Source organism: Burkholderia sp. BCC0398, assembly GCF_902833245.1.
GTDB classification, from domain to species: domain Bacteria; phylum Pseudomonadota; class Gammaproteobacteria; order Burkholderiales; family Burkholderiaceae; genus Burkholderia; species Burkholderia sola.
On record NZ_CADFEM010000004.1, the window covers coordinates 1 to 57,671 of the forward strand.

The 57,671-nt window shown below is 67.3% G+C and carries 47 protein-coding genes and 1 riboswitch (1 of these 48 running past the window's edge); of the genes, 30 read left to right on the forward strand and 17 right to left on the reverse strand.

What is annotated here, in order from left to right; genetic code table 11:
* From HWX76_RS09345 to HWX76_RS09355, 3 genes are all read left to right on the forward strand, one after another.
* Positions 1 to 460 (forward strand): cytochrome c (locus tag HWX76_RS09345; RefSeq protein ID WP_176015725.1); only part of this gene is annotated, 460 nt, incomplete at its 5' end.
* Positions 461 to 613: 153 nt separating this feature from the next.
* On the forward strand, positions 614 to 2,059 hold the full coding sequence (locus HWX76_RS09350) for an NAD-dependent succinate-semialdehyde dehydrogenase (protein WP_176015726.1): 1,446 nt from the start codon (positions 614 to 616) through the stop codon (positions 2,057 to 2,059).
* A gap of 259 nt (positions 2,060 to 2,318) precedes the next feature.
* Positions 2,319 to 3,809 carry an ISNCY family transposase gene (locus tag HWX76_RS09355; protein ID WP_050017844.1) on the forward strand — a complete coding sequence of 497 codons (1,491 nt, stop codon included), beginning with the start codon at positions 2,319 to 2,321 and terminating at the stop codon, positions 3,807 to 3,809.
* A 241-nt stretch (positions 3,810 to 4,050) separates the two neighbouring features.
* On the opposite strand, the gene HWX76_RS09360 is transcribed toward HWX76_RS09355, so the two are convergent.
* Positions 4,051 to 4,860 (reverse strand): hypothetical protein, encoded by an 810-nt coding sequence (locus HWX76_RS09360; protein ID WP_244137954.1) that lies wholly within the window; start codon positions 4,858 to 4,860, stop codon positions 4,051 to 4,053.
* Positions 4,861 to 5,246: 386 nt separating this feature from the next.
* On the opposite strand from HWX76_RS09360, the gene HWX76_RS09365 reads away from it, so the two are divergent.
* From HWX76_RS09365 to HWX76_RS09375, 3 genes are all read left to right on the forward strand, one after another.
* A complete protein-coding gene (locus HWX76_RS09365) occupies positions 5,247 to 6,458 on the forward strand; it encodes a porin (RefSeq protein WP_176015727.1) in 1,212 nt (403 codons plus the stop codon).
* A gap of 420 nt (positions 6,459 to 6,878) precedes the next feature.
* Positions 6,879 to 7,370, forward strand: a complete 492-nt coding sequence (gene pal / locus HWX76_RS09370; RefSeq protein ID WP_050014064.1) for a peptidoglycan-associated lipoprotein Pal — start codon at positions 6,879 to 6,881, stop codon at positions 7,368 to 7,370.
* A gap of 128 nt (positions 7,371 to 7,498) precedes the next feature.
* Positions 7,499 to 7,672, forward strand: a complete 174-nt coding sequence (locus tag HWX76_RS09375; RefSeq protein WP_176015728.1) for a hypothetical protein — start codon at positions 7,499 to 7,501, stop codon at positions 7,670 to 7,672.
* Positions 7,673 to 7,759: 87 nt separating this feature from the next.
* Here the strand turns inward: HWX76_RS09375 and HWX76_RS09380 are convergent, their stop codons facing one another.
* From HWX76_RS09380 to HWX76_RS09390, 3 genes are read right to left on the reverse strand one after another with little or no spacing between them, the layout of a single operon-like run.
* Entirely contained in the window at positions 7,760 to 9,019 is a 1,260-nt protein-coding gene (locus HWX76_RS09380) for a cytochrome c (protein ID WP_050014065.1), read from the reverse strand.
* Positions 9,016 to 9,684 (reverse strand): (2Fe-2S)-binding protein, encoded by a 669-nt coding sequence (locus tag HWX76_RS09385; protein WP_176015729.1) that lies wholly within the window; start codon positions 9,682 to 9,684, stop codon positions 9,016 to 9,018. The genes HWX76_RS09380 and HWX76_RS09385 overlap by 4 nt, the downstream gene beginning before the upstream one ends.
* Entirely contained in the window at positions 9,681 to 12,557 is a 2,877-nt protein-coding gene (locus HWX76_RS09390) for a molybdopterin cofactor-binding domain-containing protein (RefSeq protein ID WP_089489382.1), read from the reverse strand. Before HWX76_RS09390 ends, HWX76_RS09385 begins: the two co-directional genes overlap by 4 nt.
* A gap of 453 nt (positions 12,558 to 13,010) precedes the next feature.
* On the opposite strand from HWX76_RS09390, the gene HWX76_RS09395 reads away from it, so the two are divergent.
* The 3 genes from HWX76_RS09395 to HWX76_RS09405 all read left to right on the forward strand — a co-directional run bounded on the left by HWX76_RS09395 (position 13,011) and on the right by HWX76_RS09405 (position 16,379).
* On the forward strand, positions 13,011 to 14,567 hold the full coding sequence (locus tag HWX76_RS09395) for a sensor domain-containing diguanylate cyclase (RefSeq protein ID WP_050014068.1): 1,557 nt from the start codon (positions 13,011 to 13,013) through the stop codon (positions 14,565 to 14,567).
* A gap of 253 nt (positions 14,568 to 14,820) precedes the next feature.
* Positions 14,821 to 15,096 (forward strand): hypothetical protein, encoded by a 276-nt coding sequence (locus HWX76_RS09400; protein ID WP_050014069.1) that lies wholly within the window; start codon positions 14,821 to 14,823, stop codon positions 15,094 to 15,096.
* Positions 15,097 to 15,344: 248 nt separating this feature from the next.
* Positions 15,345 to 16,379 (forward strand): succinylglutamate desuccinylase/aspartoacylase family protein, encoded by a 1,035-nt coding sequence (locus tag HWX76_RS09405; protein WP_050014070.1) that lies wholly within the window; start codon positions 15,345 to 15,347, stop codon positions 16,377 to 16,379.
* Positions 16,380 to 16,440: 61 nt separating this feature from the next.
* Here HWX76_RS09405 and HWX76_RS09410 read toward each other — a convergent pair whose 3' ends face one another.
* Positions 16,441 to 17,511 carry a hypothetical protein gene (locus tag HWX76_RS09410; RefSeq protein WP_176015730.1) on the reverse strand — a complete coding sequence of 357 codons (1,071 nt, stop codon included), beginning with the start codon at positions 17,509 to 17,511 and terminating at the stop codon, positions 16,441 to 16,443.
* A 213-nt stretch (positions 17,512 to 17,724) separates the two neighbouring features.
* Between HWX76_RS09410 and HWX76_RS09415 the strand changes: the two genes are divergently transcribed.
* The gene (locus HWX76_RS09415; RefSeq protein WP_176015838.1) at positions 17,725 to 18,648 is read left to right on the forward strand and encodes a recombination-associated protein RdgC; all 924 of its coding nucleotides are present in this window, start codon (positions 17,725 to 17,727) and stop codon (positions 18,646 to 18,648) included.
* A 209-nt stretch (positions 18,649 to 18,857) separates the two neighbouring features.
* Here the strand turns inward: HWX76_RS09415 and HWX76_RS09420 are convergent, their stop codons facing one another.
* Positions 18,858 to 19,109, reverse strand: coding sequence for a hypothetical protein (locus HWX76_RS09420; RefSeq protein ID WP_176015731.1), 252 nt, complete (start codon positions 19,107 to 19,109; stop codon positions 18,858 to 18,860).
* A gap of 11 nt (positions 19,110 to 19,120) precedes the next feature.
* On the opposite strand from HWX76_RS09420, the gene HWX76_RS09425 reads away from it, so the two are divergent.
* The 6 genes from HWX76_RS09425 (at position 19,121) to HWX76_RS09450 (ending at position 25,977) form a co-directional block, all read left to right on the forward strand.
* Positions 19,121 to 19,681: a GNAT family N-acetyltransferase gene (locus HWX76_RS09425; protein ID WP_050014076.1), complete on the forward strand. Its 561-nt coding sequence runs from the start codon at positions 19,121 to 19,123 to the stop codon at positions 19,679 to 19,681.
* Positions 19,682 to 19,738: 57 nt separating this feature from the next.
* Complete coding sequence (locus HWX76_RS09430) at positions 19,739 to 20,692, forward strand: ABC transporter substrate-binding protein (RefSeq protein ID WP_050014077.1); 954 nt, start codon at positions 19,739 to 19,741, stop codon at positions 20,690 to 20,692.
* A 46-nt stretch (positions 20,693 to 20,738) separates the two neighbouring features.
* On the forward strand, positions 20,739 to 21,788 hold the full coding sequence (locus HWX76_RS09435) for an LLM class flavin-dependent oxidoreductase (protein ID WP_050014078.1): 1,050 nt from the start codon (positions 20,739 to 20,741) through the stop codon (positions 21,786 to 21,788).
* Between the two features lie 10 nt (positions 21,789 to 21,798).
* Complete coding sequence (locus tag HWX76_RS09440; RefSeq protein ID WP_050014079.1) at positions 21,799 to 23,151, forward strand: LLM class flavin-dependent oxidoreductase; 1,353 nt, start codon at positions 21,799 to 21,801, stop codon at positions 23,149 to 23,151.
* A 68-nt stretch (positions 23,152 to 23,219) separates the two neighbouring features.
* Positions 23,220 to 25,010 carry an amino acid ABC transporter permease/ATP-binding protein gene (locus tag HWX76_RS09445; RefSeq protein WP_080334267.1) on the forward strand — a complete coding sequence of 597 codons (1,791 nt, stop codon included), beginning with the start codon at positions 23,220 to 23,222 and terminating at the stop codon, positions 25,008 to 25,010.
* Between the two features lie 34 nt (positions 25,011 to 25,044).
* Positions 25,045 to 25,977: an ABC transporter substrate-binding protein gene (locus tag HWX76_RS09450; protein ID WP_050014080.1), complete on the forward strand. Its 933-nt coding sequence runs from the start codon at positions 25,045 to 25,047 to the stop codon at positions 25,975 to 25,977.
* A 70-nt stretch (positions 25,978 to 26,047) separates the two neighbouring features.
* Here HWX76_RS09450 and HWX76_RS09455 read toward each other — a convergent pair whose 3' ends face one another.
* Positions 26,048 to 27,142, reverse strand: a complete 1,095-nt coding sequence (locus HWX76_RS09455) for an LLM class flavin-dependent oxidoreductase (RefSeq protein ID WP_050014081.1) — start codon at positions 27,140 to 27,142, stop codon at positions 26,048 to 26,050.
* Between the two features lie 70 nt (positions 27,143 to 27,212).
* Entirely contained in the window at positions 27,213 to 28,172 is a 960-nt protein-coding gene (locus HWX76_RS09460) for an ABC transporter substrate-binding protein (RefSeq protein WP_050014082.1), read from the reverse strand.
* Positions 28,173 to 28,478: 306 nt separating this feature from the next.
* On the opposite strand from HWX76_RS09460, the gene HWX76_RS09465 reads away from it, so the two are divergent.
* From HWX76_RS09465 to HWX76_RS09475, 3 genes are all read left to right on the forward strand, one after another.
* On the forward strand, positions 28,479 to 29,396 hold the full coding sequence (locus HWX76_RS09465; protein ID WP_050014083.1) for an alpha/beta hydrolase: 918 nt from the start codon (positions 28,479 to 28,481) through the stop codon (positions 29,394 to 29,396).
* A complete protein-coding gene (locus HWX76_RS09470; protein WP_050014084.1) occupies positions 29,393 to 29,824 on the forward strand; it encodes a MarR family transcriptional regulator in 432 nt (143 codons plus the stop codon). The genes HWX76_RS09465 and HWX76_RS09470 overlap by 4 nt, the downstream gene beginning before the upstream one ends.
* A gap of 453 nt (positions 29,825 to 30,277) precedes the next feature.
* On the forward strand, positions 30,278 to 31,723 hold the full coding sequence (locus tag HWX76_RS09475; protein ID WP_050014085.1) for an exo-alpha-sialidase: 1,446 nt from the start codon (positions 30,278 to 30,280) through the stop codon (positions 31,721 to 31,723).
* 70 nt (positions 31,724 to 31,793) lie between these two features.
* On the opposite strand, the gene adhP is transcribed toward HWX76_RS09475, so the two are convergent.
* A complete protein-coding gene (adhP, locus tag HWX76_RS09480) occupies positions 31,794 to 32,822 on the reverse strand; it encodes an alcohol dehydrogenase AdhP (RefSeq protein ID WP_050014086.1) in 1,029 nt (342 codons plus the stop codon).
* A 383-nt stretch (positions 32,823 to 33,205) separates the two neighbouring features.
* On the opposite strand from adhP, the gene HWX76_RS09485 reads away from it, so the two are divergent.
* Positions 33,206 to 35,290, forward strand: a complete 2,085-nt coding sequence (locus HWX76_RS09485; protein ID WP_176015732.1) for a TonB-dependent receptor — start codon at positions 33,206 to 33,208, stop codon at positions 35,288 to 35,290.
* 522 nt (positions 35,291 to 35,812) lie between these two features.
* A complete protein-coding gene (gene otsA, locus HWX76_RS09490; protein ID WP_089489390.1) occupies positions 35,813 to 37,219 on the forward strand; it encodes an alpha,alpha-trehalose-phosphate synthase (UDP-forming) in 1,407 nt (468 codons plus the stop codon).
* Between the two features lie 170 nt (positions 37,220 to 37,389).
* Here otsA and ftsH read toward each other — a convergent pair whose 3' ends face one another.
* Complete coding sequence (gene ftsH, locus HWX76_RS09495) at positions 37,390 to 39,366, reverse strand: ATP-dependent zinc metalloprotease FtsH (protein ID WP_176015733.1); 1,977 nt, start codon at positions 39,364 to 39,366, stop codon at positions 37,390 to 37,392.
* Positions 39,367 to 39,838: 472 nt separating this feature from the next.
* Between ftsH and HWX76_RS09500 the strand changes: the two genes are divergently transcribed.
* Positions 39,839 to 41,503 (forward strand): acid phosphatase, encoded by a 1,665-nt coding sequence (locus HWX76_RS09500; protein WP_050014089.1) that lies wholly within the window; start codon positions 39,839 to 39,841, stop codon positions 41,501 to 41,503.
* A gap of 98 nt (positions 41,504 to 41,601) precedes the next feature.
* Here HWX76_RS09500 and HWX76_RS09505 read toward each other — a convergent pair whose 3' ends face one another.
* Both HWX76_RS09505 and HWX76_RS09510 read right to left on the reverse strand, forming a co-directional pair.
* The gene (locus HWX76_RS09505; protein ID WP_050014090.1) at positions 41,602 to 43,467 is read right to left on the reverse strand and encodes a phosphoenolpyruvate carboxykinase (GTP); all 1,866 of its coding nucleotides are present in this window, start codon (positions 43,465 to 43,467) and stop codon (positions 41,602 to 41,604) included.
* Positions 43,468 to 44,255: 788 nt separating this feature from the next.
* Positions 44,256 to 45,839 (reverse strand): isocitrate lyase, encoded by a 1,584-nt coding sequence (locus HWX76_RS09510; RefSeq protein ID WP_050014091.1) that lies wholly within the window; start codon positions 45,837 to 45,839, stop codon positions 44,256 to 44,258.
* A gap of 401 nt (positions 45,840 to 46,240) precedes the next feature.
* Between HWX76_RS09510 and HWX76_RS09515 the strand changes: the two genes are divergently transcribed.
* From HWX76_RS09515 to HWX76_RS09545, 7 genes are all read left to right on the forward strand, one after another.
* Positions 46,241 to 46,762 carry a YbaK/prolyl-tRNA synthetase associated domain-containing protein gene (locus HWX76_RS09515; protein WP_050014092.1) on the forward strand — a complete coding sequence of 174 codons (522 nt, stop codon included), beginning with the start codon at positions 46,241 to 46,243 and terminating at the stop codon, positions 46,760 to 46,762.
* Positions 46,759 to 47,397, forward strand: a complete 639-nt coding sequence (locus tag HWX76_RS09520; RefSeq protein WP_050014093.1) for a helix-turn-helix transcriptional regulator — start codon at positions 46,759 to 46,761, stop codon at positions 47,395 to 47,397. The genes HWX76_RS09515 and HWX76_RS09520 overlap by 4 nt, the downstream gene beginning before the upstream one ends.
* Positions 47,398 to 47,449: 52 nt before the next feature.
* Positions 47,450 to 48,424, forward strand: a complete 975-nt coding sequence (locus HWX76_RS09525) for a threo-3-hydroxy-L-aspartate ammonia-lyase (protein WP_050014094.1) — start codon at positions 47,450 to 47,452, stop codon at positions 48,422 to 48,424.
* A 223-nt stretch (positions 48,425 to 48,647) separates the two neighbouring features.
* Positions 48,648 to 48,841: riboswitch (cobalamin riboswitch) on the forward strand.
* Between the two features lie 216 nt (positions 48,842 to 49,057).
* Complete coding sequence (locus HWX76_RS09530) at positions 49,058 to 50,986, forward strand: TonB-dependent receptor (RefSeq protein ID WP_089489393.1); 1,929 nt, start codon at positions 49,058 to 49,060, stop codon at positions 50,984 to 50,986.
* Positions 50,987 to 51,114: 128 nt separating this feature from the next.
* Complete coding sequence (locus HWX76_RS09535; protein ID WP_244137955.1) at positions 51,115 to 51,666, forward strand: TetR-like C-terminal domain-containing protein; 552 nt, start codon at positions 51,115 to 51,117, stop codon at positions 51,664 to 51,666.
* Positions 51,667 to 51,688: 22 nt separating this feature from the next.
* The gene (locus tag HWX76_RS09540; RefSeq protein WP_050014097.1) at positions 51,689 to 52,690 is read left to right on the forward strand and encodes an alpha/beta hydrolase; all 1,002 of its coding nucleotides are present in this window, start codon (positions 51,689 to 51,691) and stop codon (positions 52,688 to 52,690) included.
* A gap of 6 nt (positions 52,691 to 52,696) precedes the next feature.
* Positions 52,697 to 53,041: a DUF6331 family protein gene (locus HWX76_RS09545; RefSeq protein ID WP_244137956.1), complete on the forward strand. Its 345-nt coding sequence runs from the start codon at positions 52,697 to 52,699 to the stop codon at positions 53,039 to 53,041.
* Positions 53,042 to 53,111: 70 nt separating this feature from the next.
* Here HWX76_RS09545 and HWX76_RS09550 read toward each other — a convergent pair whose 3' ends face one another.
* Positions 53,112 to 53,744: a LysE family transporter gene (locus HWX76_RS09550; RefSeq protein ID WP_050014098.1), complete on the reverse strand. Its 633-nt coding sequence runs from the start codon at positions 53,742 to 53,744 to the stop codon at positions 53,112 to 53,114.
* 117 nt (positions 53,745 to 53,861) lie between these two features.
* Between HWX76_RS09550 and HWX76_RS09555 the strand changes: the two genes are divergently transcribed.
* A complete protein-coding gene (locus HWX76_RS09555; protein ID WP_050014099.1) occupies positions 53,862 to 54,323 on the forward strand; it encodes an Lrp/AsnC family transcriptional regulator in 462 nt (153 codons plus the stop codon).
* 111 nt (positions 54,324 to 54,434) lie between these two features.
* On the opposite strand, the gene HWX76_RS09560 is transcribed toward HWX76_RS09555, so the two are convergent.
* The 4 genes from HWX76_RS09560 to HWX76_RS09575 all read right to left on the reverse strand — a co-directional run.
* Positions 54,435 to 55,661, reverse strand: a complete 1,227-nt coding sequence (locus HWX76_RS09560; RefSeq protein WP_176015735.1) for a collagen-like triple helix repeat-containing protein — start codon at positions 55,659 to 55,661, stop codon at positions 54,435 to 54,437.
* Positions 55,662 to 55,924: 263 nt separating this feature from the next.
* Positions 55,925 to 56,272 carry a copper-binding protein gene (locus HWX76_RS09565; RefSeq protein WP_050014173.1) on the reverse strand — a complete coding sequence of 116 codons (348 nt, stop codon included), beginning with the start codon at positions 56,270 to 56,272 and terminating at the stop codon, positions 55,925 to 55,927.
* 53 nt (positions 56,273 to 56,325) lie between these two features.
* The gene (locus HWX76_RS09570; RefSeq protein WP_050014101.1) at positions 56,326 to 57,117 is read right to left on the reverse strand and encodes a DUF2182 domain-containing protein; all 792 of its coding nucleotides are present in this window, start codon (positions 57,115 to 57,117) and stop codon (positions 56,326 to 56,328) included.
* Positions 57,114 to 57,671: the 3' portion of a DUF1326 domain-containing protein gene (locus tag HWX76_RS09575; protein ID WP_050014102.1), read on the reverse strand. It continues 87 nt past the right edge of the window; only the last 558 of its 645 coding nucleotides appear in the window; the start codon falls outside the window, past its right edge; the stop codon is at positions 57,114 to 57,116. Before HWX76_RS09575 ends, HWX76_RS09570 begins: the two co-directional genes overlap by 4 nt.

Here is a 57,671-nt window from a genome sequence, read left to right on the forward strand (position 1 = left end):
CGACGACGATCTGGCATCGATCTCGCGCTACCTGAAATCGCTGCCGGCGGCAGGCGGCACGGGCGCGCCGCCGTACCGCTATGATCCGAAGGCGACGCAGGTCGCGCTGGGCCGACCGGCAACGGATCCGGGCGCGAAGGTGTATAACGCTTACTGCCTGCATTGCCACGGTGTGGACGGGCGCGGCTATGCGCCGCTGCTCGCGCCGCTCGCCGGCAATCCGAACGTGCTCGAGGCCGATGCATCGTCGCTGATCAACGTGACGCTGAACGGCAGCGACACGCTCGTGATCGGCGGCGTGCCGTCCGCGTATCCGATGCCGGCGTTCTCGAACCAGTTGAACGACCGGCAGATCGCCGACGTGCTGACGTTCATGCGCGCCGGCTGGAACAACGGCGCGCCGGCCGTGCAGGCGGCGGACGTCGCGAAACTCCGCAAGGCGACGGCGGCCGCGCACTGAGCGCGGTGCGCCGCGCAACGATGGCGGGCCGGCGTGCCTGCCGTCGACGCCGCCGGGTGCGTGCCTGCCCCGGCGGCTTGGCTTTTTCTGTCAACCGGCGTGCGGCCGTTCGCGGCCGCGCGCGTTTTATCGACGCAATGTAGGGGTGTCTGGATGGCTAACGTGACTTATACGGATACGCAATTGCTGATCGACGGCGAGTGGGTCGACGCCGCGAGCGGCAAGACGATCGACGTCGTGAACCCGGCGACCGGCAAGGCGATCGGCAAGGTGGCCCACGCGGGCATCGCCGATCTCGACCGTGCGCTCGCCGCCGCGCAGCGCGGCTTCGAAGCATGGCGCAAGGTGCCCGCGCACGAACGCGCGGCGACGATGCGCAAGGCGGCCGCGCTGGTGCGCGAACGCGCCGACGCGATCGCGCAGTTGATGACGCAGGAGCAGGGCAAGCCGCTCACCGAAGCGCGCGTCGAAGTGCTGTCGGCGGCCGACATCATCGAATGGTTCGCGGACGAAGGGCGCCGCGTGTACGGCCGGATCGTGCCGCCGCGCAATCTCGGTGCGCAGCAGACGGTCGTGAAGGAACCGGTCGGCCCGGTCGCGGCGTTCACGCCGTGGAATTTCCCGGTCAACCAGGTCGTGCGCAAGCTGAGCGCCGCGCTCGCCACTGGTTGTTCGTTCCTCGTGAAGGCGCCGGAAGAAACCCCGGCGTCGCCGGCCGCGCTGCTGCGCGCGTTCGTCGATGCGGGCGTGCCGGCGGGCGTGATCGGTCTCGTGTACGGCGATCCGGCTGAAATCTCGTCGTACCTGATTCCGCACCCGGTGATCCGCAAGGTCACGTTCACGGGTTCGACGCCGGTCGGCAAGCAGCTGGCCGCGCTCGCGGGCCAGCACATGAAGCGTGCGACGATGGAACTGGGCGGCCACGCGCCGGTGATCGTCGCCGAGGATGCGGACGTCGCGCTCGCAGTGAAGGCCGCCGGCGGGGCGAAGTTCCGCAACGCGGGACAGGTCTGCATTTCGCCGACGCGTTTCCTCGTGCACAACAGCATCCGCGACGAATTCACGCGCGCGCTGGTCAAGCATGCGGAAGGGCTGAAGATCGGCAACGGTATCGACGAAGGCACGACGCTCGGCGCGCTCGCGAACCCGCGACGCCTGACCGCGATGGCGTCGGTCGTCGACAACGCGCGCAAGGTCGGCGCGAGCATCGAGACCGGCGGCGAGCGGATCGGCGCGGAAGGCAACTTCTTCGCCCCGACCGTGATCGCGAACGTGCCGCTCGAAGCGGACGTGTTCAACAACGAGCCGTTCGGCCCGGTCGCGGCGATTCGCGGGTTCGACAAGCTCGAGGATGCGATCGCCGAGGCGAACCGTCTGCCGTTCGGTCTGGCCGGCTACGCGTTCACGCGTTCGTTCGCGAACGTGCATCTGCTGACGCAACGCCTCGAAGTCGGGATGCTGTGGATCAACCAGCCGGCGACGCCGTGGCCGGAAATGCCGTTCGGCGGCGTGAAGGATTCGGGCTACGGGTCGGAAGGCGGGCCGGAAGCGCTGGAGCCGTATCTCGTCACGAAGTCGGTGACGGTGATGGCGGTTTGATGGTCGGTTGAGGGTGGGCGCGCTGCAGTTGGGGCGCGCCCGATTGGCAGATTTTTCAGCGTATGGACGCATTCGAGATTGCCGAACCCGCGCCATAGAGGGTGATCATGGCTATTTAAAATTTGACATAAGGTGAATTATCGACATTGTGTGTTGTAGTAGCTAAGTTCAAATGTCCGCTTCTGGCTAAGTTCAGATGTCCGTTTTTCGACCCATCGTAAGCTGACCGGCTGCCGGTTGTCCGGCGCCGGAGGCTGCGATGGCTGCAACGGAACGGATCACGATGACGATGCGCGAACTGGACAGGTTCAAGGTCATTCAGGACGTGGCGGACGGCAAGCTCAAGCCATGGCGTGCGGCAGAACGGCTGGAGCTGACGACCCGGCAGGTTCGCCGGCTGGTCGCCAGGCTGCGGGAACACGGGCCTCAAGGTCTCGTGTCGGGACGGTATGCGAAGCCAAGCAACAACCGGCTGGACGCGGTAATTGTGGACCGGGCGCTGTCGATCATCCGCGATCGCTACGCCGATTTCGGGCCGACGCTGGCCTGCGAGAAGCTCTGGGAGTGTCACGGCATTCGGCTGGCCAAGGAGACGGTCAGGAAGCTGATGACGGAGGCTGGCCTCTGGATTCCGCGTCGGCAGCGTCCGCCGAAGGTTTATCAGCCGCGAGCGCGCCGGGCGTGCCTCGGTGAACTGATCCAGATCGACGGCAGCGATCATCGATGGTTCGAGGAACGGGCGCCGGCCTGCACGCTGCTGGTGTACGTCGACGACGCGACGAGCCGGTTGATGATGCTGCACTTCACGCAGACCGAATCGACCTTCAGCTACTTCGAGGCCACGCGGGCGTATATCGAACGCCATGGCAAGCCCGGAGCGTTCTACAGCGACAAGGCCAGCGTGTTCCGCAACGTGAAGCCAGGCAAGACCGGTAACCGTGTGACGCCGTTCGGCCGCGCGATGTACGAGCTGAACATCGACACGTTCTGCGCGAACAGCAGTTCAGCCAAGGGGCGCGTCGAGCGCGCACACCTGACGTTGCAGGACCGATTGGTCAAGGAGATGCGATTGCGCGGAATCAACACGGTGGCCGACGCCAACGCTTACGCGCCCTCCTTCATGGCCGCCTACAACACACGCTTCGCGAAGCCGCCGAAGAGTGACTTCAATGCGCACCGGCCGCTGCGGGCCGACGAGAGTCTGGACTTGGCGCTGACGTGGCGCGAGCCGCGGAAAGTAACGAAGTCGCTGACGGTGCAGTACGACCGGGTGCTGTACTTGCTGGAGGACACGCCGGAGAATCGGAAGTTGATTGACCGGCAGATCGAGGTGTGGGAGTACCCGGATGGACGGATTGAACTACGGGCTGACGACCGGGTGTTGGACTACAGACAGTACGACCGCCTAACCGAAATCGATCAAGGCGCCGTCGTTGAGCACAAGCGCTTGAGTCATGTGCTGCAGGTCGCGCAAGCGCTTCAGGCGCAACGCGATAACAGCCGAATCGGTAAAGCGCCGTCACGGACACATCGCGGCGACTCAACCCGGACCAATCGAAACGACCCGCAAGCGGGAAAGAAGAAGCAACGCGAGATCACGCAGGCCGACGTCGAGCATGTGATCGTGGAGCTGGCGCAACGTCGGCAAACCGCAAAGCCGCCAACCAAACCTGGCCGTCGGTCTGCAAAGGCTAGTGAAACAAACGTAAGCGCCCTGCCCGTTCAGGCGCCGACCTTCGACACTGCGTAATGCTCAAAACGAGGAAAAAGACGCAGCAAAACCAACCTAAAAACCGGACATTTTTAAATAGCTGGAAGGTGGACATCTGAATCCGGGTATGACATGTGTTGTGGTAGCTTTTTAGAAATGTCGTGTTTTGGCCTGTAGGTTGATCGTCTGCACCCTTGAGAGCGCCGGCGCCGAACGCGACTGGGACGATCACCATGACGTCCACGTCACATCGGATCAGCCCGCCGTCGTCCGCCCCGATTCAACACGGCACCCGACCACCCACACCGTTGCCCATCATCGTGCACCAGCGCTGCGTGTCCTGTTGCGGTGCCGGATACGGCAACCCGGTCCGCGGATCGATCGAGTCCAGCGGATTCGGGCCGGGCGGATGGTTTGCCGCGTGCATCGCGGCGTTCTCCGCCATCTGTTTCGCGGTCGCCGCGTTCTGTCGAGCGAGGTCCGCCTTCTGCGCGTCGTCCAGCTTCTTCGTCATGGTCACCAGCCGCGCGAACTGCGGATCGCGAACATCCTGCAGCGGCGGCAAAGGCGGTGCGAACGGCATGAAAAGCAACGGCCCGTCATATCGCGGCACCGCCAGTTTCGACGGCTTGCCGAAATCCGCGGCCATGCTGATCTCCCACATGCCGGCGTTCATGCCGAGCGCGTGTTCGTAGTGTCGGTTCACGTCCGCCAGGCTGAGCGGCCCGGACGGTGCAGGCAATGGTTGCAGGGATGGCGGCAACGTCTGCCGGGTGGCAGGATAGATTGCGCGAACCCAGCTCACCGCAGCGAGCGAGTATTGATAGAGAACCGCGTCGTACTTTTCCAGCACCTGCGCTCGACTATAGTTGCCGGGATTCTGGAAAACGGGCTTGTACGCCGCGAGACTGTCGATGTATCGCATGTTCGCATTTCGCTGCTCCGCAACGAACTGCTGCTGAGGGTCGACCGGCGCAGATGAAGACAGCGCAGCGCAGCCCGACAGCAGACTGACGACGAATGCAACACCGGCCGTCGTTCGGGACGCCAACCGGATGGGACGCAAGATAGGGGACATCGGAAACGCCATGGAGACTCGACAGGTTTTCGTGAATCGGCGCGCTGCCGACAGCGGTCGGCATGCGCCACGCGCGCCCTATTCTGCCCTGCTCCATGTCGTTCCAGGTGGAATCGCGTCCGATCGTGGTGGATTCCGGTCTCGGGATTTCTACGGCGAGCGTTCGGGCCGGGTCTAGACGTTCGGCACACCACCGTCGCGCGATGGCGCGCCGAACCCTACGCACCGTCTCAGCCGCTCCTTCCCGACCGCCTCCCCGCAAGTCGCCCCACCGCGATTCCGAGTGATTGGGCAGAGGACCTTTCCTGTGCAACGCCTTAATCGACCGCCGCACGATCTCCAATAATGGCCGCTCGATCCGTCGGCCGCCAGGCCGGCCCAACAACAACAAAACGCCTATGCATTCCTGCCAAACGAACCAGCATGCCGGCGCACGCGTCGCGGGGACCGTCATTGCCGCCTGCCTGACCGGCTTCGTGTCGGATGTCGCGCTTGCCCAGAGCAGCGTGACGCTGTACGGCCTGATCGACACGTCGATCACCTACTCCACCAACCAGCGCACGCGCGGTGCCGGCTCGCCCGGCAGCGGCGGCGTCGCGATGACGAGCGGCGCATTGAATGCGTCGCGCTGGGGGCTGCGCGGTCGCGAGGATCTCGGCGGCGGACTGGCCGCGGTCTTCTCGCTCGAAAACGGCTTCTCTGGCACCACCGGCAAGCTGTCGCAGAAAGGCGTCGATCTGTTCGGCCGCCAGGCGTGGCTCGGCGTGGAATCCAGGACGGCCGGCGCGCTGACCTTCGGCCGCCAGTACGACCTGATCCTCGATTTCGTGACGCCGCTCGGCGCGTCCGGCCCCGGCTGGGGCGGCAACCTTGCGGTCCACCCGTACGACAACGACGATTCGAACCGCAACCTGCGCATCAATAACGCGGTGAAGTACACGAGCCCGACGGTTCGCGGGTTGACCTTCGGCGCGATGATCGGGTTTTCGAACACGCCCGGCCAGTTCTCCAACAACGCGGTGTGGAGCACGGGCTTGTCGTACGCGAACGGGCCGCTGAAGCTCGGCGCCGGCTACCTGAAGATCAGCCGCGACCGCAACGCGCCGAATCCGGACGGCGCGCTGAGCACGGTCGACGGCTCGGCGACCATCACGGGCGGCAACCAGCAGATCTGGGCGATGGCCGGCCGTTACGCGTTCGGGCCGCACTCGGTCGGCGCCGCGTGGTCGCATTCGACCACCGACGGCGTGACGGGCGTGCTCCAGGGCGGCAACATCGCGCCGCTGAAGGGCGAATCGCTGGTGTTCGACAACTTCTCGATCGACGGACGCTACTTCGTCACGCGCGCGCTGAGCGTCGCCGCCGCGTACACGTACACGATTGGCCGCTTCGACACCCGCACGGGACAGACCCGCCCGAAATGGAACCAGGTCGTCGCGCAGGCCGACTATGCGCTGTCGAAGCGCACGGATGCGTATCTCGAAGGCACTTACCAGAGCGTGAGCGGCGGCAACGGCAATCCGGCGTTCAACGCGACGGTCTGGACCATGACGCCTTCCGCGAACAGCAATCAGGCCGTCGTCGCGCTGGGGCTGCGCCACAAGTTCTGACGATGCGGCGTGTGGGCGGCGCCGTCACGCGGCTGACCGACTGCATTCGGCGAGCGCTTCCTCCATCACCCGATCGCGGTGTCCGGCACCGGCAAGGCCGCGCGCTCTGCGCGGCCTTTTTCGCCGTGGCGGGCGTCGCGTACCGCACCCCAGGCGCGGAAGCAAGAATGCCTCCCGGCTGTCGCGTTTGCGCAAAAAATGCGGAGAAACTGGGCACGTTGTGACATTTTTCCTAATCTGTTTGCAGCGACGCCGCGCTCCGGCGTTCCGGCCCGCAACATTCTTTCATCTGGCGCACCACCGGCTTACGAACCTGCATCACGGCAACGGAGCCGGACCTTTCGCGCCATGGCGACCGGACGGCTGCGTGCGAATGGCACGCGCCCCGCTTTCAACGCAGTCAACCGCTGGAGAAGAACGATGAGCAAAATGAAGCGAATTGCGGTCCTGGCAACTTTCGTCCTGCTGGCCGGTTGCCACCACGCGGCGAAGACGCCCGAGAATGCCGGCGCGGCGCCGACGCCGTCGAGTGAAACCGTCGCGACGGTGACGGCCGACGATCTGAACAATCCGAACAGCCCGCTCGCGAAGCGCAGCATCTACTTCGATTTCGACCAGTACTCGGTGAAGCCCGAATTCCAGTCGCTGCTGCAGGCGCACGCCGACTACCTGCGCAGCCATCCCGCGCGGCGCGTGCTGATCCAGGGCAACACCGACGAGCGCGGCACGTCCGAATACAACCTCGCGCTCGGCCAGCGCCGCTCGCAGGCCGTGGCGAGCGCGCTCGAAACGCTCGGCGTGCCGGCGACGCAACTCGAGGCTGTCAGCCTCGGCAAGGAAAAGCCGGTCGCGCTCGGCCACGACGAGGAAGCGTGGGCGCAGAATCGCCGCGCCGATCTCGTCTATCGTTGATCCAGGCACCGCCGCGGCGATACGCAAAAAGCATGGAATAAGCGCCCCGCCGAAACGTCTTGTCATCGCGCAGACGCGGTTCACGCGAACCGCCTTTCCTGTTGCCTGCGCGCAGCAAGGAGATCGCAATGAAATCGGCAACGTTGGCTGCGGCGCTGATCGCGGCGCTGGTGCTTGTGCTGTCCACGGGCTGTACGTCGTCGGGCAGCGGTACGTCGCAAGGACCGGGCATGAGCCGGTACGGCGGCGCGGGAGGCAGCGGAGGCGGTGGCGGTGGCGGTGGCGGCGGCGGCGGCTACTGACGCGCCGCCGCAAGGAAGAGGCGCGAAATCGCGCGCGAACACCGGAAGCCGGCTGCTCGCGCGCGGTGCACTACCCCGGGACGCGACTCAACGCATCGCCTTCACGTCGGCCGGCGTGACGCTCGCGGGCTGGCCGCCCCACGTCGCGCGTAGATAGTTCGCGAGCTGCGCGAGTTCGTCGTCGCTCAGCGTTTTCGCGAAACCCGGCATCGGCTGAAGGTTTTCGAAGCCGGCAAACTTCTGCTCGTCGATGCCGTCGAGCATCGCGACCAGCAGATTGCGCGAGTCGGCCTGACGCACCGTCGAATTGCCGTTCATCGGCACCGCCACGTGCGGCTTGCCTTCGCCGTTGAAGCCGTGACAGCCCGCGCACACCGCGAGATACACCGAGCGGCCGGCCGCCAGTTGCGCGGCATCGGCCGACACCGGCTTCACCGGTTGCGGCGCGGGCGGCGTATCGCCGAGCAGGTACGTCGACAGGCCGCGCAGGTCGTCCTTCGTCAGGTATTGCGTGCTCAGATGCACGACCGGATACATCTCGCCGAACGCCGAGCCTTGCGGCGCAATGCCGACGCCGAAGAACGTCTGCAGGTCGGTGCCCGTCCAGCCGCGCGCGGCGAGGCCGGCCGGCGTGATGTCGGGCGCGGCCACGCGGCCGAGCGCGGCGCCCGCGAACGGCTTCGCGCCGTCGAGCTGGCCCGTGAACGCGCGCGGCGTGTGGCATTCCGCGCAGTGACCGAGTGCGCCCGCGAGATAGCGGCCGCGCTGCCAGTCGGCGGATTGTCCGGTCGATGCATCCGGCAGACTGTCCTTCAGGAACAGCATGTCCCAGAAGACCATGCCGAAGCGCAGGTTGTACGGGAACTTCAGGTCGTGCGCGCGGTTTTCCTGCGCGACAGGTTTGACCGTCATCAGGTACGCGTACATCGCGTCGGCGTCGGCGCGCGTGAGCTGCCGGTACGACGTGTACGGCATCGACGGATACAGGCGCTTACCCGGCGCCTTGCCGTCGTGCAGCGCGGCGTAGAAATCGTCCGCGCTCCAGCCGCCGATCCCGTGATCCTTGTCAGGCGTGATGTTCGAGCCGTAGAACGTGCCGAACGGCGATTCGAGCGCCGCGCCGCCGGCGAACGGCGCACCGTCCTTCGCGGTGTGGCACGCCGCGCAGTCGGCGGCCTTGACGAGATAGCGCCCGCGCGCGACCGCGTCGGCGCCGGGCGCGCCGGACGCCGCGCTCGACGCCGGCGCGTCGTGGCCGCCGCACGCGGCGAGCAGCAGCGCGAAGGACGCCGCGAGCGCGGGCAGGCCCGCGGCCCGCGCGGCACGATGAGCGAATGTGCGTTTCATTGCGCTTCCTTCACGAGTCCCGGCGTCGTCAGCACCACGTCCTTGACGGCTTCGTAGTAGCGGACATAGCCCGTGCAGCGACAGAGGTGTGCGTCGAGCGCGTCGGTGATCGTGCGTTCCACGTCGGCCTTCGCGATCGGCTCGCGCTTCAGGCGCTCGATCAGCACGGTCGCCGCGTTGACGAAGCCCGGCGTGCAATAGCCGCACTGGAAGCTGAAGTGTTCGAGGAACTTCTGCTGGATCGGCGACAGCTCGACCACCTCGCCGGCTTCATTGCGCTTCGCGTGGCCTTCGATCGTGCGGATCGAACGGCCGTGGAAGAAGTGCGCGCCGGTGATGCACGTGCGCATTTCGTCGCTCGTGCCGTCCGGCTTGTCGACGATCACGACGCACGCGTGGCAGATGCCCTGCCCGCAGCCGAGCCGCGAACCGGTGAGGCCCAGGTACTCGTGCAGGAACTCGATCATCATCAGCCCTTCCGGCACCTGCATCGGGCCGACCGACTTGCCGTTGATGTTGAGCGACAGCGGCTTCTGCTGGAACCGGACGAGCGGACGCTCGACGGGCGCCGCAGCGAGTGCAGCCGGTGCGACGGGCACGGATGCCGAAGCGGCCGAAGCCGCGCCGGCGCTCGCGGCCGAAGCCGCGGTTTGGGCGGTCGTCATGCGAGCACCTCCTGAATCTTTTGCGGGGTCACCGGCAGGTCGGTGAAACGATGGCCGATCGCGTGCGCGATGCCGTTCACGATCGCGCCGACGACGGGAATCATCACCACTTCGGCGACGCCCTTCGGCGGATCGGTCTCGGACAGCGGCGGCAGCACGTCGCCCGTCTGCGTCCATACGGCGACGTCGGACGCGCGCGGCAGCCGGTAACGGTTGAAGTTCCACGTGCCGTTGCCGGGGCCGTCCTCGTAGAGCGGCAGATACTCGTGCAGCGCATGGCCGATGCCCATCGCGAGACCGCCCTGCAACTGGCCCGATACGAGTTGCGGCGAAATCTGGTTCCCGCATTCCATGATCGAGTGATGCGTGAGCAGCTCGACCTTGCCGGTCGCTTCGTGCACGGCCAGCTCGACGAGCGTGCCCACCGCCGTGTAGTACGTGACGGCCGCGTTGTTGCGGCTCGTCGGCGGGATGAACACGCGCTTGCGATCGAGCACGCGATAGCCGTTCGCGGTCGGCGGCAGCGTGCCGCGCAGCGCGGTCGCGCCGGCTGGTGCGGCGGTGCCCGGCAGCGGGCCGTCGTCGCCGGTCTTCGGCGCGCCGACGCGCAGCGACAGCCCGTCGATCGGCAGACGCTCGACCGCGCCGCCCACTTCGAATTCGGCGTCGGTCCACTGCCAGCGGTTGAACACGTGCACGACGGCGCCGGTCGGCAGGCCGAGCGCATGCGCCTGCTTCGCGAGCTGCTCGAACGTCAGCGGCTCGAGGCCGTCGGCGGTCAGCTTGCCGTCGACCCAGCGCGCGTCCTCGATGCGGATCGTGTACGGCGCGGCCTGGCCGCCGCCGAGGCCGCGTGTCCAGATCGACATCGCGGCCGGCCACAGCCCGTAGCGGAACACGGCGCGCGCGGCTTCGCGCGTGCTGTGCGTGAAGTAGTACGCGGAGTTCGTCGCGCTCGACGGCGACGCATAGCCGGGCGACCAGCGCGGGTTCGCGCTCAGGCGGTCCTGATCGGCCTGCGACATCAGGTACGGGTCGCCGCTCGTCTCGACCGGCAGGTCCGGCCATTCGGTCAGCGCGACGCGCACGTCGGTCGCCGGACGGCCGAGCCATTTCGCGACCGCGACGGCCTGAGACGTCGACATCCCGGTGCCGATCTCGGCCGCCGTGTGTTGCAGCGATACCTTGCCGTGCGCGTCGAATTCGACCTTCGCGAACGACGCTTCCGCACCCGTGCCGAAATCCTTCTGCACGCACGCGAAGCCGACGCCGTAGCGCTTGCCCGGATGCGCCGCCTCGAATTCGGCCTTGCGCGCGGCACGGCGCGTCCACAGCGGATGCTGCTTCGCGCGCTCGAGCACTTCGTCGACGCGCAGCGCGCCGGCGGGAATCGCCCCCTGTGTGTTCTTCATTCCCGAACGCAGCGCGTTGCGCAGCCGGAAGTCGATCGGGTCGATGTTCAATTGCGCGGCGATCTCGTCGACCGCCATCTCGGTCGCGGCCATGCTCTGCAGCGTGCCGTAGCCGCGCGCGGAACCGGCGTCGATCGCGCGCGACGCGATCGCGACGGCCGCGAGGTCGCTCTTCGGGAAGTAGTAGATCGATTGCGCGGCCGTGGCGCCGACCATCGCGACCGACGGCGAGAAGTTCGAGCGCCCCCCGCCGTTCGCCTCGAAGTCGCCCTTGAACGACTGCAGCAGGCCCGTGTTGCGGTCGACCGCGATCCGGTAATGCATCTTGAATGCGTGTCGCTTCAGCGACGTCTGGAACTGCTCGTAGCGATCGTTCGCGAAACGCACCGGGCGGCCGTCCGCGTACAGCGCGCAGACGAGGCCGTAGAACGGCACGTTGAAGTGATCCTTCGAGCCGTAGCCGACCGTGTAGCACGGATGCACGAACAGCTTCTTCACCGGGAAGCGGCATTTCGCGACCATCGCGGCCGCGTTCTCCGACACTTCCAGCGGCGACTGGGTCGGCACGACGAGATGCAGCGATTGCGTCGCGGCGTCGTACCAGCAGTTCGCGTTGTCGGGCTCGAGCGCGGCCGTGTCGACCGACTGCGTGTTGTATTCGCGGTCGAACACGAGCCAGTCGGCCGACGGCTGGTCGAGTTCGGCGGCGATCTGCCCGGCGAGGAACATGCCCTGCTCGTCTAGCTTGCCGTGCTCCTTGCCGTCCGGCCAGACCGGCAGATGCTTGCGCATCATGCTCGGGAAGATCGGCGCGTCCTTCAGGCTCGAATAGACGTCGTCGTCATAAGCCGTCTTGCCGCCCACGCGCACGTAGCGGAAGGTGCCCCACGGATCGCGCTCGAGCGGGCCCGTGACCGCGCCGTAGCGGATCACGTCGTCGCGGAACTTCAGCGCGTTCTTCGCGAAGCGAAAGCGCGCGAAGTCGTGATAGATCAGGATCGCGACCGCATGGCCGAGATACGCGGGCGTCTTGCCGGCCGGCAACAGCATGTCGTCGCCGTAGAACGCCGGGAACGCGACGCCGTCGCGCGCGAGATCGTCGGCCGTGACCACGCGGTCCGGTTTCAGCTCGTCGCCGAGCAGCGACAGGTCGAAGCCCTCGTACGTGCGGTCGGCCTGCGTGACGCGCAGGATCAGCGCGTGCGACTGCTGCTGCGGCCAGTGCGGCATGTCGGCCGCGCGCACGTCGCGGGCGAACACTTTCGAGCCCGTGACCTTCGCGATGCCGTCGATGCGGAATTGGGGGATGCCGGTGACGCTATCCCATTTGACGGGTGTGAGGAGTTTTTCTTCGAAGAGCGCCGCGAACGCGCGGCTGCCGATGGGCGCGACATACACCGCGACGCCCGCCAGCACGCTGGCTTTCAGAAAACCCCGCCGTGACAGGCCGTGGTTTTTCATTTGGGGGGAACCTCCTGAGGCGGCTCGGACGGCGATCGGGTGTCGCGGCGTCCGGAGCGGCGCGCATTCTGGCATTGTTTTGGATATATCGCCTATAGTATTTCCCGCATGAAATACTTATTGGAATTCTTATAACGGGTTTCAGCCGGGCTGCGGCGGGTGGTTGCAGCGGCGATTCGTTTGCGGTTTGCTTGCGGCGGAGGCAGTCGCGCCGGCTTCGGCGGCCGCCGCACATCGTTCCGTTCGCAACGAACGCTGCGTTCGCGCCGCCGCATCCGCAAGCCCCCGCCGCCGGGGCTGACAACCCGCGCACGAGACGATGCGCGGCGCCGCCAACCGGCCCGCGACGCCGGTTTTTCGTGGTAATGTCGTGCGCATCCGGCTCGGCCGGGCTTCCGCCACGTGCCGTGCGGAGCCGCCAGCCATCGCAACATCGTGTCGAGGTCGACAATCATGGCAGTCAGGGCGTCTCTCCTGAACTCCGTTCTCGCCACTCCCCCCTCCGGCAACCACCGCGTGACGGCCGCGCTGCGTCCGTCGATGCTCGTGACGCTGTTCGAGGACATCCGCCCGATGGCACTGTCCGGGCTCGGGAGCGGTTTCGTCGCGGCCGTCGCACTGATGCGGCTGCAGCAGCTGTGGTGCCTCGCGTGGCTCGTCCTGGACGTCGGCCTGCTCATTGCGCGCCTGTCGATCGTACGAGCCTACACGGTGCGGCGCGACGCAGGCGACGATCGCATCGAGTACTGGGCGATGCGCTATGCGCCGGTGTCGCTCGTCGCGTGCTTCGTGCTCGGCCTGGGCGTGATGGGCTGCGTGCAGGCCGCCGACGTCGAGCTCGGCACGCTGTCCGTGATGGTCGCGGGCGGCGTGTTCGGCGGAATCGCGTCGCGCAATTCGGCGCTGCCGCGGCTCGCGATGACGCAGGTCGTGCTCGGCGTGCTGCCGATCGGCGTCGGTGCGCTGCTGGCGCCGCGAACCGGCGCGTGGCTGCTCGTGCCGCCGCTCGCGATCTATCTGGCGGCGATGCGTACGGTCGTGCAGCGTCACTACCGCGTGCTCGTCGCGCTGATCGCCGCGCGCCAGCGCAACGCCGAACTCGTCGCGCGCTTCGACGCCGCCCTCACCTACATGCCGCACGGCCTGTGCATGATCGACGGCGACAGCCGCGTGATCGTCGCGAACCGGCGCACCGCACAACTGTTCGGCTCGCCGCGCGAGATCATGCTCGATACGCCGCTGCCGGCCGTGGTCGCCGCGCTCGGCACGCATGCCGTGACCGATCCCGGCGGCGCCGGCCTCGCCGCGCAGTGCGATGCATGGCTGAACCGCGCCGAGTCCGGGCCGCTCGACATCGTGCTCGCCGACGGCCGCCAGCTCGAACTGACGCGCCACCGCGTGCCGGACGGCAACGCGGTGATCATCGTCGAGGACGTCACCGCGCGCCGCCAGACCGAACAACAGATCCGGCACCTCGCGCGGCACGACGCGCTGACGGGGTTGCCGAACCGCCACGAACTGCATGCGGCGCTCAAGCGGATGCTCGCGCGCCGGCCGCGGCTGCCGAGCCCCGCGCTCGCCGTCATGTATCTCGACCTCGACGGCTTCAAGTCGATCAACGATCGCTTCGGCCACCAGGCCGGCGACGAAGTGCTCACCCAGGTCGCCGAGCGGCTCGGCAAGACGCTGCCGCCGGGCGAGCTCGCCGCACGCATCGGCGGCGACGAATTCGTCGTCGCGATCGACGACACGACGATGCAGGCGTGCTCGATCCTCGCCGCGCGGATCATCCGGCAGATTTCCGCGCCGTACGCGCTGTCGATCGGCGAGACCGTCTGCATCGGCATCAGCATCGGCATCGCGCTCGACGACGGGCACGGCTCGCCCGACGAGCTGATCCAGCACGCCGACAGCGCGCTGTACGACGCGAAGTCGGCCGGCAAGGGCATCTACTGCTTTTACTCGAGCGGCAGCGGCAGCCGCCGCATGGCGCCGGCCGCCACGACCTGAGCCGCCGACGCGCGCCGCGCCTCCGCCCTTTCCCGGCCTGCCGCCGCCTCCCGACGATTCAATTCCGAAACGCTTTGCGGGTTCGCACGTGACGCCGCGCGTTCGCATGTCACGTGACGTGTTCCGTAACATCGCCGTCCGGCGCCCCGCACGATGACGGCAGAAGCCCGCACGATCGAGGCCGAGCGCGGTATTTACCGGCTGGCATTCTTATTGCTCCTTGATGGGGAAAGAACGTTTCAGGGAGCTCGCCATGAATACCGTCGACGTCCTCGCGCGAACCGAAATCATCGACGAACAGGCGGTGATCGACGGCGCATCGCTGATCCGCCGGCTCGTGTCCGACCGCCGGATGCCGGCCGCGTACGATGCCGCATGCATCGACAATCCGCCGCTCACGCTGTACGGCGCGTTTCGCCAGGGCGTCGCCGATCACGCCGCGCGGCGTGCGAATCCGTATCGCGCCGGCAGCCGTTTCTGGGCACTGTGGGAAGAAGGACGTCTCGAAGCTGAAACATCCGGCCGGTAAGCCGGTCGTACGCGCCGGCCCTGTCGCGACAAGGGATCGGCGCGAAACGCGACGCGCGAATGCAGCCGGCTGGCGCACCGGCATGCGTTCATCGCTGCAACATCGCGCGGCCGCGCGTGGAGGGCCGCCAACGCACGGCAACGCGCCCGGCCGCGGCCGCGCGTCTCGCGGTCGATCCCGCCCCGCCCGCCGCGCGCGGCCGGTTTCCCCTATAAGATGGCAGATTCCGTTCATCGAACGATACCGCCATGACCGCCTCTTCCTCTCCGCGAAATCCCATCCACTGCGAAATCGATCTCGACGCGCAAGGCAAGCACGCGGGCTACCTGCGGCTACCGCACTCCGTGCACCGCTCCGCCTACGGCTGGCTGCCGATTCCGATCGCGTCGATCCGCAACGGCGACGGCCCGGTCGCGCTCGTGATGGCCGGCAACCACGGCGACGAGTACGAAGGCCAGATTATCGTGTCGCAGCTGATGCGCGAGATCGAACCCGACATGGTCAGCGGCCAGTTGATCCTGCTGCCGATGGCGAATTTCCCGGCGGCGGATGCGGGCCTGCGCGTGTCGCCGCTCGACGAAGGCAACCTGAACCGCAGTTTTCCCGGCGACCCGACCGGCACGCCGACGCAGATGATTGCTCACTACATCGAGCACGCGCTGCTGTCGCGCGCGCAGTATCTGGTCGATCTGCATTCGGGCGGCAGCTCGCTGCTGTACCAGGGCGGCAACATGCTCGCGATCGATCCGCTCGATGCCGACGAAGCCGAGAAGCTCAACGGGCTGCTGGTCGCGTTCGGGTTGCAGAACGCGCTGCTGCACGCGCCGAATCCCGTGCATTCGGCATCGGCTGCGCGTCGGCAAGGCGCGATCTCGATCGTCACCGAACTCGGCGGCGCCGGCATGGCCGATCCGTCGCTGATCCGGCTCGGCCGCCACGGGCTGCTGCATTACCTCGGCTATATCGGCCTGCTGCATGGCGCGCTCGTGCCCGACGCGCCGCCGACCGTCACGCGTTTCATGCGCGTCGACGGCGATCGTCATTTCGTCTATGCGTACGAGCGCGGGCTGTACGAGCCGCTCGTCGAACTCGGCGACCAGGTGAAAGCCGGCCAGCCGGCCGCGTGGGTGCATTTCCCCGATACGCCGTTACGCGAACCGGTGCTGCACCGGTTCAACGGCGATGGCGAAGTGGTGTGCAAGCGGGTGCCCGCGCAGGTCCAGCGCGGGGATTGTCTGTTTCAGTTGGCGGAATTGTCGACGCCGCCGCGCGTCATCGAGTGAGGAACGCGACTCGCGTGTTCGGGACCGTCGTACGCCAACGCCGGTGCGTACACGCGGACCGTCAGTCGGATGACACCGGCGACTCATTGCCCTGCGCAACGCCGCATTGATGGCAATGCGGGAAAAAGAAGAAATTCCGGCCACCGCATTCGCATACGTTGAAAAGCCTCAATCCGCAATGCACGCAGAACGTGGAATCGTCGCCGCCGAGATTCCATTGTTTGTCGCACGACGGGCAGCGCTTTTTCTCGAGCGACCGGACGGCTTTTTCGTATCCGATCGTCCGCGCGCGTTCGCCTCGATCCTGCTGCAATTCGAGCCGTTTGCGCTCGGCATAGCGCTGAAAGGCCTTCATCATGTAAAGGCCGGCGAATACCGTCAGCACGATACCGACCACGACCCGCACATAGCCGCCGAAATTCGGCAGGTACGGCACCAGTTCAATGAAAAACGCGCTCAATGCAAATAGGCCGAAACCGTACACGAACGGCCAGTAGCGCGCCTTCCGACAGCGGATGAACAGCCCGGTCGCAACCAGCAGGATCGGCAGCGTCAGCGCCAGTCGCAGCCCGAACACCTGCATCTCGTAGCGCCGCGTTGCGTCGTCGAAGCGCCATTCGGCGGCTGCGTCCGCTTCGGCGATTTGCGTGTCGACTTGAGCCTGCTGCGATGCCAGTGCCCGTTGCTGGTCGCCGATCGCATCGATCTGATGCTGCCAGTTGACCACCACGGCCTGGAGCGTATCGAGCGTGCGCGTTCTCGCCAGAATGTCCGGGTCCCTCGTCCCGTCACCTGTCACCGCGCGGGTGGCCAGCCAGTTGCGGAAGCTTTCCTTCTCGGCCGCGTATTCCTTCGCGGCGCGGCCGCGCGCCACTTCCATCGTGTCGGCCTTCTCGGCAAGCGCGTCGCGCTGCGCCCGCAACTGGCGCCGCGCCGCGTCCAGCCGCGCTTTTGCCGGCGCGTCGGCGAATTGCTCGATGACCGGCGGACCGCCCCTCGGGGCGAACGCCATGTCGCGGATCACGAGACTGCCGAGCATGTTCAGAAAGACGGCGAAGATGATCGCAATCGCCCATGACGCGAGTCGCAGCAGCCGCGCCGGGCTGGTCAGGCCGTCGCCGGAAGTCATCATTGTTTTTCCCCGTTGTTCGACTGGTTTCCATTGTCATCAATCTTGATGCAACCGTCGATTGTCTCTTTTTCGATAGCGGACAGTCATCTCGACATTTCCGGAGGAACGTGCGGGTTTAGCTCGATGAGTTCTCGGGCTAACGAGGCATCAAATGTCCGCAACTGGCCGCTACTCGCCTCGTCAGCTAGAATGACGCGCTTTGCCCGTACGCCTATGTGGTTCAAGAACCTTCAGCTTCACCGTCTTCCCGCACCCTGGGCCGTTACCCCCGACCAGATGGAAAAATGGCTGGCGCCCCATGCGTTCCAGCCGGGCAGCAGCGTCGAAATGCAGCGCGCCGGATGGGCGTCGCCGCGTGACGACGGCGCGCTCGTGTATTCGAACAACCGGCAGATGCTGCTGCTGTTTCGTGCCGAAAAGAAGCTGCTGCCGGCGTCGGTCGTCAATCAAGTGACCAAAGCGCGTGCGCTCGAAATCGAGGAGCAGCAGGGCTTCAAGGTCGGCCGCAAGCAAATGCGCGAACTCAAGGAACAGGTGACCGACGAACTGCTGCCGCGCGCGTTCAGCATTCGCCGCGATACCCGCGTGTGGATCGACACGGCGAACGGCTGGCTCGTCATCGATGCGGCTGCGCAGGCGCTTGCCGACGACGTTCGCAGCCTGCTCGTCAAATCGATCGACCAACTGCCGCTCGCCGGCGTTCAGGTGGCGCGTTCGCCGGTCGCCGCGATGACGGACTGGCTGCTGTCCGGCGACGCGCCGGGCGGATTCACCGTCGATCAGGACGCCGAGTTGCGTTCGACCGGTGAAGGCGGCGCCACGGTGCGATACGTGGGCCACGCGCTGGAAGCGAACGACATGCGCCGGCACATCGAAGCCGGCAAACAGTGCATGCGCCTCGCGATGACCTGGGATGACCGGATCTCGTTCGTGCTGACACCGTCGCTGACGATCAAGCGCGTCACGCCGCTCGACGTGATCAAGGAGGCGGCGGACCCGACCGCGCAGAATGACGATGAACGCTTCGATTCGGACTTCACGCTGATGACGGGTGAATTGGCGCGGATGCTGACCAGTCTTGTCGAGATCCTGGGGGGCGATCGGCAGGACGCGATTCCTCAGGCGGCGGCAGCCTGAACGCCGCCGTCGTCGTCGATCGTCGCCCCGCGCTGACCCGACAATTCGGGGAGAACCCGTCGCCACGCTGGCGGCGGGCCTCGGCCGAGCGCTCGCGATCCTGACGAGCCAGCCTCGAATCGGCCTCACCAGTCGGCCGTCGAAACGACGACACCGCGCCAATCCTCGGCGATCATCCACGTCTTACACACCTCGAACGGGCATGGCCGTCACCCCGCCCGTTCGCCCCACCCCACTTCTCCTGCAAGCCTTCTTCCACCTTCGTCGAAATCCTTATCGAAATTGCTTCGTTCGTCTTTGCCGGCCGCGCCGCTAACGTGTTCAAAACGGCGGCGGCGCGCCCGATGCATCGCACGAAGCACGACAGCCGCCGCCATCACGACAACTGCGTCGCGATAACGGAACAGACCGGACGGGCCGCGTGCCCGCACCCCGCCAGGAACGTCCGCATCGCGCGCCATTCGCGATGCCCATGGCCACGAACGACCGCATCATCGACACGACGCCGCTCGACGTCCGCGCGCAGCCGCTGATCGACGCACTGATCGACGAGTATTCGACCCGTTACGACGCATACCGCCCCGACAGCCGCGCGTCGGCCCGCGACGAACTCGCGCGCTACCCGGCCGAACTGTTCGCGCCGCCCGAAGGCGCGTTCGTGCTGTTGCTGCGCGACGGCGAGACGATCGGCGGCGGCGCGTTCAAGCGCTACGACGCGCAGACCGCCGAACTGAAACGCATCTGGACGCGCATCGACCTGCGCCGCCAGGGCCTCGCGCGGCGCATCGTCGAAGCGCTCGAACTGCGCGCCACACAGCAGGGTTATCGCCGTCTCTACCTGACGACCGGCTTTCGCCAGCCCGAAGCGTGGGCGCTGTACGACCGCACCGGCTACACCCGGCTGTTCGATGCGTCGATCGATCCCGAAGCGTATTTCCACCTGCGTTTCGGCAAGGATCTCGTCGATCCGTCGCGCACGTCGACGCTGGCCGACCTGTGGGCGCCCGTGCCCGAAGCGGCACTGCCGCGCTGATCGCACGGCACCCGTTCCGCTTTCAACGATTCCCCGCTTCCACGACAGGACGTTTTCATGCATCGAGCCGTACCGCTTTCATCCCGTGCCGTGCGCACGCTGGCCGCCGCGCTGATCGGCCTGAGCGCCTTCGCCGCCGCGATGGCCGCGGCCGCCGCGACCTTCGACCTGAGCCCCGAGCAGCGCGGCCGCCCGCGTGGCGCGGCCGATGCGGCGGTCGAGCGCGCGGTACCCGCGTCGTTCAAGTTCGCCGAGCCCGGCACGCTGACGATCGGCATCGCGCCGAGCCTGCCGCCGATCAGTTCGTATGCGACCGACGCACGCACGGTGATCGGCTTCGATGCCGACGTCGGCCAGCTCGTGTCCGACAGCCTCGGCCGCAAGCTGAAGATCGTCGCGCTCGCGTGGGCCGACTGGCCGCTCGCGCTCGAATCCGGGAAAGTCGACGCGGTGATCTCGAACGTGACCGTCACCGAGGAACGCAAGCAGAAGTTCGATTTCTCGACCTACCGCAAGGATCAGGTCGGCTTCTACGTGCGCAACGACAGCAAGATCCAGTCGATCCGCGAGCCGAAGGACGTCGCGGGGCTGCGCGTCGTGACCGACGCCGGCACCAACCAGGAAAAGATCCTGCTCGCGTGGGACCGCGACAACGTCGCGCACGGGCTGAAACCCGTGCAGATCCAGTACTACGACGACCAGGCGATGCGCATCGTCGCCGTGCAGTCGGGCCGGGCCGACGTGGTGTTCAGCGTGAACTCGGTGCTCGCGTATCAAAGCGCGCAGCAAGGCAAGACGCGGCTCGTCGGCGCGATCAGCGGCGGCTGGCCGCGCACGGCCGACATCGCGATCGCGACGCGTCGCGGCAGCGGCCTCGCCGATCCGCTGACCGTCGCGCTGAACGGGCTGATCAAGAATGGCCGCTATCAGCAGGTCCTCGACCGCTGGAACCTCGCGTCCGAAGCGATCGACCAGTCGCGCACGAATCCGCCCGGGTTGCCGAAAAGCTGAGCGCCCGCAACCGTCCATCCACGCTCACGCAGGAACGCCGCTCACCATGTCTTATTCGCTTTCGTTGCTGGACAAGAGTCCGATCGCCGACGGCGCGAACGCCGCCGATGCGCTGCGCTTCACCACGACACTCGCGCAACGCGCCGAACAGCTCGGCTACGAACGCTTCTGGGTCGCCGAGCATCACGGCACGCCGGGGTTCGCGAGCTCGGCGCCGGAGATCGTCGTCGCGCACCTGCTCGCGCACACGTCGCGCATCCGCATCGGCTCGGGCGGCGTGATGCTGCAGCACTACAGCCCGTTCAAGGTCGCCGAGACGTTCAAGCTGCTGGCCGCGCTCGCGCCGGGCCGCGTCGATCTCGGCATCGGCAAGGCGCCCGGGGGGCTGCCGCTGACCACGCGCGCGCTGCAGTGGTTCCACGACAAGACGCGCAAGCCCGATTTCGCGGGGCAGCTCGCGGAGCTCGACGCGTTTCTCGGCTGGGGCGTGGCAGAAGATCATCCGCTCGCTGGCGCGGTCGCGATGCCGGTGCCGCCGCAGTTGCCCGAACGCCTCCTGCTCGGCGGCTCGCCGGATAGCGGCGCGCTCGCCGCGCGCAACGGCTGGCGCTTCTGCTACGCGGGCCATTTCAACGGCGATGACGCGAATCTCGAACGCTCGCTCGACGCGTACCGCAGCGCGGGCGGCGAGAAGCCGCTCGTCGCGCTGTACGCGGTCGCCGCGCCGACGCGCGACGAGGCCGAGCGGCTGATCGGGCCGCTGAAGATCTTCAAGCTGCAGTTCGCGGGCGGCCAGAGCTTCAATCTCGGCAGCGCGCAGGCCGCCGCGGAATTCGCGCGGCAAAGCGGCGCGTCCGACTACCGGATCGACGAGTTGCGCCCGACGGTGCTGGCCGATACGCCCGAGCGCGTGCATCGTGCGCTCGACGCACTGAGCCGGCGGCTCGACGTCGACGCGTTCGTGATCGATTCGCCGGTATCCGACTATGCGGCGCGGCTCGCGTCGGCCGAATGGCTCGGCGGCGCGTTGTCCACCACGCCGTTGCAGGCGGCCTTCGCGGCCGACCGCTCCCTCTCCCCTGACCAGAACGCGTGACGCTCTCATCATGACGACCCGACGATCGATCCCTTTCGGCCTGATGCTGCAAGGCGCAGGCAGCCACATGAATGCGTGGCGGCATCCGAGCAATCCGCCCGACGCAAGCATCAACCTCGACTTCGCGATCGGCGTCGCGCGCAAGGCGGAAGCCGCCGGCGTCGCGTTCGCGTTCGTCGCGGACGGCCTCTACATCAACGAGAAATCGATCCCGCACTTCCTGAACCGCTTCGAGCCGCTGACCGTGCTGTCGGCGCTCGCGGTCGCGACGAAGAAGATCGGGCTCGCGGGCACGATTTCGACGTCGTACAGCGAACCGTTCACGGTCGCGCGCCAGCTCGCGTCGCTCGACGCGATCAGCGGCGGGCGCGCGGGCTGGAACGTCGTGACGACGCCGCTCGAAGGCACTGCGAAGAATTACGGCAAGGCGCACCCGGATCACGAACTGCGCTACGAGATCGCCGACGAATATCTCGACGTCGTGCAGGGTCTGTGGGACAGCTGGGACGACGATGCATTCGTGCGCGATCGCGCGACCGGCCGCTTCTTCGACCGCGACAAGCTGCATACGCTCGATCACCACGGCCGCTTCTTCCAGGTCGCGGGCCCGCTGAACATCCAGCGCTCGCCGCAGGGGCAGCCGGTGATCTTCCAGGCCGGCTCGTCCGATACCGGCATCGGCCTCGCGGGCAAATACGCGGATGCCGTGTTCACGCATTCGCCGTCGATCGACGAAACGGCCGCGTTCACGCGGCGCGTGAAACAGAGCGCCATCGAGCACGGGCGGCAGGCCGACGACGTGAAGATCTTCCCGGGCGTCGGGCCGATCGTCGGCCGCACGGCCGCCGAAGCGGAGGACAAGTACCAGGCGATCCGCGACCTGCTGACCATCGACGAAGCGCTCGCGTACCTCGGCCGCTATTTCGATCACCACGATTTCACGCAGTACGCGCTCGACGCGCCGTTCCCGGAACTCGGCGAGCTCGGCCGCAACAGCTTCCGCTCGACCACCGACCGCATCAAGGCCGATGCGAAACAGAAAGGCCTGACGCTGCGCGAGACGGCGCTCGCGGTCGCGACGCCGCGCCCGAACTTCATCGGCACGGCCGAGCACGTCGCCGACGAACTGATCCGCTGGCACGACGCGGGCGCCGGCGACGGCTTCATCCTCGGTTTTCCGGTGCAGGCGCAGGGCGTCGACGATTTCATCGAGCTCGTGATTCCGGTGCTCGAGGCGCGCGGCCGCTACAGCCGCGACCTGCCCGGCGCCACGCTGCGCGACCACCTCGGTCTGCCGCGCAAGGCGAGCCGCTACGCGACGCCTGGCGCCGCACAGGAAGCGGCCGCCGAAGCGCACGCTTGACGCCGCCGCGCCGCCCGTGCGCGGCGCGGTGCACCTGCCCGATCGATCGATTCGAGGATTCCCACGACATGAGCGACACGACCCACCTCGGCGGCGCGCTGCCGCCGCTCTCTTCCCCCGGCACACGCGAGCCCGGCACGCATGTGCGGATCGTGCCCGCGCGCCACCGGTCGCGCACGGCCGGCACCGTGCTCGCGCTCGTGCTGATCGCAATCACGCTGCATTCGATCCTCGGCAATCCGCAGTGGGGCTGGCCTGTGTTCGCCGAATGGTTCCTGTCGCCGCCGGTGCTGTCGGGGCTCGCGCGCACGCTGGTGCTGACGCTGCTCGGCGCGGTGTTCGGCTTCGTGCTCGGCGCGTTCGTCGCGCTGGCCCGGCTGTCGCGTTCGCGCCTGCTGTCCGCCAGCGCCTGGACCTTCGTGTGGCTGTTCCGCTCGATTCCGCTGATCGTGCTGCTGCTGATCCTGAACAACCTCGGCTACCTGTACGAGCATGTGCGGCTCGGCGTGCCGTTCACCGACATCGTGTGGTTCGACACGCCGACCACCGATCTGATCAGCCCGTTCCTCGCGGCCGTGCTCGGCCTCACGCTGAACCACGCGGCGTTTTCCGCGGAAGTGATCCGCGGCGGCATTCTCGCGGTCGACCAGGGGCAGCTCGAAGCCGCCGCCGCGCTCGGGCTGCCGCGCGGCCGGCAGACGTCGCGGATCGTGCTGCCGCAGGCGATGCGCGCGATCCTGCCGACTGCGTTCAACGATCTGATCTCGCTCGCGAAAGGCACGTCGATGGTGTACGTGCTCGCGATGCCGGAGCTGTTCTACACGGTGCAGGTGATCTACCGCCGCAACCTCGAAGTGATTCCGCTGCTGATGGTCGCGACCGTCTGGTACCTGATCATCCTGACCGCGCTGTCCGCGATCCAGGTGCAGGTCGAGCGGCACTATGCGCGCGGCGCGCTGCGCAATCCGCCGCCGTCCGTGGTCACGTTCGCGCTCGCGCGGATCGGCGGGCTGTGGCGGCGTGTCGCGTCGCGTCGTGCGGTATCGAGCGCGCATGTCGACGAGCGCCGCGCCGATACCGCGGCGGCCGTGTCGCGCACCGGCGGCGAAGTGGCCGTGCATGGCGTGTCGAAGCAGTTCGGCATGCAGCGCGTGCTCGACAACGTATCGTTCGTCGCGCCGCGCGGCAGCGTGACCGTGATCGTCGGGCCGTCGGGCTCCGGCAAGTCGACGCTGCTGCGCACGATCAACCATCTCGAACGCGTCGACGACGGTTTCATCGACATCGACGGCGAACTGATCGGCTATCGCCGCGACGGCGACGTGCTGCACGAATTGAACGAACGCGACGTACTGAAGCGGCGCACGGCCGTCGGCATGGTGTTTCAGAACTTCAACCTGTTCCCGCACCTGACGGTGCTCGAGAACCTGGTCGAAGCGCCGGTCGCCGTCGCGGGCGTGACGCACGACGCAGCCGAGCACACGGCGCGCACGCTGCTCGCGCGGGTCGGCCTCGCGGATAAGGCCGATGCGTACCCGCGCCAGTTGTCCGGCGGCCAGCAGCAACGCGTCGCGATCGCGCGGGCGCTCGCGTTGCGACCGAAGGTGCTGCTGTTCGACGAACCGACGTCGGCGCTCGATCCCGAACTCGTCAACGAAGTGCTCGACGTGATCAAGGAACTCGCGCGCTCGGGCACGACGCTCGTGATCGTCACGCACGAGATCGGCTTCGCACGCGAAGTCGCGGACAACGTGCTGTTCATGGAACGCGGGCGCATCGTCGAGGCCGGGCCACCCGCCGTCGTGCTCGACGCGCCGTCGCATTCGCGCACCCGTGCGTTCCTGTCGCGGGTGCTGTGATGCGCGCCGCTTCCCACCTGCGAGGTGCCGCGCGATGACCGATCGACGCCGATTCATCACGGCCGCGCTGGTCGCGGCATCGGGCCTGCCGCGGCATGCGGCGCGCGCGGCGGCCACTACCGCCGATCTTGATCCGCGCCAGGCCGGCCGCCCACGCGCCGGCCCCGACGACGCGGCCATCCGCGCGGCAAGCGGCTATCGCTGGGTACGCGACGGTGCGTTCACGGTCGCGATCTCGCCGCATGCACCGCCGGTGTCGACCTATGCGACCGACGCGCGCACCGTGGTCGGCGCCGATCCCGACTATGCGCAGCTCGTCGCCGACGCGCTCGGCCGCACGCTCGTGCTGCTGCCGATCGCGTGGGCCGACTGGCCGCTCGGGCTGACGTCCGGCAAGTACGACGCGGTGATCTCGAACGTCGGCGTGACCGAGAAGCGCAAGGAGAAATACGATTTCACTACCTACCGGCTCGGGCTGCACGGCTTCTACGTGCGCACCGCCAGCCCGATCGCGAAGATCGCGGAGCCGAAGGACGTCGCGGGTTTGAGGATCATCACCGGCGCCGGCACGAGCCAGGAGCGCATCCTGTTCGAATGGAGCAAGCGCAACGTCGCGCAGGGGCTGAAGCCGGCCGAGCTGCTCTATTTCGACGACGATGCGACCGCGCGCGTCGCGCTGCTGTCGGGCCGCGCGGATGCGGAGCTGAACCCGAACGCGTCGCTCGCGTACGAGGCCGCGCGCAGCGGCAAAATTCGCCGTGTCGGCGTCGTCAATGCCGGCTGGCCGGCGAATGCGGATGTGGCGATCGCGACGCGTCGCGGCAGCGGGCTCGCGCCCGCGCTGACGCTCGCGACCAATGCGCTGATCGGCAACGGCCGCTACGGACAGGCACTCGCGCGCTGGGGGTTGCAGAGCGAGGCGATCGCGCGGGCGGAGACCAATCCGCCGGGGTTGCCGTCGTTTTGAGCGTTCAATGCACTCGCCCCGGCATGCCGTGACGGCGATGCCGGGGCGATTCGACTCACTGCTTGTTCGCCTACGCCGACACCGCGTCCCGATACCGGTCCAGTTCCGCGACATGCGCATGAATCGCCGGAATCAGCTCGCGCCCGTAAGCCAGCGCATCGTCGAGCGGATCGAAACCGCGAATCAGGAACGTCGATACGCCGAGCCGATAATACGCGCCCAGCGCCCGCGCGACCTGCTCGGGCGTGCCGACCAGCGCGGTCGAATTCCAGCGCGCGCCGGTCAGGTTCGCGACGCCCATCCACAGCCGCTCGTCGACCACGTCGCCCTGCGCGGCGGCCGCCATCAGCCGCTGCGAGCCCGCATTCTGCGGCGCGTGACCCGCGATCGGCTGGCCGTTCGCGATCCGCGCCGCGCGCACGCGCTCGCGGATCGCCTCGGCCTTTTCCCACGCGGCTGCCTCGGTATCGGCGATGATCGGCCGAAACGACACGCTGATGCGCGGCGCCCGCCCGAACGGCGCGGCAGCGGCACGCACGCGCGCGATCTGCTCGCGCACCGCGTCGAGCGGCTCGCCCCACGTCATGTAGACGTCCGCATGCTCACCGGCGACCGCGAGCGCGGCCGGCGACGAGCCGCCGAAATAGATCGGCACGTGCGGCCGCTGCGCGCCCTTCACGACCGGCGACGCGCCGCGCAGCCGATAGAACGCGCCGTCGTGATCGACCGGCGCATCGGCCCGCCAGATCTGTTTCAGCACGTCGAGATATTCGCCGGTGCGGCGATAGCGCGCATCGTGCGGCACGAAATCGCCGTCGCGCTGCAGATCCGCATCGTCGCCGCCGGACACCACGTTCAGCGCGAGCCTGCCACCGCTGAACACGTCGAGCGTCGCGATCTGCCGCGCGGCGGCCGACGGCACGATCACGCCCGGCCGGTGCGCGAGCAGCAGCCGGATGCGTTCGGTCGCGGCGGCCGCGAACGACGCGACGATGAAGCCGTCCGCCGCGTTGCTGAAATGGCCGACCAGGATCTGGTCGAAGCCGGCCGCCTCGTGCGCCTGCGCGAAGCGGCGCACGTAGTCGGGCTGGACGGCCGCGCCGCCCGGTACGTCGACCTCCGCGCCGGGTGTCGCGGTGATCATGCCGATGATGTCGACTGGCATGTCGGGGTGTCCTTGGGTATGTCGATCGGGAATCGCGGAAATCGCGGGAATCGTGAAGCGGGCCGCACGGTCACTGCGCGGCTGCCGTCTTCTGCGCGAACGCACCCGCATACGAGCGGTCGAGCAGCTTCGACGTGTCGTACGCGGCCGGAATCACGCCGGACTTGTGCAGGAAGTCGGCCGTGTTCTGCGCATCCTTCGCGGCCGTTTCGTCGACCGGGCCGACGCGCTGTTTGGCATTGTTGAGCCAGCGATACGCGACGTCGGGTTCGAGATTCGCGCGTTTCGCCCACAGGTCCGCGTACTCGCGCGGATGACTGTCGACCCACTGGCGCGCGGCCACCACGCGCCGCAGGAAATCGGTGATCTCGGCGCGCTTGCCCGACGCGGCCTGCTCGTTCGCGGCGACGAAGCTCAGCGCGGGCATCAGCCCCTGCGCGGTCGTCACGGGCCGCGCGCCCTGCCGCAACGCGAGCGTGCTGACGAACGGTTCCCACAGCGATACCGCATCGACCGAACCGTTCGCGAGCGCGTTGGTCGCGTCGATCGGCATCAGGTACGCGTACTTCACCGAATCGGCGCGCAGGCCCGCATGTTCGAGCGCGCGCAGCACGAGCTGCTGGCTCCAGGCGCCGCGCCAAACCGCGATGGTCTTGCCCTGCAGGTCGGCCACGGTGCGCACCGGCGAGTTCTTCGGCACGAGGATCGCGACGCCGTCGAGGCTCTGCCGCGACACCGCGACGACCTTGACCGGCGCGCCGCGCGCGGCCAGCGTGAGCAGCGCGGAATCGCCGAGGAAGCCGATGTCGATCGCGTTGCCGTTCAGGCTTTCGGCCACCGGCGCGGCGGCCTGGAAGTGCTTCCACTCGATCGTGTAAGGCAGGTCCTTCAGCACGCCGGACGCTTCCATCGACGCCTGGATGTTGAAGTAGTTCTGTTCACCGACGCGCAGCGTGACGGTGTCTTTGGCGATGCCCGGCTGCGCGGCGAGCGCCAGCAAGAGCGCCGTGACGATTCGGCTCAACAACATGATCTCCCGGAAGGTTGGCGGGCAGCCGCGCGACCGCGGCGCCCTTTTGTCCGTTTCGTCCGCCGTGCGAAACCGCCGGCGAGACGGATGGAACCGGTGAAGATACGTCGATCCACTTCATGACACAAACGCAATATTCTTCTATGTAAAGATGCGAATGTTTTATGAAGCATTCGTCCATGAGCGGGGCTCGCCGCCGGCCGCCGCTTCGTGAATTTCGAACGATTCCTCGATATATATTTCGCACACGAAATAAATCATGAACTATATTTCGCATACGAAATAACTGCCCGATCGAGGATGGCCATGACCTCCCAACCCATCGAGTTTTCCGCGGCCGACGGCTATGTGCTGCACGGCACGCTGTGGTCGCCGGACGCGACGCCGCGCGCGCTGGTCCTGATCCATCCGGCAACGGCCGTGCCCGAGCGGCTGTATGCGGGCTTCGCACGCTTCCTGACCGAGCGCGGTTTCGCGGCGCTGACCTACGACTATCGCGGCATCGGCGCATCGCGGCCCGCGCGGCTGGGCGCGCTGCGGGCCCGCATGCGCGACTGGATGGAGCTGGACGTGGGCGCCGCGACCGCATGGGCCCGGCACGCCTACGAAGGGCTGCCGCTGCTGGCGGTCGGCCATAGCGTCGGCGGACATGCGATCGGGCTGTCCGGCGCGACGCCGCATCTGCGCGCGGCCGTGCTGGTCGCCGCGCATGCGGGCAGCACGCGGCTGATCGCGCAGGCGGCCGAACGCGTGAAGGTCCGGCTCATCCTGCGCGTGCTCGGCCCGCTGATGTCCGCGCTGCTCGGCTACGTACCCGGCAAGCGGCTCGGGCTCGGCGAGGATCTACCGGCCGGCGTGTTCCGCGAATGGAGCCGCTGGACGACGCTGCCGCGCTACTTCTTCGACGATCCGACGCTCGGCGCGGCCGAGCGCTTCTCGAAGCAGCAGTTGCCGATCCTCGCGCTCGGCTTCGACGACGATCCGTGGGCGAACCCGGCCGCGATCGGCCTGCTGGTAAGCTATCTGGCCCGCGCGAAGGTCGAACGCCGTCAGATCGATCCGCGCGCGGCGGGCAGCGGCCCGGTCGGGCACATGGGCTTCTTTCGCAGCCGGCCCGGCGCCGTGCTGTGGCCCGACGTCGCCGACTGGCTCGCGCAGGCAATCGACACGCCGCGCAGCGCGAGCCGTCCGTCCCTTTCCATTGCAGCCGGGAACCCAGCTTGAGCGAAGACCGACGACTGTTTTTCATGTTGAACATCGGCCAGCGGCGCGTGCAGCGCTGGATCGACCGCAACGCCGAAACCGACACGCGCGCGAGCGCCGCGCAGGCCGGCGCGCTGTTCTGCCTCGCGAAGCAGGACGGCGCACTGATCGGCGAAGTTGGCGCCGCGCTGCAGCTCGCGCCGTCCGCGATGACGGGGCTCGCCGACCGGATGGCGAAGGCCGGCCTCATCACGCGTCACGCCGATTCGGACGACGGCCGCGCAACGCGGCTCTATCTGACCGACGCAGGCCACGCGGCGCTCAAGCGTGCGCGCGTGCTGCTGCGCGAACTCAACGGCAAGCTGTGCGACGGGTTCTCCGACGACGAACTCGACGTCGTCGCGCGCTGGCTGCACGCGTTGCAGGAACGGTTTCCGGCAGAGCGCTGAGCAGCGCATCGCGCTGGCGACCGGCTCGCGCCGGCATCCATCGCAAGCGATTGCGATTCGCGTTTTCGATTCGATTTTCATGCCGCCGCAACGGCAAATCTTGCATGCCGGCCACCCGCTTCCGGCAACGCTTTCCGGCTACGTCCTGTTACAAAAAACCGCCTGTCGCGCGACATTCGAATCGCCTACATTGCAATCCACTTCGACACATTCGTCGCATGCCCTGACTGGCGTTCCCGTCGGGTCGACATCGCAGACACACCCGACAAGCATTGAAAACGAAGAGGAGTCTTAACCGAAGCGCTGGCGGCATCCAGCGCACGCGGATTGCGATGACTGAAGCGGCACGCTGAACCGGACGTCACGACGTGCGCGGCACGATCGGCCGCGCTTCGGTTCGCATTGCCTCGTCGTGCCCCGCCATCGCCCCCGCACCTCACCGAGGAGTCGTCCATGCGACGCATGATCGTGTCCCATCCGCTTGTCACCCGCCTGTCCGCCGCGATGGCGCTGGCCGCCGCTGCCGCCGCGCACGCCGACCCCGTCGTCGTGTCCGGCCCGAGCCCGTTCGCCGCGTGCACCATCGGCGGCCCGGGCACCAACTACGTGAATGCAGAAGTCGAACCGTGGCTCGCGGTCAACCCGGCGAACCCGAACAACATGATCGGCGTGTGGCAGCAGGACCGCTGGTCGAACGGCGGCGCCCACGGGCTCGTCGCCGGCTACACGTTCGATGCGGGCGCAACGTGGGCGCGCACGCCGCAGCCGTTCAGCGCCTGCGCGCCGGGCGGGCTCAAGTACGAGCGCGCGTCCGATCCGTGGGTCTCGTTCGGGCCGGACGGCACCGCGTATTCGGTATCGATCTCGTTCAACCAGTCGAACAACGCCAACGCGGTCGGCGCGTCGGTGTCGACCGACGGCGGCCAGACATGGAGCAGCCCGGCCGTGCTGATCGCGAACGACGAACCGACGACGCAGTTCTTCAACGACAAGGAATCGGTGACCGCCAACCCGGTGAAGGCCGGCACCGCGTATGCGGTATGGGACCGCCTCGAGCTGCCGAACGGCAATCCGTACGCGAACCTGCACACGGCGGCGTACCGCGGGCCGACGCTGTTCTCGAAGACGACCGACGGCGGCAAGACGTGGAGCGCCGCGAAGGTCATCGTCGACGTGCCGTCGCGCCAGCAGACGATCGGCAACCAGATCGTCGTCGATCCGAAGAGCGGCACGCTCTACGATTTCTTCGACCTGATCCAGCCGCCGTTCAACAAGGCGGCCGGCAAGGTCGCGTTCGTCAAGTCGACCGACGACGGCGCGACGTGGACCAAGCCGCGGATCATCGCGGGGCTGCAGACGGTCGGCGTCACGGATCCGAACACCGGCGAACCCGTGCGCACCGGCGACATCATTCCGGAGCCGGCGATCGACCCGGCATCGGGCCAGCTCTACGTCGCGTGGCAGGACAGCCGCTTCAACGGCGGCACGTACGACGAGATCGCGCTATCGACCTCGAAGGACGGCGGCGCGACCTGGAGCGCGCCGCAACAGGTGAACACGCCGACCGGGCGCCCCGCGTTCAATCCGTCGGTGCGCGTCGACAACACGGGGGCGGTGATGGTCACGTACTACGACTTCCGCGACCTGCAGGCCGGCAACACGACGACGCTGCCGACCGGCTTCTGGCGCAAGATCTCGCACGACGCCGGCGCCACGTTCGCCGACGAGCGGCGCGTCGGCGGCCCGTTCGACATGAAGCTCGCGCCCAACGCCGAAGGGTTCTTCATCGGCGACTATCAGGGGCTCGACGTTCGCCCGTCGTCGTCGTTCCATCCGTTCTTCGTCCAGACCAATGCAGGCAACCTGACGAACCGCACCGACGTGTTCTTCGCGCCGTGATGCGAGGATGACCGTCACGCCGCCGCCGCGACGCCATCCGTCGCGCGGCGGCGTGCGCCTGTTCACCGCATCAATGCATGTCCGTCAGCACGATGCGGCCGTCGACCTTCCCTTCCCGCAGCTTCGCGAAGATGTCGTTGATGTTGGCGAGCCGGTCGCGATGGATGTGCGCGCGCACCAGGCCGTCCGCCGCGAAATCGAGCGACTCCTGCAGATCGCGCCGCGTGCCGACGATCGACCCGCGCACGGTGATGCCGTTCAGCACGGTCGAGAAGATCGGCAACGGGAAATCGCCCGGCGGCAAGCCGTTGAGCGCGACCGTGCCGCCGCGACGGACCATCCCGAGCGCCTGCGCGAACGCGCTGCGCGACACGGCCGTGACGAGCACGCCGTGCGCGCCGCCGATTTCCTTCTGGATCACTTTCGCGGGGTCGTCGACCGACGCATCGATCGTCAGGTGCGCGCCCAGTTGCCGCGCCAGCGCGAGCTTGTCGGGCGAGATGTCGATGGCCGCGACGTGCAGGCCCATCGCACGCGCATATTGGACGGCCACGTGCCCGAGACCGCCGATGCCGGAGATCGCGAGCCACTGGCCCGGCCGCGTGTCGGTGACGCGAATGCCCTTGTAGACCGTGACGCCCGCGCACAGGATCGGCGCGATCTCGTCGAACGCGACCTGCGCGGGCAACTGGCCGACGTAATCGGGATCGGCCAGCACGTATTCCGCGTAGCTGCCGTTCACCGAATAGCCGGTGTTCTGCTGGCCATGGCACAGCGTTTCCCAGCCCGTGCTGCAGTACTCGCAATGGCCGCAGGCCGTGTAGAGCCACGGCACGCCGACGCGATCGCCCTCGCGCACGTGCGTGACGCCCGCGCCGACCGCCGCGACGATCCCGACGCCTTCGTGGCCCGGGATGAACGGCAGCGACGGCTTGACGGGCCAGTCGCCGTCGGCCGCGTGCAGATCGGTATGGCAGACGCCCGACGCCTTGATGTTGACGAGAATCTGGCCCGGCCCCGGTGCGGGAATCGGAACTTCCTCGATGCGCAACGGCTCGCCGAACGCGTGTACCACGGCCGCTTTCATGGTCTGGGTCATGCGTTGCTCCTGTCTGGTCGATGAGCAAACCAGTATCCGGTTTCGGTATCGGAGCACGTTGATACGCGTCAACGCATCGGAACGATGCGACGGTCGACGCGACAGCCCGAGCCGGCGGCCGCACGCTGCCCCGCCGCTCACGCGACCATTTCACCGATCCGACAGAAACCCGACGGAGTCCCGCCATTCAGCTTGGAATTTGAAATGATATAACATATCATTTTGCGTGCTCGTCCGCCTGACGCCGTGTCAACCCAGGTGGCCGGGCCTCGCCGAGCCATGTTCCAGCGGGTCATTGCGCGTCAATGACGCAACAATATATCGTATCCAGCGGTGACCCGCATCGCTCGTTATCCGATCCGATTCCAACCGATTCACCGACCATGCGCGACCTTCCTCGCTTACCGCTTCGCCCGCTCTCGTCCCTGTCGTTGATCCTGTTCGCCGCCGCTGCTCACGCGCAGACCGACGTGCCCGCCGCGGCCGGCACCCATACGCCTGCCGCCGCGCCGCTCGCGCCGATCTTCGTGACCGCGAACCCGCTCGGCGACACCGAACTGATCGCGCCGACCGTCCAGCTTTCCGGCGAGGCGCTGACGCGCCGCCAGGCCGATTCGCTCGGCGAAACGCTCAACGGGCTGCCCGGCGTGTCGACCACCACCTACGGGCCGATGGTCGGCCGTCCGGTCATCCGCGGGATGGACGGCGACCGGATCCGGCTGCTGCAGAACGGCGTCGCGGCGTATGACGCGTCGTCGCTGTCGTACGACCATGCGGTGCCCGAGGATCCGCTGTCGATCGAGCGCGTCGAGATCGTGCGCGGCCCGGCCGCGCTGCTGTACGGCGGCAACGCGGTGGGCGGCGTGGTCAACACGATCGACAACCGGATTCCGCGCGAAGCGATCGAAGGCGTGACCGGCGCGCTCGACGCGCGCTACGGCGGCGCGAATTCGGTGCGCGCGGGCGCCGCGCAAGTCGAAGGCGGCAACGGCCGCTTCGCGTTCCACGTCGACGCGTTCGACCGCGAAACGAGCAAGCTGCGGATTCCCGGCTACGCGCGCAGCAGCCAGCAACGCGCGATCGACGGCCCCGACACGCCGCAGCCGGAAGGCAACGTACCGAACAGCGACGGGCGCGTGCACGGCGGCGCGGTCGGCGCGTCGTACACGTGGGCGGACGGCTTCGCCGGTCTCTCGTACAGCGGCTACGAATCGAACTACGGCTCCGTCGCGGAAAGCGACGTGCGGCTGCGGATGCGCCAGGAACGCCTCGCGTTCGCGTCCGAGGTGCGCAACCTGAGCGGGCCGTTCACGAAGCTGAAATTCGATTTCGCGTACACCGACTATCGCCACAAGGAAGTCGACAACGGCGAGACGGCGACCACCTTCCGCAACCGCGGCTACGAGGCGCGCATCGAGGCGCGCCATCGCAAGATCGGCCCGTTCGAAGGCGCGATCGGCGTGCAGTTCGGCCAGAACACGTTCTCGGCGCTCGGCGACGAAATGCTCGTGCCGTCCACGCGCACCAACAGCGTCGCGCTGTTCGGCCTCGAGGAATGGCAGGTCGTCCCCGCGCTGAAGCTGAGCCTAGGCGGCCGCTTCGAGCACGTGAAGGTCGATCCCGATCCGGCCGGCATCGAGAAATTCGCGGGCGCGCAGCCGCGCGACTTCAATGCGGGCAGCCTGTCGGCCGGCGCGCTGTTCTCGCTGACGCCGGTTTGGTCCGTCGCCGCGAACGTCGCGTACACCGAACGCGCGCCGACCTTCTACGAGCTGTATTCGAACGGCCCGCACGATGCGACCGGCCAGTTCCTGATCGGCAACCCGAACGCGTCGAAGGAAAAAGCCGTGTCGACCGACCTGTCGCTGCGCTATGCGAGCGGGCCGAACCGCGGCAGCGTCGGCGTGTTCTACAACCGCTTCTCGAACTACCTGACCGAGTACAACACCGGCCGCGTGGTGGACGACGACGGCGCGCCCGTCGCGCCGGGCGCCGACGGCTCGCTCAACGAGGCGATCTATCGCGGCGTGCGCGCCGAGTTCTACGGCATCGAGCTGGACGGCAAATGGCGCGCGTTCGCGCGGCGCGGCCACACAGTCGATCTCGAACTGACGGCCGACTACACGCACGCGCGCAACGTCGACACGGGCCAGCCGCTGCCGCGCATCGCACCGCTGCGCGCGACGCTCGCGGCCGACTACGGTTACGGCCCGTTCGGTGCGCGTGCGCAGGTCACGCACGCGTGGTCGCAGCATCGGGTGCCCGACGACGACTTCTCGACGGACGGCTACACGTCGCTCGGCGTGATGCTGACGTATAAGTTCCGCGTCGGCCCGACGCACTGGCTCGCGTACCTGCGCGGCGACAACCTGACGAATCAGGAGATCCGCTACTCGACGTCGGTCGTGCGCGGCTTTGCACCGCAAGGCGGCCGCAGCGTGATGGCCGGATTGCGCACGACGTTCTAACCGCGGTACGGCTCGCGGCGCCCGCCGCGGGCCGCTTACCGATGCGAATCCGAACTGGCTGCACGCGCACGAAGCCGACATGCGCCACTGGCGACCGCCGACCGGCTTCCGCGTGACGGCATACGCGACGGAGACGACGATGCGCATGCCGTCATGCACGCATGCGCATGCGTCGGTACGATCGCGCGTCATTCGCGCCGCTCGCCGCACAGCCTTGTGCCCACTGCGTCACAGCGTGCAGCAAATTTCGGTCCCGCTCGGGCATCGCCCGTTGCCGCACCGCCGTCATGGGATACCGCGCGACAGGTTCGCGCGCGCCGTTTGTCGACCCGGACTTTTAAAACGCACGAATGACGAGTATCCTAAAAAAGCACTTTTCGACCGGACGGCGAATCGCGTGCCCCTGACTCCCGTCCGATCGCCATGCGGCCCCGTCGTATCGCGCACCGCGCGCCGATGGCGGCGTATGCCTGTCGCGCCCTGGCCGCACGAACCTTTCCCCAACAATCGTCAGGAGAGCTGGTGAGCCGACTCGTCGTCGTATCCAATCGCATTGCAGATCCCCGTAAAGCCGCGGCCGGCGGGCTTGCCGTCGCCGTGAAGGACAGCCTGCAGGAAACCGGCGGCGTCTGGTTCGGCTGGAGCGGCAAGCTACGCGGCGGCGACGATCGCCCCACGCATGGCGACGACGTGCAGATCCAGAACGTCGGCGGCATTCAGCTCGCGACGGTCGATCTCGATCCGCAGGACTACGACGCTTACTATCTCGGCTACTCGAACAACGTGCTGTGGCCGGTGTTTCACTACCGGCTCGATCTCGCGCAGTTCGACCGGCGCTTCGCCGACGGCTACCGGCGCGTGAACCAGCTGTTCGCGCGCAAGCTGCGCACGCTGCTGCGGCCCGACGACGTCATCTGGGTCCACGACTATCAGCTGATTCCGCTCGCGGCCGAGCTGCGCGCGATGGGCTGCACGAATCCGATCGGCTTCTTCCTGCACATTCCGATGCCGCCGCCGCCGATCATGGCCGCGATCCCGGAACACGAATGGCTGATGCGCTCGCTGTTCGCGTACGACCTCGTCGGCTTCCAGACCGAATCGGATCTGCTCCACTTCGAGCATTACGTCGAAGCGGAAGCCGGTGCGGCGCGGCTGCCGGACGGCCGGCTGCGCGCGTTCGGCCGTACGTTGTCGGCCGGCGCGTTCCCGATCGGCATCAACGTCGACGAGTTCGAATCGCTCGCGCGCGATCGCGACGGCCTCGACATGTTCGAACGCATGCGCGACGAGTATTCGCGCCGTCAGTTGCTGGTCGGCGTCGATCGGCTCGATTACACGAAAGGGCTGCCGCAGCGCGTGCATGCGTTCCGCGAGCTGCTCGAACAGTATCCGGAGAACCGCGACCGTGCGACGCTGATCCAGATCGCCGCGCCGAGCCGCGAGGATCTCGGCGCGTACGACGACCTGCGGCGCGAGATGGACAGCCTGTGCGGCGCGATCAACGGCGACTACGGCGAGCTCGAATGGATGCCGATGCGCTACATTCACCGCACCGTCGCGCGCAAGCGCCTGCCGGGCCTCTACCGCGCGAGCCGGGTCGCCCTCGTCACGCCGCTGCGCGACGGGATGAACCTCGTCGCGAAAGAGTTCCTCGCCGCGCAGGACGCGGCCGATCCGGGCGTGCTCGTGCTGTCGCGCTTCGCGGGCGCGGCCGAGCAATTGAAGGCCGCGCTGCTCGTCAATCCGTACGACACGCAAGGCACCGCGCAGGCAATCCAGCGCGCGCTCACGATGCCGCTCGAAGAGCGCCGCCAGCGTCACGCGGCGCTGATGGCGATCATGCGCAAGACCGACGTGCACTGGTGGCGCACGCGCTTTCTCGAAGCGCTCACCGAAGCGGCCGAAGTCGCGGCCGCGACCGAATCCTGACGCGCTGACGCGCGCCTACGCCCCGTCGTCATGCATTCGAGCGCGCCGCCGTTCGACTGATACGTGCGCGTCGCTCAGCGCGACGTCGTGGTGGGAAGGACCATAAAGAAAGACCATAAAGAAAGCGTGCGACGTCGGAATATCGGCGCGCGCCGGTCCACGCAGCAGCTTCAGCGATCGGATTCGTGCGACCGTCCGTACGCGACGAAATCGCGCTCGACGGTGGACGCCTGCTCCGTTTCGATCGCGCCGCCGCGCGCACCGGCGTCGTCGCCCGACGAGGCCGACGCGGCCAACGACGGTTCGATGCGCGCGTCGATCAGCGCCTGCAGCGCGTCGCGTTCGAGCACCTCGCATTGCAGCAGCCGTCGCGCGATGCGTTCGAGCGCGTCGCGACGTTCGCCGAGCGTCGCCGCGACGCGCGCATGTGCATCGGCCAGCAGCGTGCGCACCTCGTCGTCGATCATCCGCGCGGTGTGCTCGCTGCAGCGGCCGTCGCCCGCATGCCATGCGCCGGGCAGGCCCTGGCGCGCGTCACCGTCGTCGAACGTCGCGAGCCCGATCTTCTCGCTCATCCCGTACTGCATGACCATGTGGCGCGCCATCGCGGTCGCGCGTTCGAGGTCGTTCTGCGCACCGGTCGACACGTCGCCGAACACGAGTTCTTCCGCCACGCGCCCGCCGAGCAGCGCATCGATCCGGTCGAGCAGCTCGCTGCGGCGCAGGACGTAACGATCCTCGGTCGGCACCTGCTGCGTGTAGCCGAGTGCAGCGACGCCGCGCGGAATGATCGACACCTTCTTCACCGGATCGCAATGCGCGCGGCTTTCCGCGACGAGCGCATGGCCGGCTTCGTGATACGCGATGGTCAGCTTCTCCTGCTCGTTCATCACGCGGCTCTTGCGCTCGAGGCCCGTCAGCGCGCGGTCGATCGCCTCGTCGAAGTCCGCCATCGCGACCGCCGGCTTGCCGAGTTCGGCCGCATGCAGCGCGGCCTCGTTGACGACGTTCGCGAGATCGGCGCCGACGAAGCCTGGCGTGCGCGACGCGAGCTCGCCGAGATCGACGTCGGCGGCGAGCTTCACGCGCTTCACGTGCACGTCGAGGATCTGGCGGCGGCCGTTTACGTCGGGCCGGTCGATCGCGATGTGACGATCGAAACGGCCCGGGCGCAGCAACGCGGGATCGAGGATCTCGGGCCGGTTCGTCGCGGCCATGATGATCACCCCGGAGCCGGCCTGGAAGCCATCCATCTCGACCAGCAACTGGTTGAGCGTCTGTTCGCGCTCGTCGTTGCCCGACATCGTGCCGACGCCGCGCACCTTGCCGAGCGCATCGAGCTCGTCGACGAACACGATGCACGGCGCCTTCTGCTGCGCCTGCTCGAACAGGTCGCGCACGCGCGCGGCGCCCACGCCGACGAACATCTCGACGAACGCCGAGCCGCTGATCGAGAAGAACGGCACGGCCGCCTCGCCGGCCACCGCGCGCGCGAGCAGCGTCTTGCCCGTGCCCGGCGCGCCGACGACGAGCACGCCTTTCGGAATCTTGCCGCCGAGCCGCTGGTAGCGATCGGGGTTGCGCAGGAACGCGACGAGCTGCTGCAGTTCGGCCTTCGCTTCGTCGATGCCCGCGATGTCATCGAACGTGATGCCGGTCTCCTGCTGCACGTACACGCGCGCGCGGCTCTTGCCCATGCCGGTGAAGTCCTGCAGCCCGCCACGCTTGCGCAGCATCATGTTCCACACGAACACGAGCAGCATCAGCGGCAGCAGCCACGACGCGAGCGACGCGATCCAGCCGGTGTCGGGCGTGCCGTGATAGCGGATACCCGCGGCGGTCAGCGTGTCGATCAGGTGTTCGTCGGTCACGCGGCTGGTCGTGAAGCGCCACGGCGCGCCAACCTGCTGCACGACCGCCGCGTCGGACGCCGGCAGCATCGCGCCGGCCTGCGGCATCTTCAGCGCGCCCGAGATCGACGCCGGGCCGACCTCGAGATCGTCGACGAGCCGCGCGGCGACGAGCCGGTGGAAATCGCTGTACGCGATCGGCGTCGACGTCGGGTGCAGCATCAGCAACTGCGCGGCGAACAGCACGAAGAAGCCCGCCGCGATCAGCAATCCCGGGTAGTCGAATTTCCTGTCCATCGCATCGGGCCTGCCATCTCCGCTGCGCGGCGTGCGCTCACGCCGGCACGCGCGCAACCGGTACGCGCGCAACCGGTACGCGGCCGCCATGCGAAAACGACTTGCATCCGCGCATCGTCGCCTCGCCGTCTCGCGTCGTTCGTCGCATCGATGCCGCCTCGACAACACCGTCGTCGGCATTGCCGGGCGATCCTCGCCCGGGCGGCACGCCGTGACGCACCGCCCTCGATTCCAGTCTAGTTCGTGCGCGGGCGTCGCGCCGCTCGCCGCGCAGCGTCGAATCGTCGGACGAACGGCTTTCATCCGCCCCCTTGCCGCGCTATAGTCGCGTGCATGACATTTTTGTGACAGTCGCCTCGCGCTGCCGGGCGCGAGGCCGGCCGTCTCATCCCGTCCCGCGTCGCGGCAGCCCGCGCGGCGCCGGCGCGCATCGAACGACAATGCCCACCCGCCCATCCGAGGAGCCCACGACGTGAACGACACCCCCGATCGCCCCGACGACCTACCCGCCGATCCCGACCGCCGCCGTGTGCTCGGCGGCCTCGCCGCACTCGGCGCCGGTGTCGCGCTCAGCGGCTGCGAAACCACCGCGGGCAACGCGCCGCGTTCGGCCGCCGACCTGCGCATCGACGAAGCGCTGCGCCAGCGCGTGCGCCACATCGTCGTGATCTATGCGGAAAACCGCAGCTTCGCGAACCTGTACGGCGATTTCCCGGGCGTGCGGTATCCACTGAGCGAAGTGCGGCCCGAACACGCGCAGCAGCTCGATCGCGACGGCAAGACGCCGCTGCCGGCGCTGCCGAAGATCTGGGGCGGGCTCGTGCCGCAAGCGCAGGAAGTGGACGGCAAGCGCTACGCGATCGCCGAGCGCGACATCGACAAGCTGCCGAATGCGCCGTTCCGGATTTCGGACGCGCAAGGCAAGCCGCTGCCGAACGGCGTGATCACGCGCGACCTGTGGCATCGCTTCTACCAGAACCAGATGCAGATCGCGGGCGGCCGCAACAACCAGTTCGCCGCGTGGGCCGATTCGGGCGGCCTCGTGATGGGCCATTACCGCAATTCGGCCGACACGCTGCGACTGTGGAATCTCGCGCGGCAATACACGCTGTGCGACAACTTCTTCATGGCGGCCTTCGGCGGTTCGTGGATGAACCACATGTTCCTGATTTCCGCGCAGCCGCCGCTGTATCCGGACGCGCACAAGCATCCGCATGCGGCGAAACTGCTGTCGAAGGTCGAAGGCGACGACCCGGCCGGCACGCGCCTGAAGCTCGCCGACGATTCGCCCGCGTCCGCGCTCGACGGTCCGCCGAAATTCGCGGTCGACGGCCCGCTGACGCCGGACGGCTACGGTGTGAACACGATGGCGCCGCCGTACCAGCCGAGCTACGTGCCGCCGCCCGATCCGGGCAACGCCGCGTATGCGGATCCGGCCGACCATCGCGTGATGCCGCCGCAGGGCTACGCGACGATCGGCGACCGCCTGTCGGAAAAGAATGTCGACTGGGCGTGGTACAGCGGTGCATGGCAGTATGCGCTCGAGCATCGCGACACGGGCATGGTGCCCGACTTCCAGTACCACCACCAGCCGTTCAACTACTTCGTGAACTTCGCGCCGGGCACCGAAGCGCGCCGCAAGCATCTGCGCGACGCGGGGCTCGGCGACGAGCCGTCGACCAACCACTTCATCGCCGACATCGACGCGGGCCGCCTGCCGGCCGTCACGTTCTACAAGCCGCAAGGCAACCTGAACATGCATGCGGGCTATGCGGACATCGAATCGGGCGACCGCCACATCGCGACCGTGATCGACCATATCCGGCGCGGCCCGCAATGGGAAAACACCGTGATCGTGATGACGCACGACGAGAACGGCGGCTGGTGGGATCACGTCGCGCCGCCGGTCGGCGATCGCTGGGGCCCCGGCTCGCGGATTCCCGCACTCGTGATCTCGCCGTTCGCGAAAAAGGGCTTCGTCGATCACACGCTGTACGACACGAACTCGATCCTGCGCTTCATCAGCCGCGTGCACGGCCTCGCGCCGCTCGACGGCGTGGTCCTGCGCAACAACGCGTTCGCCGCGCGCGGCGCGACGCCGCCGGGCGATTTGACGAACGCGCTCGATCTCGGCTGACACCCGGCCGAGCGCCAGAAACGACGACGCCCCGGGCCATGCGATGGATGGCCCGGGGCGTTCATGCCGCTTTCAGGTGGTGACGTCGATGCCGCTCGTCAGCCGCCGATACGCCGCTCGATCTTCTTCATCGTCTCGGTCATTTCAGCCGGCAAGCGCAGCTTCAACGTATCGAACAGCGCCGCGTGCAGCTTCAGTTCCTCGCGCCATTCGTCGGCGTTCATCGACGTCACCGCATCGAACTGATCGCGCGTGAAATCGAGGCCGTCCCAGTGCAGATCTTCATACGCGGGCGACACGCCGAACGCATGCTCGCCGCCACCGCCCGTGCCTTCGAGACGATCGAGCATCCACTTCAGCACGCGCATGTTCTCGCCGAAGCCCGGCCACACGAACTTGCCGTTCGCGTCCTTGCGGAACCAGTTGACGCAATAGAACTTCGGCAGCTTCGCGCCGGCGGCTTCGAGCTGCTTGCCGAGTGTGAGCCAGTGCGCGAAATAATCGCTGACGTTGTAGCCGCAGAACGGCAGCATCGCGAACGGATCGCGGCGCACGACGCCCTGCTGGCCGACCGCGGCCGCGGTCGTCTCGGAGCCCATCGTCGCGGCCATGTACACGCCTTCGACCCAGTCGCGCGCTTCGGTCACGAGCGGCACGGTCGTCGAGCGGCGGCCGCCGAAGATGAACGCGTCGATCGGCACGCCGGCCGGGTTTTCCCAGTCGTCGTCGATCGACGGGCACTGCGCGGCCGGCGCGGTAAAGCGCGAGTTCGGATGCGCGGCCTTGCGGCCGGTTTCCTTGCCAATCTCGGGCGTCCACGGATTGCCCTGCCAGTCGGTCAGCTTCGCGGGCGGCGTGTCGGTCAGCCCTTCCCACCACACGTCGCCGTCTTCCGTCAGCGCGACGTTCGTGAAGATCACGTTTTCCTTCAGCGTGGCGATCGCGTTCGGGTTGGTCTTCACGCCCGTGCCCGGCGCCACGCCGAAGAAACCGGCTTCCGGATTGATCGCATACAGGCGGCCGTCGCGGCCGGGCTTCAGCCACGCGATGTCGTCGCCGATCGTCGTGACCTTCCAGCCGTCGAAGCCCTGCGGCGGGATCAGCATCGCGAAGTTGGTCTTGCCGCACGCGGACGGGAACGCGGCCGCGACGTGATACTTCTTGCCGGCCGGCGACGTCACGCCGAGGATCAGCATGTGTTCCGCGAGCCAGCCCTGATCGCGCCCCATCGTCGACGCGATGCGCAGTGCGAAACACTTCTTGCCGAGCAGCGCGTTGCCGCCGTAGCCCGAGCCGAAGCTCCAGATCTCGCGCGTTTCCGGAAAGTGCACGATGTACTTGACCGGATTGCACGGCCACGGCACGTCCTGCTGGCCGGCTTCGAGCGGATGACCGACGCTGTGCACGCACGGCACGAAATCGCCGTCCTCGCCGAGCACGTCGTACACGTCGCGCCCCATGCGCGTCATGATCCGCATGTTCACCGCGACGTACGGGCTGTCGGACAACTCGACGCCGACGTGCGCGATCGGCGAGCCGAGCGGGCCCATCGAGAACGGCACGACGTACAGTGTGCGGCCGCGCATCGCGCCGCGGAACAGCCCGTTGAGCGTCTCGCGCATTTCGGCCGGCTCGATCCAGTTGTTGGTCGGGCCGACGTCGTCGCGCGACGCCGCGCAGATGAACGTGCGATCCTCGACGCGCGCGACGTCCGACGGATCGGATTGCGCGAGATACGAGTTCGGGCGCTTCGTCGGGTTCAGGCGTGTGAGCGTGCCCTGGTCGACCATCGCCTGGCACAGCGCGTCGTATTCTTCCTGCGATCCGTCACACCACACGACACGCTCGGGCTCCGTGAGCGCCGCGATGCGCGAGACCCAGTCGATCAGCTTGCGATGCTTGACGAAGGCCGGCGGAGCGATCAGCGGGCCGTGTGTCGCTTCGGCCAAAGTGTTTTGCGACATGAGGATGTCTCCAGATTATTGGGCGGGGATGGGGATGCGGGGCGAGCCCGCGAGATGGGGAATGCGTGCGGAGCGCAGGAAGATGCGGCGCGCAGGACGGGACGCGCGAGCGGAGCGCGCGTCGATGCCGCGATGCGGGCGAGAGAAGATGAAGTCTCGTTAGAAAGTGCGAACACGAGTTTCGCCATGCAAGCAACCTGCCATACAACTCCATGCCGGCCAGCATACCATCGCCGTTATTGACGAGGCGTTGCGTTGCAACAAGAAACAATTGTGACGACGTGCCGGCATGCGCGTTGCAGACGGGCGCTTTTTACGGCGTCGTCCCGCGCGCTTTGGGGACGAAACGAGCGCGACGACCGCCCCGCAAGGGTTTCGCACGAACGGCAATTTCAACCTGCCGGCCGTGCGCACGAACCACGCGAACCCGCGCCGTGCGAGTTAGCGTTTTCGCTACTCAGGCAAACCCTGAATTAGGTTGTGTACACAAACATCCCGTTCGAATACCCGATGCACGCCCCTGCTTAAAACGGTGCGCGCGGCAATCCGGGGTAATACGTGCGCACGCTGTTCGACAGCGTTCGCAATGACGAGAAATTCCAGCGCAATGTGCGCCGAGATGATGAACCGCCGCGGGCGTTTCATCGATTTCGAACCGATCGACGTGGTGTCGACGAACCAGTACGCAGTACGTCGTAAAGGCCATGTACGGGTAACGCACGGCGATCGCGCAGACAAAAAAACGCCAGCCCCGAGGAGCTGGCGTCGTGCTGCGGATCTGACGATGATCAGAACTGGTTCATCGTGTTGTCCTTGCCCGCTGCCTTCAGCGCCGCTTCGCCGCTGAAGTATTCCTTGTGATCGTCGCCGATGTCCGAACCTGACATGTTCTGGTGCTTCACGCACGCGATGCCCTGACGGATTTCCTTGCGCTGCACGCCCGCCACGTAGCCGAGCATGCCCTGGTCGCCGAAGTATTCCTTGGCCAGGTTATCGGTCGACAGCGCAGCCGTGTGGTACGTCGGCAGCGTGATCAGGTGGTGGAAGATGCCTGCTTCACGCGATGCATCGGCCTGGAACGTGCGGATCTTCTCGTCGGCGAGCTTGGCCAGTTCGGTTTCGTCGTATTCGACGCTCATCAACTGCGCACGGTCGTAAGCCGACACGTCCTTGCCCTCGGCCTTCATCGCATCGTAGGCCTGCTGGCGGAAGTTCAGCGTCCAGTTGAACGACGGGCTGTTGTTGTACACCAGCTTCGCGTTCGGGATCACCTTGCGGATCTCGCTGACCATGCCGCCGATCTGCGCGATATGCGGTTTTTCGGTTTCGATCCACAGCAGGTCGGCGCCGTTCTGCAGCGACGTGATGCAGTCGAGCACGCAGCGCGCCTCGCCCGTGCCGGCGCGGAACTGGAACAGGTTGCTCGGCAGGCGCTTCGGACGCAGCAGCTTGCCGTCGCGCTTGATGACGACGTCACCGTTGCCCAGCTGGTCGGCCGACAGTTCTTCGCAATCGAGGAACGCGTTGTATTGATCGCCCAGGTCGCCCGGCGTGTTCGTCACGGCGATCTGCTTGGTCAGGCCCGCGCCCAGCGAATCGGTCCGCGCGACGATGATGCCGTCGTCCACGCCCAGTTCCAGGAACGCGTAGCGGATCGCGCGGATCTTCGCGAGGAAATCCTCGTGCGGCACCGTGACCTTGCCGTCCTGGTGGCCGCACTGCTTCTCGTCCGACACCTGGTTTTCGATCTGGATGCAGCACGCGCCCGCTTCGATGAACTGCTTGGCCAGAAGGTAGGTCGCTTCCGCGTTGCCGAAGCCGGCGTCGATGTCGGCGATGATCGGCACGACGTGCGTGACGTGGTTGTCGATCTTTTGCTGGATCGCGGCCTTCGCAGTCGCGTCCTTCGCGGCATCCAGCTCGCGGAACAGGCCGCCCAGCTCGCGGGCGTCGGCCTGGCGCAGGAACGTGTAAAGCTCGCGGATCAGCGCGCTGACCGAGGTCTTTTCGTGCATCGACTGGTCAGGCAGCGGGCCGAACTCCGAGCGCAGCGCGGCGACCATCCAGCCCGACAGGTACAGGTAGCGGCGTTCGGTGCTGTTGAAGTGCTTCTTGATGGAGATCATCTTCTGCTGGCCGATGAAGCCGTGCCAGCAACCCAGCGACTGCGTGTACTTGGACGGATCGGCATCGTACGCGGCCATGTCGGCGCGCATGATCTTCGCGGTGTACTTCGCGATGTCCAGGCCGGTCTTGAACTTGTTCTGGGCACGCATGCGGGCCGCATACTCGGGGCTAATGGCATTCCACGCGCTGCCGTGGTTTTCCTTCAAGCCAGCCACTGCCTTGATGTCGTCTTGATATTGGGACATGTCTATCTCCTGGGAACGAAGCGCATTTGAGTAAAGGGGTTCAGCGTGCCCGCCGCGTGTGACGAAGCGAACTGCATGGACTCAATAGTAATCCTGTCTCACGCGTTTTCGGCCAAGTCTTATATAAGACATAAGATATAAATTTCTCTTGTTTTTCAATTAGATAGCCAGTCGTTTTTGCGATGCAAAACACGGTTTCAAGCGGCGGTAAAACGCGGCGGCAGGAATTCGGCCTGCATCCCGCAATATGAAATTCCCTTTCGGCTGCTGAAGAATCGGCGCGCTTCGCGCACACTGGCGCCCCGACGCCCGCCGCCCTTTGTCATATCAATGACAAAACGTCTATACTTGGACGATTATTTGACCCGTGCGCCTCGACGCGTGGGCCTGCCTGGAGCGACATGAACGACTCTCCCGTTTTCGACACGCTTTGCGAACTGCTGACGACATCCGGCGCGCGTTTTCGCGTGCTCGAGCATCCGGCGGAAGGCAAATCCGACGCGATCGCCGCGCTGCGCGGCACCCGCCCCGAACAGGGCGCGAAGGCGATGCTCTGTACGTTCAAGGATGGCGGCGACGGCGCCGCGCTCGCGGTGATTCCCGGCCATCTGAAAATCGACTTTCGCAAGGTCGCCGATGCGGTCGGCCGGCGCAAGGCGACGCTCGCGTCGCCCGACGTCGCGGCCGCCGTCACGCGCTGCGTGATGGGCGCCGTACCGCCGTTCGTGTTCGATACGAACGTGGCGCTCGTCGTCGATCCCGCGCTGGTCGAGCGCAACGCCGAGATCGCGTTCAACGCGGGCCGCCTCGATCGCTCGGTCGTGCTCGACGCGACCGACTACGTCCGGATCGCGCGCCCGCTGCTGGCCGACATCACGCGGCCGGAAACGACGGACACCCCGACACACCAGGATCACGCATGAGTACAACCCGCAAACCGCTGCTGTCGGAGCAGGCATCGCTGATCGAACAGGTGCAGCGCATCGCCGAAGGACTCGGCGAGATGTTCGCGCCGTTCACCGAGGTCGTCGTGCACGACCTGCGCACGCCGGAGCACGCGATCCTCGCGATCCACAACAACCTGTCCGGACGCGCGGTCGGCGATCCCGCGACCGAACTCGGCCTCGCGCGCATCGCGGACGACGATTTCCCGCAGGTGCTCGCGAACTACCCGAACCGCTTCGCCGACGGCCGCACCGCGAAAAGCACGTCGATCGGCATCAAGGATTCGACCGGGCGCTATGTGGCCGCGCTGTGCCTGAATGCCGACGTCACGTTGTTCCGCGGCTTCCAGGGCATGCTGAACCAGTTCTGCCGCACGGACGGCGAAGCCGTCGTCGACACGCTCGACCCGGCCGGCGCGGACGCGATCCGGCAGCGCATCGACGCCTTCGCGACGCGCCTTGCGACGACGCCGCGCGAGTTGAAGACCGACCAGCGCCGCGAGCTGATGCAGACGCTGAAGGCCGACGGCTTCCTCGAGGTGCGCCGCGCGATGGAGATCGTGTCGCAGCATCTCGGCGTGTCTCGCGCCACCGTCTACAACGATGCGAAGTGACCCGGTGCGCCCCCGCATTCCAGTCGACTGACTTTTCAATCCTCCAGCAACCATGAACTCTCCCGCTCTCCCCACGTACGACGACGTCGCCGCCGCCGCGACCCGGCTCGAAGGCCACGCGCACCGCACGCCGGTGATGACGTCGCGGACGATCGACGACGCGCTCGGCGCGCAGGTGTTCTTCAAGTGCGAGAACCTGCAGCGCATGGGCGCCTTCAAGTTCCGCGGCGCGTTCAACGCGCTGTCGCGCTTCAACGCGGAACAGCGGCGCCACGGCGTCGTCGCGTTCTCGTCGGGCAACCATGCGCAGGCGATCGCGCTGTCGGCGCGCATGCTCGGCATTCCCGCGACGATCGTGATGCCGCAGGACGCGCCGGCCGCGAAGATGGCCGCGACGCGCGGCTACGGCGGCAACGTCGTGACCTACGATCGCTACACCGAGGATCGCGAGCAGATCGGGCGCGATCTCGCCGAGAAGCACGGGCTCACGCTGGTGCCGCCCTACGATCACCCGGACGTGATCGCCGGCCAGGGCACCGCGGCCAAGGAACTGTTCGACGAAGTCGGCCCGCTCGACGCGGTGTTCACGCCGCTCGGCGGCGGCGGGCTGCTGTCGGGCACCGCGCTCGCCACCCGTGCGCTGTCGCCGCACGCGAAGCTGTACGGCGTCGAGCCCGAAGCCGGCAACGATGCACAGCAATCGTTCCGGTCCGGCACGATCGTGCACATCGACACCCCGCGCACGATCGCCGACGGTGCGCAGACGCAGCACCTCGGCAACCTCACGTTCCCGATCCTGCGTCGCGACGTCGACGACATCCTCACCGCGACGGACGCGGAACTCGTCGACTGCATGCGCTTCTTCGCCACGCGTATGAAGCTCGTCGTCGAGCCGACCGGCTGCCTGTCGTTCGCCGCCGTGCGCCGAATGAAGGATGCGCTGCAGGGCAAGCGCGTCGGCGTGGTGATCAGCGGCGGCAACGTCGATCTCGAGAACTTCTGCGCGCTGGTGTCGGCACCGGCCTGAGCGTCGCGGCACGCATCGATAACGACACGCGCCGGCCGTCGGCCTTCGGAACGACGGCCGCCGGTTCCGGCGCGACCGGACGCGTTCGAATCCGGCCGTTTCTTCAGACCTGAAACACGGCCCGCGCCCCTCGAACGAAAGGATTCGGAAAGCCGCCGCCGGGCAATGACGTTTTTTCGCACCCGCGCGCGGCCGGACGATTGACGTCCCTGACCGCCCGCCATTACCCTTGCGCGCTGATGGTTCCCGGAGACGGGATCAAAAGGGAACGCAGCAGGGGCAACGCCCCGAATCTGCGGCTGCCCCCGCAACTGTGAGCGGCGAATCCGTGCCACCGCATGCCACTGGGAAACCGGGAAGGCCTGCACGGATGAGGACCCGCGAGCCAGGAGACCTGCCATCGACCCGAGGTCCACGCAGCCGCACCGGGCGGGGTGTCCCGATGCGCGCGGCACCGCCCCCGGCGGTCGCCCGTTGCATGGACGACCCGACCTCAGGATCCGTCAGATGTCCATCGTTCCCGAATCCGCTTCCCGACCCGAAGCGTCGCACCGACGCGCCGTCGGCATGCGCCACCTGCCCGCCCTCCGCCCGCGATCGCCGTACACGTCACACGCCTCGTCCCGCCGCCTCATGAACATTCGTCACCTGCTCGCCACGTCCGCCGCCACCGCGCTGCTTTCCCCGCTCGCCCACGCGGCCGGCGAAACGGCGCTCGCGCAGCCCGCCGCGCCCGCGCCCGGCGCGGACCTGCCGACGATCAGCGTGACCGACACGCGGCACCTGCCCGAATCGTTCGACCGACGCTATGCGTCGACCCAGGTGCTCACGCGCGAGGACCTCGACCGGCTGTCGCCCGCCGACCCGAGCATCACGCAGGCGCTCGCGACGCTGCCGGGCGTGACCGTCGCGCAGAACGGCGGGCCCGGCTCGTCCGCGTCGGTCAGCATCCGCGGCTCGTCGGCGAGTCAGGTCGCCGTGTTCATCGACGGCATCCGGATCGGCTCGCCGACCACCGGAATCGCGCCGTGGGCCGACCTGCCGACCGAAGCGTTCGAGCGCGTCGAGGTGATCTCCGGCCCGGCCGCCGCGTCGTTCGGCAACAACGCGATGGGCGGCGTCGTGCAACTCTTCACGCGCCGCGCCGCCAACCAGCCGAACCGGACCACCGTGTCGGCCGGCGGCGGCTCGAACAAGACGTTCGACACGCAGTTCCGCACGTCGGGAACGGTGCCGTCGACCGGGCCGCTGGCCGCGCTCGGCGGCCTCACCTATTCGCTCGGGCTGCACGACTACAACACGGCCGGCATCGATGCGACGCGGCCGTTCTTCTACGGCCACGAAGACGGCCGCAATCCGTATCACGCGCAGGATCTCGACGCGCGGCTCGGCTATGCGCGCGACAACTGGTCGATCTCGACGTTCGCGCTGTATCACCGCTCCGATCTGTCCTACGACAACAGCGGCTACGCGAATCGCGAGCTCGACCACCAGTTGACGACGGGCGTTGCGTTCCATCTCGACATCACGCCCGATACGCAGTTCGACCAGTCGTTCGGCTATGCGAACGACCGCCAGTTCATCTACGCGGACGACCCGGCCCTCGCGACCGACCAGATCAATTCGCAGCGGATCAGCACGTCGACGTCGCTGACTCATCAGGAGCACGGATTCCACCTGTTCGGCCTGCCGTTGTCGGGCGAATCGAAGCTCGCGTACGACTTCACGCGCGAACAGGCGTTCCTGCCGGTCGACATTCCCGGCGGCGTGCCGACGCGCAACGATTCCGCGTTCTCGCTGCACCAGTCGGCGACGCTCGGCAGCGTAACGATGTTCGTCGCCGGCCGTCACGAGATCATCGCCGGGCAAGCGGTGAACACCGGCAACGCCGCACTGTCGTGGGCGATCACGCCGGTCTACACGGCGCGCATGTCGTACGGCAACGCGTTCCGGCTGCCGACGTTCAACGACCTGTACTACCCCGGCTACGGCAACCCGAACCTCAGCCCGGAACGCAGCACGTCGGTCGAGGCCGCGCTCGACGCGAACACCGCGTACGGCACGTTCACCGCAGCGATCTACGACACGCGCGTCAACAACCTGATCGCGTACAACCCGGCGACGTTCTCGCCGATGAACATCGGCCGCTCGCATATTCGCGGCATCGACCTGTCGTACAAGGGCACGATCGGTCGCTCGACGCCGATCAGCGTCGCGGTCGGCATCCTGAATCCGCAGGACGAAACGAACCGGACGTGGCTGAGCCGCCGGCCGCGGCAAACGGTCAGCCTGAACGTCGATCACACGTGGGACGAACTGAAGCTGCATGCGCTGAGCACGGGCGCGTCGCTGCTGTACGGCGGCTCGACGTTCGACGATCCGGCCAACCGGCAGTATCTGGCGTCGTACCTGACGGTAAACCTGCGCGCGTCGTACCGGATCAATTCGCACCTGACGGTGTCGGCATCGCTGTCGAACCTGTTCGACCGGCAGTACATGACCGCGTACGGTTACAACACGCTCGGGCGTACCGCGTTCGGCAAGGTCAGTTATACGTTCTGACGGCCCCACGCATCGGCGCAACGCGCCACGCCGGCACGCGCATGAAATTGACATCGCGACGAAAGCTAATAGAATTAGGTTTTTGACTAATCTTCGTAGCATTCGTCATGGCGCGTGCCGGCCTTACCGTGGACAAACTCGTCGAAGCCGGCGCGCAACTCGCCGATGAAGCCGGTTTCGAGCAGCTCACCGGCGCGGCGCTCGCGCGGCATTTCGACGTGAAGCTGGCGAGCCTGTATTCCCATATCCCGAGCTTCGACGATCTCAAGAGCCGCATCGCGCTGTTCGCGCTGCAGGAACTGGCCGATCGCGCCGCCGACGCGCTGGCCGGCCGCACCGGCAAGGACGCGCTGGCCGCGCTCGCGAACGTCTATCGCGACTACGCACGGGCGCATCCGGGCCGCTTCGCCGCCGCGCGCCATCCGGTGAGCGCCGAGCGCGCCGCCGCGAGCGCGGGCGGGCAGCTCGTCAGGATGACGTCGGCGGTGCTGCGCAGCTACGACCTGCCGGATGCCGAGCACGCGCATGCGATCCGCCTGCTCGGCGGCTTCTTCATGGGCTACGTGACGCTCGAAAACGCCGGCGGCTTCTCGCACAGCGCACTGGATGCCGACGCGTCGTGGTCGCGCAGCCTCGATGCGCTCGACGCGATGCTGCGCCACTGGCCTTCGCCCGCATGACGCCCCGAACGGAACCCAAGCGATGAAAGACAAACCCGACGGCGTCGTGCTGCCGAGCCGTGTCGTTCCCTTCCCGACCTCGATCAGCGATGAAGCGCGCGCCGCGCTGCAACGCCTGACCGGCGACGACGGCGTGCCGCTGAACGCGCTGCACGCGATGCCGGCCGTCGACGACATCGACGCATGGATGCGCGTGAAGGCCAGCGCCGACGCGCATTACGCGACCGCTGTCGCGCAGTTCGCCGGCTCGTTGCGTTCGGGCGTCGAGACGATCCGGGTCGGCGCTGCGGACGTGCACGTCGCGACACCCGAAGCGGTGCCGTCCGGCGCATGCGCAATCATCGACCTGCACGGCGGTGCGCTGATCGTCGGCGGCGGCGCCGCGTGCCGTGCCGGCGCGCAAATGCAGGCCGACCGGCTCGGCATTCGATGCTACGGCGTCGACTACCGGATGCCGCCCGAGCATCCGTATCCCGCCGCGCTCGACGACTGCGTCGCAACCTATGCCTACGTGCTGAAGCATTACGCACCGGAAAACGTCGTCATCGGCGGCCGTTCGGCCGGCGGCAATCTCGCGGCCGCGATGGTGCTGCGCGCCCGCGACGAGGGCCTGCCGCTGCCGGCCGCGCTGGTGCTGCTGTCGCCGGAAGCCGACCTGACCGAATCCGGCGACAGCTTCGAAACCAACCGGCTCGTCGATGTCGTGCTGCCGGCGCCGCTGATGGCGAACAACCTGCTCTACGCGAACGGCGCCGATCTCGCCCATCCGTATCTGTCGCCGCTGTTCGGCGATTTCGCGGCCGGCTTCCCGCCGACCTTCATCCAGAGCGGCACGCGCGACCTGTTCCTGTCGAACGCCGTGCGGCTGCATCGCGCGTTGCGCCGCGCACAGGTGCCGACCGAACTGCACATATTCGAAGGGATGCCGCACGGCGGGTTCATGGGCGCGCCGGAGGATATCGAGCTGAGCCAGGAAATCGCGCGCTTCGTGCATGCGCACTTGCATTTGCACGCATCGAATTGAGCGAAGATGAACGGCAACGCACACAAGAACGACTTCGGCATCGGCCCGGATCGCTGGATCGCCTGCGGCGATCTTGCCGGCGGCCACGCGCAGGCGATCGACGTCGATCCGCATCTGGCGGCCGTCATGCCGTTGATCGACGCGCTGGAGATCCACTGTGTCGCCGGATGCTGCGGCATCGATGCGCTCGGCCTCTGGCCGGACGACATCGCCGTTGCGCTCGACACATGGGAACCCGACGCATTGACACGGCTCGTCGATGATCTGCTGTCGGTTCGGCACGCGATCGAGGCGCTGCCGTCCGATATCGTCGTCAGCATGCGATCAACCAGTACTTCCGGAAAACGGTGATGCTCGAGCTGCTCGCCCATATCCGGACGACGGTCGACGCGATCCGCTCGACCCGCGCTGCCCCGCGCGCCTAGATCAAGCCACGTACGCCCGCGACCAGCTGGATCGCGCCGAATACCGCGACGACCGCTGCCGACATGCGCGACAGCCCGTGCATGAACGCGAACGACAGCTTCGCGCGCAGCGCGGCGGTCGCGCTGCTCAGGCACAGCCACCACGTGGCCGAGCCGACGAACACCCCGGCCACCATCCACGCGACGGTCGCCCACATCGCGCCTTCCCGCGCCCCCGGCAACGGGCCGAGCGCCGCGAAGATCCCGACGAACGACACGATCGTCATCGGGTTCGACAGCGTGAGTCCGAACGTCGTCAGGAAATCGCGCAGAACGGTCGTACGCGGCAACTCGCGCTGCCCCACCGGTGCGGCCGGCGGCTGGCGCGCGATGGTCCATGCGAGCCACACGAGAAACGCGCCGCCGCCGATCTTCAGGCCGACGGTCAGCATCGGGAACGCGGTGACGATGCCCGCGACGCCCAGCGCGCCGAGCAGCCCGTAAATCGCATCGGCGCACGCGGCGCCGATGCCGGTCGCGAATCCGGCCCGGAAGCCGCGGCTCAGGCTGCGCTGAATGCACAGCATGCCGATCGGGCCGACCGGCACCGCGATCGACAGCCCCATCACGACGGATTTGATGAACAACATCGCCTGCTCCTTTCCCACATCCAGTGGCTCGAACAGGCATCGTAGGGAAAATCCGCGCCCCGCTGAATGCGGTTTTTGAGGAAAAATGGCGGCTCTACCTTAAAAACTCCCGCCGCGATGGACGATCTGGACTGGAAGATACTGGCGCTGTTGCAGGACAACGGACGCCTCAGCTATACGGAGCTCGCGCGCCAGGTCCACCTGTCGGTGCCGGCCGTGACGGAACGCGTGAAGCGGCTCGAAGCAGCCGGCGTGGTCGAAGGCTACACCGCGCGGATCAATCCGTCCGCGGCCGGCTATCCGGTGAGCGCGCTGATCGGCATCACGGTGCAGCAACCGGCGAAAGCGAAGTTCCTCAAGCTGCTGGAGACGATTCCCGAAGTCGTCGAATGCCATCACGTGACGGGCGCGGATTCGTACGTGATGCGGTTGGTCGCCGTCAGCATGGCCCATCTCGAACAGCTGATCGAACGCATCAACCTGTACGGCGAAACGCGCACGTCGATCGTGATGTCGACGCCGCTGCCGGCGCGCGGGCTCGCGCGGCCGGCGTCGAAGCCCGGCGACACGCGCAGGTAGCGGGCCACGGTTTCGGGATTGTCCGATGGTCCCGGGCGGGACCCGTGAGCGCCGATGGCGGTCCTTCCCTGGTCATTCGGCCGGGTTCCCGTATGACGCGGTACGGGCCGGCTATTTTCCGGCCACGCCGCCGAGCAGGCCGCCCACCAGCGACGTCACTGGCGCGAGCGGATTGGAGAGACCGCCCAGCGACGAGCCGCCGCCGCTCGTACTGGTCGCGGAGCCGTTGTGCACGGTCGCCGGGATGCCGCCGACCACGCTCGTCACCAGACCGGCAATCGGCGCCGCGCCATTCGCGCCGCTCGGGTTCACGAGGCCGCCCGCATTGGTCACCGTGTTGCCGACCGCCCGGACGAGACTGCCGGCAGCGCCGACGATCGGCTGAGGCGACGTGGACGTCACCTGCCATTCGGCCGACGTAATCGCCCCGCCGACCTGTCCGAGCAGGCCCGCGACCGGCTGCCCGAGGCCGGTTGCGGTGCCGACCTGCTGCGTGAGTTGGCCCGCCGTCGTCACGACCGGCGTGATCGCGGTGCTGATCGCTTGCGTCGCCTGCTGGACCGGGCCCGACGACAGCGCCGAGCCGAGCATGGCGCCGCCCGACTTCAGGCCGCCGGCCACCGTGTCGAGCAGGCCGCCGACGGGCGTCGCGAACGGCGCGAGCGGCGACAGCGGGCCGGCGCCGAGCGCCTTCACCGTTTCGCTGAGGCCGTTGACCGGGTTGCCGGTCGAGCCGACGAGGGTGCCGAGGCCCGCGACCGTCCCGCCGACAGGGTTCGGCGTGAAGCCGATCTGGCCGATACCGTTGCTCACGGCATTCGTCGTATCGCGGATGATCGTGCCGACGCCGGTGACCGTGTCGGCCGGCCCGGCCGTCGCGGCCTTGCCGACCCCGGGCAACGTCACGTCGCCGAGCGTCGCCCCTGCGGCCAGCACGACTGCGCCGGCGGAACTGATGATGCCGTTCGTGCCGGGTGTGCCGCTGGTTCCGCTCGTTCCGCTCGTTCCGCTAGTCCCACTAGTCCCACTAGTCCCGCTAGTCCCACTAGTCCCGCTAGTCCCGCTAGTCCCGCTAGTCCCGCTAGTCCCACTAGTCCCACTAGTCCCACTAGTCCCACTAGTCCCGCTAGTCCCGCTAGTCCCGCTAGTCCCGCTAGTCCCGCTAGTCCCGCTAGTCCCGCTAGTCCCGCTGGTTCCGCTGGTTCCGCTCGTACTCGTCCCGATAGTGTTACCTGCCGGCGTCGGTGCCGTAACGTCCCCACCGCCGCAGCCCGCGAGTGCACACGCAGCGGCAACGGCGGCGAGTGCAACATTCGCCGTGATGAAGTGATCTTGCATGGAAGCCCCCGTTCGCTATTCAGCCGATCACTCCACCAAGCATCTACCGTGCCATTTCCATCGGCCTCCTTCACAGTTTCACAGTCGCCTTGCAATGGACGTCCACGCCGCGCGGCGGGGAAGCGCGCATCGGATGCGGATCGTGCTGCCCGGCTCAGCCCGGGCAGGCATTCCGATAACACTGACGTAACACCGGCCCTGCGTTACGTAGCACAAGAAGGGAAAAACCGACGGCGCCCACCCGTGCGCACGCCGGATCGTCGTCACGGTCGCTTCACCAGCTTCACGATCGTCAGTGTGCCGTTGACGTTTTCCACCCGAACCCGAACCTTGTCGCCTACATGCAGCGACGGGATCATCGCCGCGTCGCCGGCCCTGAATGCCATCGTCATCGGCGGCATCCCGATGTTGTCGAGCGCGCCATGCTTCAGCGTCACGCGCCTGCGCCCGGCGTCGATTTCCTTGACTTCGGCATCGGTCATTTTCGAATCCTGCGCCAACATGCTCGCATCGCCTGAATTCATGCCCGACATGTCGCCGCCCGCGAGCGCCGGCATTGCAATGACCGCCATCGCAAACGACATGGCGACAGTGTGAAAGCGGATCTTCATCGAGCGTCTCCCGTCGCACCCGGCGTGTTTCTGCCGCCAGCCGGTGCCGCGCATCACACGATCAACGTCACACCGGCCCACGCAATCAGCACGACACCCAGCACGCGGCCGATACGATCGCCGCCGGGCACGACCTTTTCCACGAACACGAACAGCGACAACGCGACGATCCACACGACATTCATTACGCCGCCGACGAACAGCAGCGCCATCAGCAACCAGCAGCAGCCCACGCAAACCACACCGTGCCGCGCGCCCAGCAGGAAACTGCCGGCAACGCCCGGACGCCAGTGCGCAACCAGGAACGCCGCCGGCGCACGGCATTGCCGCAGACACGCGCGTTTCAGCGGCGAGAATTGATAGAGCCCGGCCAGCGCCAGCACGATGGCGGAAAGGAGTGCGCTCTTCGACCACAGCATCATCGCGGAGATCAGCCCGGCCGGCTGCAGCAGCGCCTGAAGCAACGCCGCGCCGATCGAGAACGCGAGCCATGTCGTCAGATAGCCGGCCAGCAGCGCCACCGACGTGAACGCCGATCCCGCCGCTCCGTTGCCGTGCTGCCGCAGCACGCGCCGGTACAGCATCACGAGCGGCGCGGCGCCAGGCGTCATCATCGCGATCATCATCACCCACCACATCGCGATCACGGTCGGCAGAGACGGATCCATGCTGCCCATGCCATCCGCCAGCCGATGCGGAAACAGCGCGACGGTCGTCATCTCCCGTGCCGACATGCCGGTTCCCGCGCCGGTCCACAGGTAAAACCAGCACAGGCCGACGAGCGCGGCCATGCCGAGCAGCGTGACGGCGCGCTCGCGCGCGAGCCATGTATCGACCGGCGTCATGCCGCGACGCGATGCCGGATCAGCCCGTGGTTGTTCAGATGCAGCCGAGCGAATTGCGCATAGGTTCCGTCGAGATTCAGCTCGATGTTGCCCTGCGAGCGCCCCGTTCCCGAACCGATCTCGGCCAGCTCGTATTCGAAACCGTGCGGCAGGTCGATCCGCACACGGTGCTCGTCTCCCGTCACCGGATTGCGGATCGGTTCGCCGGCGGCATCGAACACACCGTCCACGTGAATCCGGCCCCGCCGCGCGTCGACATCGACGTCGAAATCGATCGTCGTGAAGATCGGATCGAACGCGTGCTCGAGCGTCGACGCATACACCGAGAACATCGTCGCGAATGGATCGGTATCCTGACCGGTCATGATTTTCAGCACGGCGTCTCGCTGCGCCGGACTCGCGCGCTCGTCGACGATCGGCTGGCACTTGCCTTTCCCTTCGTGAACCGCACCCGGCCATTGAAACACCACCGCGATCCTGACGCCGTCGAGCACCACGTCGCCGTAGTGGCCGCGGTCGATCGAAATCGCGCCCATCGCTTCGCAGCTGCCGTT

What these genes read in the sequence shown, in the direction of transcription:
- HWX76_RS09425 (WP_050014076.1), top strand. Translation starts at nt 19,121, where the DNA reads ATGGCCACGAACGACCGCATCATCGACACGACGCCGCTCGACGTCCGC.
- ftsH (WP_176015733.1), bottom strand. Translation starts at nt 39,366, where the DNA reads ATGGACAGGAAATTCGACTACCCGGGATTGCTGATCGCGGCGGGCTTC.
- HWX76_RS09520 (WP_050014093.1), top strand. Translation starts at nt 46,759, where the DNA reads ATGAGTACAACCCGCAAACCGCTGCTGTCGGAGCAGGCATCGCTGATC.
- HWX76_RS09380 (WP_050014065.1), bottom strand. Translation starts at nt 9,019, where the DNA reads ATGAAACGCACATTCGCTCATCGTGCCGCGCGGGCCGCGGGCCTGCCC.
- HWX76_RS09560 (WP_176015735.1), bottom strand. Translation starts at nt 55,661, where the DNA reads ATGCAAGATCACTTCATCACGGCGAATGTTGCACTCGCCGCCGTTGCC.
- HWX76_RS09430 (WP_050014077.1), top strand. Translation starts at nt 19,739, where the DNA reads ATGCATCGAGCCGTACCGCTTTCATCCCGTGCCGTGCGCACGCTGGCC.
- HWX76_RS09360 (WP_244137954.1), bottom strand. Translation starts at nt 4,860, where the DNA reads ATGGCGTTTCCGATGTCCCCTATCTTGCGTCCCATCCGGTTGGCGTCC.
- HWX76_RS09565 (WP_050014173.1), bottom strand. Translation starts at nt 56,272, where the DNA reads ATGAAGATCCGCTTTCACACTGTCGCCATGTCGTTTGCGATGGCGGTC.
- HWX76_RS09550 (WP_050014098.1), bottom strand. Translation starts at nt 53,744, where the DNA reads ATGTTGTTCATCAAATCCGTCGTGATGGGGCTGTCGATCGCGGTGCCG.
- pal (WP_050014064.1), top strand. Translation starts at nt 6,879, where the DNA reads ATGAGCAAAATGAAGCGAATTGCGGTCCTGGCAACTTTCGTCCTGCTG.
- HWX76_RS09420 (WP_176015731.1), bottom strand. Translation starts at nt 19,109, where the DNA reads ATGGCGCGCGATGCGGACGTTCCTGGCGGGGTGCGGGCACGCGGCCCG.
- HWX76_RS09555 (WP_050014099.1), top strand. Translation starts at nt 53,862, where the DNA reads ATGGACGATCTGGACTGGAAGATACTGGCGCTGTTGCAGGACAACGGA.
- HWX76_RS09465 (WP_050014083.1), top strand. Translation starts at nt 28,479, where the DNA reads ATGACCTCCCAACCCATCGAGTTTTCCGCGGCCGACGGCTATGTGCTG.
- HWX76_RS09570 (WP_050014101.1), bottom strand. Translation starts at nt 57,117, where the DNA reads ATGACGCCGGTCGATACATGGCTCGCGCGCGAGCGCGCCGTCACGCTG.
- HWX76_RS09455 (WP_050014081.1), bottom strand. Translation starts at nt 27,142, where the DNA reads ATGCCAGTCGACATCATCGGCATGATCACCGCGACACCCGGCGCGGAG.
- HWX76_RS09375 (WP_176015728.1), top strand. Translation starts at nt 7,499, where the DNA reads ATGAAATCGGCAACGTTGGCTGCGGCGCTGATCGCGGCGCTGGTGCTT.
- HWX76_RS09510 (WP_050014091.1), bottom strand. Translation starts at nt 45,839, where the DNA reads ATGTCCCAATATCAAGACGACATCAAGGCAGTGGCTGGCTTGAAGGAA.
- HWX76_RS09405 (WP_050014070.1), top strand. Translation starts at nt 15,345, where the DNA reads ATGACCGCCTCTTCCTCTCCGCGAAATCCCATCCACTGCGAAATCGAT.
- HWX76_RS09530 (WP_089489393.1), top strand. Translation starts at nt 49,058, where the DNA reads ATGAACATTCGTCACCTGCTCGCCACGTCCGCCGCCACCGCGCTGCTT.
- HWX76_RS09505 (WP_050014090.1), bottom strand. Translation starts at nt 43,467, where the DNA reads ATGTCGCAAAACACTTTGGCCGAAGCGACACACGGCCCGCTGATCGCT.
- HWX76_RS09485 (WP_176015732.1), top strand. Translation starts at nt 33,206, where the DNA reads ATGCGCGACCTTCCTCGCTTACCGCTTCGCCCGCTCTCGTCCCTGTCG.
- HWX76_RS09445 (WP_080334267.1), top strand. Translation starts at nt 23,220, where the DNA reads ATGAGCGACACGACCCACCTCGGCGGCGCGCTGCCGCCGCTCTCTTCC.
- HWX76_RS09385 (WP_176015729.1), bottom strand. Translation starts at nt 9,684, where the DNA reads ATGACGACCGCCCAAACCGCGGCTTCGGCCGCGAGCGCCGGCGCGGCT.
- HWX76_RS09350 (WP_176015726.1), top strand. Translation starts at nt 614, where the DNA reads ATGGCTAACGTGACTTATACGGATACGCAATTGCTGATCGACGGCGAG.
- HWX76_RS09435 (WP_050014078.1), top strand. Translation starts at nt 20,739, where the DNA reads ATGTCTTATTCGCTTTCGTTGCTGGACAAGAGTCCGATCGCCGACGGC.
- HWX76_RS09475 (WP_050014085.1), top strand. Translation starts at nt 30,278, where the DNA reads ATGCGACGCATGATCGTGTCCCATCCGCTTGTCACCCGCCTGTCCGCC.
- HWX76_RS09400 (WP_050014069.1), top strand. Translation starts at nt 14,821, where the DNA reads ATGAATACCGTCGACGTCCTCGCGCGAACCGAAATCATCGACGAACAG.
- HWX76_RS09440 (WP_050014079.1), top strand. Translation starts at nt 21,799, where the DNA reads ATGACGACCCGACGATCGATCCCTTTCGGCCTGATGCTGCAAGGCGCA.
- HWX76_RS09540 (WP_050014097.1), top strand. Translation starts at nt 51,689, where the DNA reads ATGAAAGACAAACCCGACGGCGTCGTGCTGCCGAGCCGTGTCGTTCCC.
- HWX76_RS09395 (WP_050014068.1), top strand. Translation starts at nt 13,011, where the DNA reads ATGGCAGTCAGGGCGTCTCTCCTGAACTCCGTTCTCGCCACTCCCCCC.
- HWX76_RS09355 (WP_050017844.1), top strand. Translation starts at nt 2,319, where the DNA reads ATGGCTGCAACGGAACGGATCACGATGACGATGCGCGAACTGGACAGG.
- adhP (WP_050014086.1), bottom strand. Translation starts at nt 32,822, where the DNA reads ATGACCCAGACCATGAAAGCGGCCGTGGTACACGCGTTCGGCGAGCCG.
- HWX76_RS09545 (WP_244137956.1), top strand. Translation starts at nt 52,697, where the DNA reads ATGAACGGCAACGCACACAAGAACGACTTCGGCATCGGCCCGGATCGC.
- HWX76_RS09365 (WP_176015727.1), top strand. Translation starts at nt 5,247, where the DNA reads ATGCATTCCTGCCAAACGAACCAGCATGCCGGCGCACGCGTCGCGGGG.
- HWX76_RS09450 (WP_050014080.1), top strand. Translation starts at nt 25,045, where the DNA reads ATGACCGATCGACGCCGATTCATCACGGCCGCGCTGGTCGCGGCATCG.
- HWX76_RS09515 (WP_050014092.1), top strand. Translation starts at nt 46,241, where the DNA reads ATGAACGACTCTCCCGTTTTCGACACGCTTTGCGAACTGCTGACGACA.
- HWX76_RS09525 (WP_050014094.1), top strand. Translation starts at nt 47,450, where the DNA reads ATGAACTCTCCCGCTCTCCCCACGTACGACGACGTCGCCGCCGCCGCG.
- HWX76_RS09390 (WP_089489382.1), bottom strand. Translation starts at nt 12,557, where the DNA reads ATGAAAAACCACGGCCTGTCACGGCGGGGTTTTCTGAAAGCCAGCGTG.
- HWX76_RS09410 (WP_176015730.1), bottom strand. Translation starts at nt 17,511, where the DNA reads ATGATGACTTCCGGCGACGGCCTGACCAGCCCGGCGCGGCTGCTGCGA.
- HWX76_RS09460 (WP_050014082.1), bottom strand. Translation starts at nt 28,172, where the DNA reads ATGTTGTTGAGCCGAATCGTCACGGCGCTCTTGCTGGCGCTCGCCGCG.
- HWX76_RS09415 (WP_176015838.1), top strand. Translation starts at nt 17,725, where the DNA reads ATGTGGTTCAAGAACCTTCAGCTTCACCGTCTTCCCGCACCCTGGGCC.